A 56,806-nucleotide genomic window follows, 5' to 3' on the forward strand; every position below is an offset into this window, starting at 1 on the left:
AAATTCAGATTTGGATCAAACCGTTCATCATCAGTAAAATGATTAATAGTAGGAGGAACGGTCTGATTTTTGATAGCAACTAAAGAAGCAATGGCTTCAATGGCACCGGCGGCACCTAGCAGGTGGCCGGTCATAGATTTGGTGGAGCTTATGCTAAGTTTGTAGGCATGTTCTCCAAATACTTTTTGTATGGCTAATGTTTCACTAATGTCTCCCAGTGGAGTAGAGGTGCCATGGACATTGATGTAGTCTACAGCTTCTGTTTGCAGGCCGGCGTCTTGCAAAGCACTTTGCATTACCAATGAAGCGCCTGCCCCATCCGGGTGAGGGGCTGTGATGTGGTGAGCATCTGCCGACATGCCTCCACCTAATAACTCTGCGTAGATTTTGGCGCCTCTGGCTTTGGCGTGTTCATACTCTTCTAAAATAATGGTGCCGGCACCTTCTCCCAACACAAAGCCATTTCTGTCTTTGTCAAATGGCCGCGAGGCTGTTTCCGGTGAGTCATTTCTTTCCGATAACGCCTTCATCGCATTGAACCCTCCGATACCCGCTTCCGTTACGGCTGCTTCGCTTCCTCCCGAGACCATCATATCACACCTTCCGGTACGAATATAAGTAAACGCATCAATCAGGGCGTTTGTGGCGGAAGCACAAGCTGAGACCGTCACGAAATTTGGTCCCCTGAAACCATACTTTATGGATATGTGACCGGCAGTGATGTCAGCGATCATTTTGGGAATGAAAAAAGGATTGAATCGCGGAGTTCCGTCACCTTCGGAAAAATTCACGACCTCATCCTGAAATGTTCTGAGCCCGCCTATTCCCGATCCCCAGATAACACCGATGCGATCCAGGTTGAGGTTTTCCAGATCAAGATCAGCATCTGCAATGGCCTCATCACAAGCAACGAGCGCGTATTGCGTACATGGGTCCATTTTACGGGCTTCTTTTCTGTCAAAATAATCGCCCGGGTCATAATTTTTGACCTCACATGCAAATCTTGTTTTAAATTTTTCAGCGTTGAATCTGGTGATAGGAGCGGCGCCACTTACTCCGCCTAACAGGTTTTTTTCATATTCGGGAAATGTGTTTCCCAGAGGTGTAAGTGCGCCTAACCCTGTAACTACGACTCTCCTTAAATTCATAAAGAATTTTTAATAGAAGCTAAAAGTAGAATTATTTAACGTTTTCTTCGAGGTAGGAAATTGCCTGGCCTACGGTTGCGATGTTTTCGGCCTGATCGTCAGGTATAGAAATATTAAATTCTTTCTCAAATTCCATAATTAGTTCGACTGTATCAAGTGAGTCAGCACCCAGATCATTGGTGAAGCTTGCCTCCGGGGTAACCTCAGATTCTTCTACACCCAATTTGTCAATAATAATTCCTTTTACTTTTTGTGCTATTTCAGACATTTTTAAATTAGTTTAGTAAAACACTTTGCAAAGAAATGCATTAAATACTATAATGTCAAACAATTTTTACCAATTTAGACCCTTGGTAAAAAACCCCGTTTTCTTGCTTATTTTTACATAATTTTCGCTAATCCGGCCCCTATGAAAAAGCAAAAATTAGTAGTAGATTTTGATTATAATTTCAAGCTGTTCGGCATCATTTCACCAGCCTCTGAACACAAGTTGGCATGGGAATTAAACCGGGGGCTGAACGTTAATCTGATTAAAAATGAGGATATCAAAATTAATTTTTTGAACAACAAAAATTTAATCATCTCAAACTTTCTTTTTGGAAAAGAAGAAAGTATTTTGCGCCTGCTTAAGAATAAATCTGTCGCTATGTCTGCCACTAATCAATCGTTTTTAATACCTGAATTGAAACAATTCGATTACCTGTTAATTATTGATGGATTTGAACAAACATTTAAACCCGAACATGTTGCAGCAAGATTACGGCAAATAGATATTATTCAAAACGTCATGAATCTTGAAGTGTTAAAGCTTAAATCAAAGGAGAATTTAGTCTTTTAGTATGAAAAGAGAAATAATTTTTAACAAAACCAAGATTATTGCAACCGTAGGCCCGGCCAGCAATACCAAAGAGAAACTCATTGAGCTTTACAAGGCAGGAGCAGATGTTTTCAGGCTTAATTTTTCGCATGGTACGCATGAAGACCACCAAAAGGTGATCAATTATGTGAAGGAGATCAATAAGGAGTTAGGTGCCCATATCTGCCTGTTACAGGATTTACAGGGGCCTAAAATCAGGGTAAATCAGATTGAAAACGGTGAGGTGGCCATTAACGCGGGTGAGCAGTTGGTGATCACCACCGAGGAGATACTTGGTGATTCGAAGAAGATAAGCACCTCTTATAAATACCTTCCCGATGACGTAACTAATGGTGATACGATTCTTGTGGATGATGGAAAAATTGAGTTAAAGGTGTTAGGCGTCAATGGCAAGGAGGTGACCACTGAGGTGGTTTTTGGAGGAATGTTAAAATCCAGAAAAGGCATTAACCTTCCCAATTCGGAGGTATCGGCACCCTCACTCACGGAAAAAGATGAAAAAGATTTGATTTTTGGCCTGGAAAATGAAGTAAACTGGGTGGCGCTTTCTTTTGTAAGAAAAGCTGAGGACGTCAGGTATTTGAAGCAAAAAATCAAAGCAAGCGGGAAACACACCAAAGTGATTGCCAAAATTGAAAAGCCCCAGGCCATAGAGAATATTGATGAAATTATCATGGAAACCGATGCTTTGATGGTAGCGAGGGGAGACCTTGGGGTAGAAGTGGTGATGGAGGAAGTGCCCATGTTGCAGAAAATGATGGTAGAGAAGTGCAATGTGGCAGGTAAACCTGTGATTATTGCCACGCAAATGATGGAAAGTATGATTGTCAATCCGAGACCCACCAGGGCTGAGACCAATGATATTGCCAACGCTGTTATGGATGGCGCCGATACCTTGATGCTTTCGGCAGAGACTGCAGCGGGGAAGTATCCGGTGGAGTCTGTGAAAAGTATGTCAAAAACCATCGCCATTGTTGAAAGCAAGGCCGAAAACAATTATTTTCATCATACCGGCTATGTGCACGATGAGTCGCCCACCTTTATTAATGACTCTTTGGTGTTAAGTGCTGCGCGCCTTGCCAAAAGGACAAAGGCCAAAGCCATCGTCGGTATGACAGCTTCGGGGTATACAGCATTCAGACTGGCTACTCATCGTCCCAAAGCCGATATATTCATTTTTACCCAAAATGAGGGGCTTTTGAATACGATAAATCTTATATGGGGGATCAGAGGGTATTATTATGACAAAATGGTATCGACTGATTCAACGATTGAAGATGTAGAAAGAATTCTGAAGGAAAACGGCCATCTCAATACCGGTGACCTGTTTATCACAACCGCCAGCATGCCGTTGGAAGCAAAAAAAAGGACAAATATGTTGAAGATTAATGTGGTTGTGTGAGGGGGGGATTTGTGTTGCAAGTTGCGGGTTAAGTCCCCCCAGTCTTAAGTTATGCAACACCCACGTTGCGCCTGTGCCTTTCGAGCCGGAGGAGCACAACCGAAACCCTTACCCTATCCAATAGCCTTACTAATAAGAGGATCAGATGATTTCATAATCGCCGGACCAAAGGTGTATACCATAAAATAATTGTCCATTACCAACTGTCAATTGCACCTACCGGAAGACGGTTCTGCTAAAGGTATACTATTTATTAACACTCAGTCCTGCAAAACGTTACTCATAAAGCTGGATTTCAGTACCAGCCAGACCAGAAAACTCAATATAGCCCAATTCAGGTAAATGTGATAAAAATCGGTGGTATCCCGGAAACGGGTTTCTTTGATTTCTGCTTTTTCGTACTCATCGATGAGGGCGAATACTTCTTTCAGGGCCTGATTATTAGATACCCGGTAAAACTTCCCTTCACCAATGTCTGCGATTTTTCTAAGCGTGGTTTCATCCAGCGTATTTTCAACATAGGTGGTGCGACCAAAAAAGTCCTTTCCAAAGGGCACCCTGCCTTCTTTGCCAATACCGATGGTGTACATCTTTATGTTGTATGCAGCGCCTAGCTGGGCAGCCGTTATAGGATCGATATTTCCGGCAGTGTTGTCGCCATCACTTAACAGGATCAGGACTTTCGAGCTCGATTCGGACTCTCTCATCCTGTTGGTGGCCACAGCCAGTGCACTGCCGATGGCTGTGCCACGGCTTTCGATCATGTCAAATGAAACCTCGTCTATGTAGGAATACAATAAATCGTAATCAGTGGTAAGCGGTGATAGTGAATAGGCGTCACCGGAGAAAATGACTATTCCGATCCTGTCCTGAAATCGGCCCTGTATGAAATCCCTGGCCACATTTTTGGCGGCTTTCAGCCGGTTAGGCTTAAAATCTTCAATTTGCATCGACTCGGATATATCTATTACTAACATAATATCAATACCCTCTGTCCATTGTTCTACCTTCTCGTTGGTTTCCTGTGGTCTTGCCATGGCAATCAGCATGAACAACAGGCTGAGGGTTAGAAAAATATCAGGAATAAACCGCAAAAGGCTTGATGGCTGCCATTTGATTTGTTTTTTATGAAAGGCCACATCCAGCTTCTGGATAAACTTGAAATTAAGCAACCACCGTAATAAAAACAAAAACGGAATGATCAACACACCATATAAAAACACGGGGTTTTCCCAGTCAAAACTGGTCAGTGTACTTTTCAGAAACCATTCGGCCGAAATCCAGTCCCAGTACCCTTCCGATCTATTTAGCATTTTTAATCAGGTTCATTTTTACATTTAGCCTTTCAAAAGCATAGTCTTTTAATTCCGTAAAGTTCGAAGCCAGGTTTTTAATGTTACCATGACCATATATCCCCTTATCAATGTTTTTAAGGTTTAATTTCAAAGCGTCATTCGGTTGTATTCTCACAATTTCTTTGGTAGTTAATTTGGTGAAAGGGGCATTTTCAAGTTTCTCCATATACTTTTTCCAGATTAACAAAAGTGATTCGGCATCTTCTTTCCGGTCCTGAACACTGTTAAGCATGTCGTTAAAAATCAGCACAAATTTCTCATGCCGCTTTCTAAGCCTGTAAAGACGGAGCCTTTTGCTGATCTGCTTGCCAAATATTAAAGCCACTGCAATTACCACCAGTAAAAAAAGACTTAATCCGAAAATTAAATAGGGATAATTAAAATCAAGCTTTACGTTGGCATATTCGCTGTTGTCTTTTAATGCAATTGAGTCTGGCATCTGGGTGATTAATTGCTGCAAAACAATAGAATCTTCCATAGTATAATAGCCGGTGCTGTCACCTGCTGCGATCAGAAATACCGGCAAAGCCAGCTGTTGTACCGGATCGACCTCAAAGGTACTGAGGTAGTAAACCACACTATCGAAACTTTTTACGCTGTCCGATTTTGTGAAAAACTCCGTCTTTTTTATGAACTCAAAAGGCATAAAATCGTACAGTGAATCCGGGAATATGATGTTATTGTCCCTTGGATATTCGATGGAAAGCGAATACACAACCTCCTCCCCGATTTTGATGCTATCGGACAAAAACATACCTTTTGGCTCGAGCTGCTGTGCGTTGATAAGGGCCGGATAAAGTAAAAATGAAACGAAAATGTGGACGGCAGTTTTCCTAAGCACTTTTCTTTGTTTTATTTCTGACCTTAAACAATTTAATAAGCTTGGGCACATAATTCTCGTCAGTACTGACGGGAAGGTAATTTATCTGATGCAGCCTGCAAAAGCTTTCCAGTTCACTTTGGCGTGAGACCAGGTTTTTGCCTAGATTCTTTTTAAAACCGGCTGCGCTGGTGTTCACCCAGATGGTTTTTTGGCTTTCCTTGTCATACAGTGGCACTATTCCCAATTTCGGAAGTATAGACTCCCGGGGGTCAAAAATATGAATGATAACGACATCGTGTTTCTTGGCCAACGCTTTCAGGTTATGTTCATAGTCTTCATCGATGAAGTCGGATATGAGGACAATAACACTTCTTCTCTTAATCATGTTCAGCGAAAAACCCAATGCCTTTTTAAGGTTGGTCCTGATTGATTTCGGGTGTAGATTATAGATTTGATGGATAACATTATACCCGTGTTTCGGTCCTTTGCCGGACTTCACATATCTTTCTTTTTGATCTGAGTAACAAATCAAGCCAACCTGACTTTGCTCCTTTATCGCCGAAAGTGTCAAAACACCACAGATCTCTTTACCTATGTCTATTTTCTGATGACCTTCCGTACCAAGATTTTGAGAAGCACTGACATCCAGCACAAAATATACGGTTTGTTCCTTTTCTTCCTTGTAAGTCTTCACATAGGTACCATGCCCTTTGGCAGTGACATTCCAGTCGATCGTTCTTATGTCATCCCCATACTGATAGGCCCTGACATCATCGAACTCCAGCCCCGAACCTTTAAAAATCGAATGAAAATCGCCCTGCATTTTAGAGGTAATAGCCTTCCGGATTTGTAATTCGTATTTTCGCAGCTTTTTCAAAATGGACTGCATGGTTTGGGGTGATATTTTATTGGAGCGCGAAACCATAAAATTTATCTTTGTCCAACATTTATGTTTGAGTTCAATATTGTCAATGGCCTGGTTTTTGAACGAAACAAATTAACCGCAAATCACGGTATTTTCTCATTATTATAGAAAATTAGCCTGGCTGTTTAACATTTTTTAACAATCTTTCGGGATATTAAAATCTGTCAACCAAACCTGGTTTTAAAATTAGACATATTTAAGTAATTTTCAGTTGTGAATAAGAAAATGATATTTCTGGCGGCCATTATACTCCTTTCCTGTAATAAAAAAGAGGACGGCGAAAAGCCTGACTGGCTGTTGGAAAAGGATAAAATGATAGGGTTTTTAGTTGATTTGCATCTTACCGAGGCCAAGCTGACGAAGTTGGGTGTTAAAAGGGATTCTACCCGAAAGCTGTTCCAAACCTATGAAAAACAGTTATTTGAGAAACATCAAATCAACGACTCTATCTATTACAAAAGTTATAATTATTACCTGGAAGATGTTAAGGAAATGAAAGAAATCTATGTGGCGGTAGTAGATAGTTTGAATGTCCGGGAACAGCTTCTGAAGCAAAACAGCGCCAATAAATAACCTCAGTACTTATCCACGACAGTAAAAATGCGCTATCCTGAAAATATTGAGCCAAAGCTTGGGTTTGACAAGATAAGGGCATTGGTAGCCGAACATTGCCGCAGTACGCTTGGGGCAGGCTTTGTGAACAGCATGAAGTTTTCCGGCGACCCGGGCTACATAAGGCAACTGGTTTCTCAAACTTTCGAATTTAAGGCTATCCTGGAAAGCGGAGAAAGTTTTCCGAAGGCTAACTATATTGATGTCAATGTGAGTCTTGAAAAGGCCAGGGTAGAGGGAGTTTTTTTACTGGAAAGTGAATTGCATGATATCAGTATATCGCTCGATACCATTCTAAAGTGCCTTGCCTTTTTTTCAAAGTTCCGGGAGCAGTACCCGGCCTTGTTTTTGATTACCGGTGGTGTGATGATTGAGCAAGGACTATGTAATGAAATTGACTCTAAAATCGATGAAAAAGGGGAACTTCGCAACAACGCTACTCTGGCATTAGCCAGAATCAGACAATCGATACAATCGGAACAGGGAAAGATACGGAAGCAGTTAAATCAGGAATTGCGGCATGCCATTAAACAGGGTTATGTGCAGGATGATAGCAACATCACTATCCGCGGAGGCAGGATGGTCATTCCGGTACTGGCAGAACACAAAAGGAAAATAAAAGGCTTTATACATGACGAATCTTCCTCCGGGCAACTGGTATATATGGAGCCGGCTACTGTACTGGAGGTCAACAATGCCATTCGTGAGCTGGAATACCGGGAGAAACGGGAAATTGTCAGGATTCTTACCGACCTTACTACTATGATCCGACCGTACCTGGATGACTTGGAGAAGGCATACCGGTTTTTAGGAATGGTGGATTTTATCATGGCTAAAGCAAAGTTTGCGCTGGATATTCAGGCAAATATGCCAGCTATTAGCCAAGAAAAGAGGATGGACTGGAGACTTGCCAGGCATCCGCTTCTGTTACTGGCACACCGGAAGGTCGGAAAAGAGGTGGTGCCGCTTACCATTTATCTCGATCAGTCGCAGAGAATCCTGGTTATTTCCGGTCCGAATGCAGGTGGCAAGTCTGTTTGTCTGAAAACAGTGGGACTATTGCAATATATGTTTCAGTGCGGACTTCTGATTCCGGTCGAAGAGGGCTCTCGGATCTGTGTCTTTAAAAACCTGTTTATTGATATTGGCGACGAGCAATCCATAGAAAATGATCTGAGTACCTATAGCTCCCATTTAACAAATATGAAGTATTTTTTAAAACACGGAGATAAGGACACGCTATTTCTTATTGATGAGTTTGGGACAGGGACCGACCCTAACTTTGGCGGCGCCATCGCTGAAGCAATACTTGACAAGTTGCATAAAAACGGGGCTTTTGGTATTGTAAATACGCATTATGGGAATCTTAAACAATTTGCTGACAATACAGAGGGAATTGTAAACGGAGCGATGCGGTTTGATGTACAAAACCTGGAACCTCTTTATAAACTGGAGATTGGAAAGCCCGGCAGCTCCTTTGCCCTGGAAATTGCCTACAAAATCGGGTTGCCACACCGGTTAATCGATCAGGTTAAAAACAACCTGGGCACCGAAAAAGTTAACTTTGACAGGCTACTATCCAGACTTGAGAGAGACAAGCGATACTATGATACTAAAAAAGATGAGCTGAAACGTAAAAACAAGGAGCTGAACAACCTGTTACAAAAATATAATCAGCTTAGCGAAGAATTGGATCAGCAGAAAAAAAACATACTTAACCAGGCTAAAGAAGAAGCAAGACAAATTCTGGCTGGTACCAACAAAAAAATTGAAGCTACGATAAGATCCATTAAAGAGAGCAAGGCAGAAAAGACGGCTACCAAAGTGGCCAGACAATCGTTAGATACCTTCAAAAAATCCCTCACTACACAAAAAGTGAAAAAGTCCAAACAACCGGTGGAGGTAGTTGATGGCGAAATTGTCGTGGGCGCCTATGTCAGGGTAAAAGGTCAGGCTACTTTAGGGGAAGTATTGGCGATCAAAGGTAAGGATGCGGAGATCAGAATCGGTGCATTAACTTCCAAAGTTAAGTTGAACCGGTTAGAAAGGGTTTCAAAACAAGCCTTGAAGGAAATAGAAAAATTTCCAGAAAGTCCGGGTGGCCCTGTGGGTGGGTTTGACATTTCCAGGCGAAACATTGCGTTTAAAAGTCAGATTGATTTGAGGGGCAAAAGAACCGAAGAGGCGCTAATAGCAGTTGACCATTTAATCGACGGTGCTACAATGCTTGGTGTCAGGGAGTTACGTATAGTACACGGGAAGGGCGATGGCATTTTAAGGGACATGATCCGCAAGCATCTCCGTACTTACAGTCAGGTTAGTAACATCCATGATGAGCATGCGGACAGGGGCGGGGCCGGGATTACTATTTTTGAACTGGGATAGCACAAAAAAAGCGCCCAGGTTAGATTGATTATGAGCGCTTTTCTATATTTTTATCATCTTTTACTGCTGCTTTGTGAGGGCAAATGTCCAGTCGCCTTCCAACCCGGCGGTTCTGTTAGCTGATCCATCCTGATTGAGCGAAAACTCCAAGACCAGGGTGGTTTCATTTAGTGTGGTAATATCCATTTTAATATTGGTGCCCCGTACAATGGTAGTGACATCGTCTCCATCAAATGACCAGGTACCACTAGGAAAAGCATTGGTTACATCATTGGTATTGTACGTACTGCTAGGCTCGACATTTGATCTGTCTGCATTCAGGGAACCGGCAAATGTAACCGTAAAATTATCATAAGTGGGTTCATCCGTGCCACCTCTTTCCACCGAGTTAGCGGTGGCTGCCCAGATACCGCGAAGCTTGTTAAACTGAATTTCCGCCGCTGTTTCGGGTTCGGGGTTTGATGTGCTCCCGCAACCTGCGTACACCAGTAAACTCAGTAAGAATGCTACAGTAAGTAAAAAATTTATCCTTTTCATGTAGTTTTAATATTTATTAGATTCTAGTCTGATTAACAAATATTGCCGAAATATCCATATTTTCAAAAGAATAGTGGCAATTTTAAATTAAATAATGTTGTTTTTTATTACGTAGTTTTTATACAAATATCTACAGTTTCAGCTCATGTATCCCTACCTGAAAAATCTTTAAAACTTTTTGAAATCGAGAAGGCTAATGACATCCTGACAGTATTTGTACTCATTTTTTACATTAGAACTTACAATGATTAATTTGTTTTTTTGCTGTTTGGCAACCTCCTCATGATACCATTCCACCCCTTTTTCGTCCAGATTAGTAGTTGGTTCGTCGAGCAAAAGAACCGGTACTTCGGCATAAAAGGCCAGCCCCAGTTTCAACCTTTGCTTCATGCCGGAAGAAAAATATTTAATGGGTTTGTGCAATGAAGCCGACAGGTACATGCGCTCTGCAACTGATTTAAGGCTTAATCCATCGACGATCTTTTTGAAGTTAAAATGAAACTGAATAATTTCCGACAGGGTAAATTCTTCTGTGAGCTCCATATAAGGGCTGGCAAATGTGTGGTCTTTGTAAAAAAGAGCAGCGGGAACACTACTTCCACCGGATTTTTTGTATTGAACGAACCCTGACGTTGCAGGTATAAATCCTGAGATTATCTGTAACAGGGTGGACTTGCCACTGCCGTTTGGGCCGGTGATGGCATAGGACCGGCCGTTTTTAAAGTGAAAGTCAAAATTTCTGAATACCCAGTTTTTCTGAAATTTTTTCCCCAATTCATGGACCAGGATATCCATTCGGGCTAATTTCTGAATCCTTTCATAATGCCACGGTCCGAGGTCCTTATAAAATTAAGAATCTCATCCCGTTCGTTGGAAGGTTTCATTTCCAGCTCAATAATATCCAGGGCTTTGGAATTGTTCAGGCCTCTCAGATAGATATTTCGGTAAATCTCCTGGATTTCCTGAATTTTTTCGTTGGAGAAATTCCTTCTTCTTAAGCCTATCGAGTTAATGCCACTGTAGCTTAGAGGTTCTCTGGCGGCTTTTGTAAAAGGGGGCACATCTTTTCTAACCAGGGAGCCACCGGATACCATTACGTGAGCACCAATTTTAACAAACTGGTGTACGGCGCTGGACCCACCGATGATGGCCCAGTTTTCCACCTGAACATGGCCTGCCAGTTGTGTCGTATTGGCGATAATGCAGTGATCACCGACATTGCAGTCATGGGCTATGTGAACGTAAGCCATGAGTAAACAGTTTTTACCGATCACCGTTTTGTGTTTGTCAATCGTGCCCCGGCTGATGGTCACATATTCCCTTACAACGGTATTGTCACCGATTTCTGCGGTAGTTTCTTCTCCTGCAAATTTCAAATCCTGCGGGGTGGAGGATATCACTGCACCGGGATAGATTTTAACATTTTTGCCGATCCTGGCCCCTTCCATAATAGTAACGTTGGAACCGATCCAGGTACCTTCGTCGATTTCTACATTTTTATGGATAGTACTAAATGGTTCTATCACTACATTCCGGGCAATCTTTGCCTGTGGGTGTATATATGCCAGCGGTTGATTCATGAGTCTTTTCGTACGATGCTTGCCGTCATTACCCCTTCACAGACTACGGTTCCACCCACAAAAGCCTGTCCTTTCATTTTTGCGATACCGCGTTTAATGGGGGCAAGAAGATCGCATTTAATGACCAGTGTATCCCCGGGTAAAACCATTTTTCTAAACCTGAAACTTTCAATTCCCAAAAAATAGGTCCAGTAGTTTTCAGGATCGGGAACGGTATTGAGGACGAGTATACCACCGATCTGCGCCATTGCCTCAACCTGCAAAACGCCTGGCATTACCGGATTTCCGGGAAAATGACCCTGAAAAAATGGTTCATTCATTGTCACATTTTTCACTCCGGCCACGGTTTCCTCATCCAGATGAAAGATTTTGTCGATCAAAAGAAAGGGGAATCGATGCGGCAAAATATTGCTGATCTGATTGATATCGAGGACCGGAGGCAGTTTGGGATTGTATTGGGGAACGTTGCTCTTTTGTTCCAGCATGATTCTTTTAAGTTTTTTGGCGAAGGCAACATTGGCGGCATGCCCAGGTCTTGCGGCAAGTATCTGGGCCTTGAGAGGTCTCCCTACCAGCGCCAGGTCTCCTACCATATCCAGTAGTTTGTGCCTGGCCGGCTCGTTTTTATAACGAAGCTCAACATTGTTAAGAATGCCTTCCTTTTTGACTTCAACCTTTTGTTTGTTAAACAATTTGGCCAGGTTATCCAGTTCGTGATCCTCGACTACCCGGTCAACAACTACAATAGCATTATTCAAATCTCCCCCTTTGATCAGATTGTTTTTGTGTAGCATCTCAAGCTCATGCAAAAAACAAAATGTTCGGCAAGAGGCAATTTCCTTGGAAAATTGGTTGATATCATTCAGCAGCGCATGCTGGCTTCCCAAAACAGGTGAATTATAGTCAACCATTACCGTAAGTCGGTAATCATCTAAAGGCAGGGCGGCGATTTCCACATCCCTTGATTTGTCCCTGTAGAAAATACCTTCGGGAACCTCAAAAAAGTTCCTCAGGGCATTTTGCTCTTCCGTACCTACTTTTTCAATTGAATCGATGAACATTTTAGAGCTGCCATCCATAATTGGTGGCTCAGGACCATCCAATTGCACCAATACATTGTCAATCTGCAATCCCACCAGGGCCGCCAATGTGTGTTCTACCGTATTTATCCTTGCACCATTTTGTTCTATCGTAGTTCCCCTCGATAAGTCCACCACATTATCCACATCCGCATCTACCACCGGTTCTCCATCCAGATCTACACGTTGGAATTTGATTCCATGATGAGGTTTAGCTGGCAAAAACGTCATATTGGTTTCTACACCTGTGTGAAGTCCAACCCCTGAGACCGTAACAGGTTCCTTGATCGTATGTTGCTTTATATTCATTGCTCTATTTGACAGTCGGCAAATTTAGTATTTTTTCTTCAAGTTCTTTAATTCGCTGATTTAATTCGGGAAGATTTTTGTAAATCGCAATGGCTTTGAGGTTGTCTTTATGATCCATAGAAGGCGCGCCCGAGACAATTTTATCATCTTTCAGGGACTTGGCAATACCTGATTGGGCGCCGATTTTGACGTTGTTTCCGATTTCGAGGTGGCCAACGATGCCGACCTGTCCTGCAATCACACAGTTGCTTCCCACTTTTGATGAGCCTGAAATACCTGTTTGAGCGGCTATTACGGTGTTTTTTCCTATTTCTACATTGTGCGCAATTTGGATCAGGTTATCTAATTTGACCCCTTCACGGATTACTGTTGAATTTAAAGTGGAGCAATCGATGACGGTATTGGCCCCAATATCCACGTGATCTTCGACAACAACGTTGCCTAACTGTGGAATGGTCTTGTAAGATCCGTCGTCCTGGGGGGCAAAACCAAAACCGTCGCTTCCAATCACACATCCGGAATGAATAACGCAGTAGTTACCGATTTTGGTGTTAGCATAAATCTTAACTCCCGCATGTATAACGGTGTTACTCCCAATAACCGAGTGATCACCTATGTAAACATGGGGATATATCTTGACATTATCGCCGATTTGTACATTTTGTCCTATATAGCTGAAGGCACCCCGGAAGATTCCTTCCCCGGTGATGCTGTCCTCCCCCATAAAACTCGGCTCCTCGACACCGGTTTTTTGAAAACTAATGATTTTATGGTACTCTTCCAGCAATATGGTGAAACTAAGATAGGGGTCCTCTACCAGAATTAGGGTGGCGGTTATAGGTTTTTTAGGGCTGAATCCTTTTTTCGCGATGATAGCACTTGCCCGGGTTGTGTAAATGAAATTCTCGTATTTTGGATTGGATAAAAAGGATATGGCACCATCTTTTGCTTCCTGTATGGTTCCCAGTGTTTTTATCTTCAAATCGTCATTCCCTATTACCTCCCCTTTCAATATATTGGCAATATCTTTTACTGTAAATTCCATTTACCTGTAAGTTAAATTTGATACAAATTTACATTTTTGGGCCAGCATAGGTAGTATTTTTTAACAATTTTACTCATTGCCTTGATGTTTGGCAAATCCGAAGCCTTTGCTACATCAATCAAGTTTCCGTCTTTGGTGAGTATATTGATTTTCTGTCCCTTTGAAATATAGGCTGCATTCGTCAAAAAACCTGTGTCCATAAAGTAGTTGCTTTCGCCGTCGGATAAATTGTATTTTTTGCGGATGGCATCCTGCAATCTGTGGATGGTTTTTTCATCAAACTTTTTGTTTGACATTTTCACTTTAAAAAGTTTTCTGTTTAGAAATAGCCTGCTCAATGTCGATAATATGGTATCCGTATCATCGACCCACATTTTAATACAGGCCCAGATATCAAAATCATCCAGTTTACAAAAAGCATCCAGGTAGGTGGGATTGCTGGCAAGATCCTGCGAGCTTATTTCATTTTTCAGAAAAATACCGAGGGCCGGGGTGAAAAAGATATCTTTGTTTTCCTGCACCAGTTCTTTTGCTCTGGTGATGATTTTTGATAGCATTTTTTCCGCACTGATGGAGGTCTTGTGTAAGTACACCTGCCAATACATTAACCGCCGGGCGCCAAGGAAATTTTCGACACTATATATGCCTTTTTCCTCGATCACTATCTGATCTTCGTGTACATCCATCATTTTTATAATGCGGTCGGCACCAATGGTACCTTCGGATACCCCGGTGAAAAAGCTGTCGCGGTTGAGATAATCCAACCGGTCTATGTCGAGTTGGCTGGAAACCAGTTGATGAAAAAACTGTCGGTGGTATTGTCCCGTATAGATCTTTAGCGCCAGGTCTAGTCTTCCGTCGAAAGCTGCGTTGAAATATTTCATAATGAGCAATGAAATCTCTTCATGACGCGTTTTTTTAAGAATAGATTTCTCGAGGGTATGAGAAAAAGGTCCATGCCCGATGTCGTGCAATAATATGGCAATAAGTGCGGCTTCGTATTCCACTTCGCTGATGGGATGTCCCTTGCTTTTGAGATTGTCTAAAGTGACAGCCATTAAATGCATGGCGCCCAACGCATGATGGAATCGGGTATGTAAAGCGCCCGGGTAAACAAAATCGGTTAAACCCACTTGTTTGATCCTTCGTAGCTTTTGAAAATAGGGGTGTTCCAAGATGTCGAAGACAAGGTTGCTGGGTATCGTTATAAACCCGTATACCGGATCATTAAAGATTTTTTTCTTGTTCAATCTTTAAAGCTATTTTTAATTAAATTTGATTGTTGTCAAAATAAAGTAAAAAAATAAACCATGCAAAGATATAGTATTTTGTGGGCTGATGATGAAATTGATTTATTAAAACCACATATTTTATTTTTAAATCAAAAGGGCTATGATGTGACGGGTGTCAACAGTGGTGCTGACGCCCTGGAAGCCTGTGAAACGGCACGATATGACATAGTTTTCCTCGATGAAAATATGCCGGGAATGACAGGCTTGGAAACTTTGAACCATATCAAATCGTCACGTCCGAATTTGCCGGTGGTGATGATTACAAAAAGTGAGGAGGAATATATTATGGAAGAGGCCATAGGATCAAAGATTGCCGATTACCTGATTAAGCCCTTGAACCCCAACCAGATACTATTATCAGTCAAAAAAATACTAGACAACAAAAGGTTGATCGATGAGCGCACGACCATTAGTTATCAACAGGATTTCAGAAATATCAGCATGGCTTATAATGATCATATGGATCATAATGAGTGGGTCGAGGTATATAAAAAACTAATTTTCTGGGAGCTGGAGATTGAGCAAACTGACAATAAGAGCATGTCTGAGGTGCTGGATATGCAGAAAGGTGAGGCCAATGCCAATTTCATTAAGTTTATTTCCGAAAACTACGAGACCTGGCTCAATGATCCCAATGTCGACAAACCAGTTTTGTCGCATCATATAATGAGGAAGAAGGTTTTTCCTGAATTGAAGGAAGGGCAAAGCACCTTTTTTATTGTCATTGATAACCTGCGTTATGATCAATGGAAAGTGCTTGAGCCCAGCATCAGCAATTACTTTGACGTCGACAGTGAGGAGGCCTACTATTCGATATTGCCCACTACCACCGCTTATGCTCGTAATGCCATATTCTCCGGCATGCTGCCTACTGATATGGCTAAATTTTATCCCAATTTATGGGTTGGAGAAGACGAGGAGGGTGGCAAGAATAATAATGAAGATCAGTTTCTGGAAAAAAATATTCAAAGAAGCAGGCTGAATATCAAACATAGCTATCATAAAATTAAAAACCTGGCCCAGGGCCGGCAACTCATAGATAGTATCAATAATCTGATGATCAACGATCTGAATGTGATTGTTTACAATTTTGTAGATATGCTTTCACATGCCAGGACCGAAATGGAAATGATCAGGGAACTGGCACCGGACGAAGCGGCTTACCGTTCCATCACCAAATCCTGGTTTTCGCATTCACCGCTTTTTGAAGTGTTAAAGATCATATCGGAAAAAGGAGGTAAACTGATTATTACTACTGACCATGGCACCGTCAGGGTTAAGAAACCATTCAGGATCATCGGCGATAGAAATACGAATACCAACCTCAGGTACAAGCAAGGTAAAAACCTGGCTTTTGAAGAAGATAAGGTATTGGTGGCCAGAAAGCCTGAGCACTTTCACCTGCCTAAAATTAATGTGTCAACGGCCTATGTCTTTGCTACGGATGATTACTTTTTTGCCTATCCCAATAACTATAATTATTATGTCAATTATTACAAAGATACCTTTCAACACGGAGGTATCTCATTGGAGGAAATGATCATTCCCATTATCTCTTTAAGCGCTAAAAATGCAGGTTAATGGAAAGATTCTGAAAGTTTTTGACCCTGTAACACCAGAAGATCTTCCAGCCGTGGCTGAGCGCATCATTGCACTGGCCGGAACCTGTAAGGTATGGCTTTTTGAAGGAGATATGGGTACAGGTAAAACCACACTTATCAGGGCTTTGTGTAAAGTTTTTGGGATCATTGATGATATAAGCAGTCCCACTTTTGCCCTGGTAAACGAATATGTTGACAGGCAGGAAACTTATTTTTATCATTTTGACTTTTACCGTATTAACAATGAGGAAGAAGCTATGGACATCGGGGCAGATGAGTACTTTTATTCCGGAAATGTGTGTTTCATTGAATGGCCGGAAAAAATTCCCGCTTTAATTCCTGATGAATTTCTTCGTATATTTATATCGATCAATTCAGATAATACAAGAAAAATTGTATTGGAAACAGTATGAAAAAACAATTTAAGCCTGAAATTGAGAAATTGGCACAGGAGGGAAGCTTATATCCGCAAGAGGCATTATTAAAAGTAAAAAAATCCCGTAAATCTGTTGTTTTTGGCATTCCTAAGGAAACCGGATATAAAGAAATCAGGGTTCCGTTAACACCTGAAGCTGTGGCTTTGCTGGTCAACAATGGGCAGGAGGTGTGGCTGGAAGCCGGTGCGGGTGAAAAAGCAAAATTTACCGACAAGGATTACAGCGATGCGGGTGCCAAAATAAAGTATGCTGCCCAGGAAGTTTTTGCGGCCAATGTAATTTTAAAAATCGAACCACCGTCTTTGGCAGAAATAGAAAACATCAAACCCGGCTCGACAGTGATATCAGCCTATCAAATGGGGCAGCAACATCTGAATTATATAGAGGCTATTAATAAAAAGCGGTTGATCTGTATCGGTTATGAAATGCTGGAGGATAAAGCCGAGGGTTTTCCGGTAATCAGGGCTATGAGTGAAATTGCAGGGAGCCTGGTGATGTTGATTGCCGCTGAGTATTTAAGTAACGCACACGACGGTAAAGGTATTCTTTTAGGTGGGATTACCGGGGTTTCTCCATCGAAAGTAGTGATTCTTGGTGCCGGTACCGTGGCAGAATATGCGGCCAGGACCGCTCTGGGCCTTGGTGCGGAAATCAAAATTTTTGATAACCATATCTATAAACTAAGGCGTGTCAAGCATGCCTTGGGCCATCAGATACATACGGCTATTCTGGATAACCTTACGCTTTCCGAAGCCCTGAAACAGGCTGATGTGGTTATTGGTGCCGTCAGGGCCGAAAAAGGCAAAGTAAGATGTTTCGTTAGTGAAGAAATGGTTGCGGCGATGAAGCCCAACTCTATTATCATCGATGTAAGCATCGATCAGGGGGGGTGTTTTGAGACCTCCCGTATCACTACCCATGAAAATCCTACTTACATCAAACATGGCGTAATACATTACTGCGTTCCCAATCTCACTTCCCGCGTAGCCAATACCGCCTCTAATGCCCTTAGTAACATCTTTACGCCAATTCTGCTACAAATTGCCGAGGTAGGTGGCGTGGAAGAAATGATTTTCACGTACAAGTGGTTTATGCGAGGTGTTTACGCCTATAACGGAAATCTCACCAACGCTCACATTGCCAATCGATTTAATCTGAAACACATGGATCTCAACCTGCTTATGGCCGCGAGGATGTAGTTGGTTGCAGTCACATCAAACCTCTCTCCTCAGCACCTCCAGAGGTGGTTTACTCAGGATGCCACGGCTGTTTAGTATACCGATAATGATTGTTAGGGAAGTGATGATCACGTAGACACCCAGAATCGGTAAAATGTTTGGCGTAAAGCTGGCATCAAAACTAAAATATGCCAGAAGCCAACTACTGATCATTGAAATGACGATGCCGGTAACCGAGGCCAAACTTCCTAAAAGAAAGTATTCAAGCGCGGTAATCTTCATAATTTGATTGCGGTTTGCCCCCATGGTTCGTAGTAGTACGCTTTCCTGAATCCTTTGATATTTACTCAATATGACAGAACTGATTAACACAAAAAAACCTGTTAGTATGCTAAACATTGCCATAAACCGGATCACAAAAGAAACCTTGCCCAATATCTCGTCAATGGTCGATAATATGAGCCCGAGGTCAATCACCGACACATTAGGAAAATTTCTCACCACAGCCTGTTGAAATTGCGCAGAGACGTTTTGTTGCTCCGTGCGGGTCATAATTACGTGAAATTGCGGGGCCTGTTCCAAAACACCTTCCGGAAACAAGACAAGAAAGTTGGTCTGCACCCTGTTCCATTCAATTTCCCGAAGATGGCTAATATAAGTATCGATCAATGCTCCCTGCACATTGAAAGTTAAGGTGTCACCGATTTTCACATTCATTCTTTCAGAATAACCCTTATCCAGTGAAATGTAAACAGGATCATCCGGTTGCTCGACTTTTCCCCTCCACTCCCCGTCTACTGTCTTTTCGCTGTCTATCAGGTGATCCCGATAGGTGACCCGGTATTCCCGGTTAAATGCCCACCTGGGAATCTCGCTCAGCGAATCCTTCTCCACCCGGGTTTTGTTTTTACCATTTATGGAAGTAAGCCTCATGGTAACAATAGGCGCCTCTTGAATAATCGGGAGTTCGTAATCAGAAGTCAGGCGATTCAAAGCTGTTTTTTGATTACTTTGAATATCAAACATCACCATATTGGGTTGGTTGTCGATACCGGACAACGACACTTTGTCCAGAAGCAGGCTTTGTGTAAAATATAAAGTGGTAATCAGGGCAGTGCCCAGTCCCACCGATATAATCAGGATTAAAGTTTGATTATTGGGACGATACAAATTGGCTAACCCCTGGCGCCAGGTAAAGCTCCAGGATACGGGGAAGTACTTTCTTACCGCCCACATAATGAGCCGTGCCACCGCGGTCAATATTAAGAAAGATACACCGAGCCCAAGGCAGAAAAATAAAGCGTCCAGCCAACCTCCGGTTTGCAGAAATGAAAACACATAAATAAAAGTGGTTATCAACGCATAAACAAACCAGTTTACACGGTCACTTTTCTGCTGTGTGTCTTCAAAAGATGCCCTTAAAGTAAGCAACGGCGATACTTTGCGAATTCCAAGCAAGGGAATCATAGCAAACAGCAGGGATATAAAGATACCAATACCGATGCCCCGGACTATGCTTGCCCAGGAAATGGCCAATTCAATTTCGATTGGGAGAAAATCTTTTAAAACATAAGGAAGCGTGGTCTGAATCAGACTACCGAGTACGGCTCCGATTACCGCCCCGATAAATCCCATCACCGCAATTTGGATCAAATATATCATAAGTGCCTGTATGCCTTTCAGGCCGAGGCATCTCAAAATAGCTACTGTAGCCAACTTTTCCCTCACATAAATGTGTACCGCACTGGCTACACCGACACAACCCAGTAACAAGGCCACAAAAGCCACCAGGTTTAAAAATTTGGATAAATTGTCAAAAGCATCCCCAAGATCATTTTTGGTTGATTCCACCGTGCTTATCCCCACTCCCTCACTTCTTAACCTTGGCCTGATGTTTTTAACCAGTTCCTTGACATCGGTATCTTCCGGCAGTTTTATATAATAACGGTATTGAATCCGGCTACCCTTTTGTTGCAGTCCGGTTTGCTCGAGATACTTCAGCGGTATATATACCGGAGGTGCAACGGTCGCGGCGATACCGTTTTGTCCGGGTAGTTTTTTTATCCGGCCTTCAATATAAAAAGACAAATTGCCTACTTTAACCGAGTCGCCCCGGTCAGCATTGAACTGCAGTAGCAAGGTATGGTCAACCAGTGCCTTTTGGCCCACTCTAAACTGTCCACTGGCGGATTCAGGCGCTGTTTCAATGTCGCCGTAAAAGGGAAAATCCCCACCCAGTGCCCTGACTTGCACAAGCCGCGTATCGTGGGTGCGTGGAAAATAGATCATGGAAGCAAAACTTCGCTCATGCGCCTGCTGACCACCGATAGAGTCGAGTAACAACTGCGTCGAGTCACTGAGTGGTTGGTTGTTTCTCAGCACCAAATCAGCGCCGAGCACCGTTTTTGCCTGACGTTCAATGTCTTTTTTTAGATTTTCACGAAATGAATTGATGGCTACAAGAGCGGCAACCCCCAGAATGATAGAGGAGATGAATAGCAATAATCTGGAACGGTTTTTACGGCTGTCTCTCCATGCCATTTGCCACAACCATCGATCAAAAAATAACAGTACTGATTTCATTAAAAGGGTTTGGGTTTTATTACTGTGAGACTGTTAAAACTTATTTTCACCTGTGGGAGTCAGCAGACTGTCTGAAACTAACTTTCCACCTTTAATTCTTATAACCCTTTGGGTTTTACTCGCCAGATCCATATCATGTGTTACCAAAACCAAAGTAGTGCCTGCTTCTTTGTTCAGATCAAAGATCAGTTTCACCACTTTATCACTGGTTTCTTCATCCAGGTTACCGGTAGGCTCATCAGCAAACAGGATTTTGGGTTCGTTGGAAAAAGCCCTGGCCAGCGATACCCTTTGTTGCTCCCCGCCCGACAATTGAGCAGGGTAATGATGCTTTCTGTCAGCTAACCCCACCCTTTCCAGCAGTTTTAAAGCCCTATCCCTGACATTTTTTTCACCCCTTAATTCCAGCGGCACCATAACATTTTCCAGGGCCGTCAGAGTGGGGATCAATTGAAAATTCTGAAATATAAATCCTACGTGTTGATTTCTGACAAACGCCCTTTCATCTTCATTGAGGCGGTCAAGTAGAATATTGTTGAGTGTAATTGAGCCGCTGGTGGCCCGGTCAAGCCCTGCACATAACCCTAACAACGTGGTCTTGCCACTGCCTGAAGGCCCCACGATGGAGAAGGTATCACCGGGATCAATTTCAAAACTAATATCATCCAACACCGTCAACGTGCGATGGCCACTTTGATATGTTTTTGTTAAATTTTTTACGGCTAACATTTTTTTGGTTCGGTATTTAAAACTTTAATTATCTGTAAGCGGTTAATTAAGAAGTAAGAATTGCGTTTATTTAACAACCATGAATATTAAAACGAATTGGTAACTTAGTTGTTTGTAAATATCGTACAAAGTGAATATTAATCCTATGAAAGGTCAACTATACTCATCAGTGGTTAGTAGTTATCCGGAATGAAATAATGCGTGTTTTATGGAAAAAGTTGTGCATAAACTGTTGCCATTTTTATTTGTTTTGGGGGTTGCGGCCTGCAATAATACTACCGGCAACAGAGAAAAACAGGAAGTAGCCCATCCAATCGAAAATAATGCTCCACAGACGAAGTCAGAGGAGAAAACGATTTTATTTTTTGGAAATAGCCTGACCGCTGGCTACGGGTTGGAGCCAGACAAAGCTTTTCCGGGGCTTCTCCAACAAAGAATAGACTCTTTGGGCTTAAAATATAAGGTCATCAATGCGGGACTCAGTGGAGAAACTACTGCCAGCGGCAATACCAGGATTGACTGGGTACTCAATCAGAAAGTGGATATTTTCGTACTGGAATTGGGGGGAAATGATGGACTACGCGGGATAAGTACTGAAGAAACCAGAAAGAACCTGCAACAAATGATTGACAAAATAAGATCAAAATATCCGGATTGCCAGATAATATTGGCAGGTATGCAGATTCCTCCGAATATGGGGCCGGAGTATACGGCCTCATTCCGGACCATATTTCCTGAAATTGCTGAAAAAAATCAGGTGGCACTTATCCCTTTTTTATTGGAAAGCGTTGGCGGGGAACCCCACCTTAATCAGCCGGATGGTATTCACCCCAACGAGAAAGGTCATAAAATTGTAGCAGAAAACGTATGGAAGGTGCTAAAGCAATTTTTAACAGAGGAAATCAGCTAATTGATCTTGCCTGAAAATCCTTTGAAAGCGCCATAAAATGGGAAGAACAATATCAGGCAGGCTATTGTAGCTAGGTGCTGAAAAATATTGGGAAGAAAAGTAATGCTAAAAAAAACAGTCAGCAAAATATAGGTTAAAGGGTGATAAATGGCTAACAACCGCCACTGGTTTAACCTTGCCAGCCAGCCATTTTCGCTGAGGAGTTTGATATTTACACCTGTAGAATCCTGCCCATCCTTTTCCTCCGAAAAAATAAACCGCTCATCCACATCAAATGCCCGGAGGGTGCTTTTCAGTACGCGGGCAAGAAGGCTGCCCCCTAAACCATGTACATAAACCCTAGGTGAATCGGGTGCAAAAGCCAGGTAGGAGATCAAAGCGGCTGCCATAAAGACACCAAAACTCAACCCAGATATCCAAAATGCCAGCGAATGGAAAACGATTCCTATCCACACGCCGGCAGCTTGCCATTTCCGGAAAAACAAAGTAACCGGCAAGACAACAATTTCAATAATCATGGTCTGCCAGCTTAGCATTTTGGAAATAAATTCATGCGATGACAGATCCGTTAAAAGTTCATAAGATTTGGCGTGAATAACATGTATCATCCAATGATCGAAATATTGACCCGTACGCCAGTCGATGTCCAGTATTTTGTTGATCCCGGAGCCGAAGTACATAATAATAAGTTGCCCATGAATAAGCCAGGGTCTGCCTTTGCTTTCACTCAGAGCCGTCAGAATATATATAAGGCCACAAAAAAATTTGGCATTGGAATAATAAGTTTTTGAAGAAAGCGTGCCTAGCAGAAATACACTTCCCAAAACAAAGCAGCTCAATCGGACTTTTTGATTGGTAAACAATAACAGCGCCGCAATGATAAAGGAAGTTTTGAGAGTTATCTGAAACAAAACCCCGTGAATATGGTCAAATACCGGTAAAAAGGGCAGAAAGGGTTGAGGTAAATGCTGAATATAACCTTTACCGATCAGGGCGAATGTAAGCAATTTTACCATCAGTAACAGATGCGATGGTAAATCAGTACCGCTTAATTTGAGAGGATTGTAACGGGCAGAATTCATATCATTGTTGCGGCTGCCATTGCCAGGTTTGTTCCTGGCCGCCATTAATACGATAACTTAAAACAACTTTGGTCCGGTCATTTTTTCCATAGGTTGCTTCGTATTGCCTGATCATATTTTTTACATTTTTAATGGACCTGGATTCAAGATTTACCCATTTATAAGCACCGTTGTTCCAATATCGCCAGGTATTTAGATGATATCTTTCGTTGATTTGTTTACTGGTCAAAGGTTTTCCATCGATGGTTACAGATAAATGATAAACGCATTGTTGATCGTGAGGAGCCCAGCAGAAGTATTTAGGTATATCAAATCGGGCACAAACAATCATTAAAAGCTGAAGAGAGAGCATGAGTACGCCAAGTAGTAACTTCATAGGTTTAAAAAAATAGACAATTTACGAAAATACATAAAAATTTGAATAATGTAAATCACCGGTAATCCTTCAAATTCGATTTCGTGTTAACTTTTAGTAGGGGTTATCCGTAATAAAGTTACTGATTGTTGAATTTTTTATGGATGAATTGATTTTTAACCACTTGCCGCCGTTGCGGTTCAGGGCGGTTATTTACATATGTGTGATAGGGGCAATAGCCTGGTCCTGTAGCGAAAAGCCGGATCCGCAGGTCATTATTGATAAAGCCATCGAAAAGCACGGAGGTGAATTTTATAATAATGTTTTGATCGCATTTGATTTCCGGGACCGGCACTACACTATTTTGAAGAAAGATAGCTGGTTTGAATATACGCGTTCTTTTGAAGATTCACTGGGCGATTTCAAAGATGTATTAAACAATGAAGGTTTTTATCGCATGTTAAATGGCGTAAAGATCGATATTCCTGATAGTATGAAAGCAAAATATGCCCGGTCTGTTAATTCGGTGGCCTATTTTGCGATGACCCCTTTTGTCTTAAATGATGAGGCCGTCAGGAAAAAATATATAGGTATGTGCTCTCTGAATGGCCAGAAATACCACAAAATCCGGATTTCATTTGAAAAAGAAGGCGGTGGGGAAGACTATAACGATGTTTTTGTTTACTGGATTAATAAAGACTCCTACACCATGGACTATTTCGCTTATGAATACGAAGTCGATGGAGGAGGTACACGATTCAGGGAAGTCCATAACCGGAGAAGAGTGGGGGAAATATTGTTTACCGATCATGTTAACTATAAATATACTTCGGAAGATACCCCATTAAGCGACTATGATCAGTTGTATGAAGACAACCAGTTGACCAAACTCTCCCACATTAATTTGGAAAATGTGACGGTAACGCCGTTAAAGTGAAAATATTTATCCCCATTAGTAACAGGTACGTAAATTTTTGCTACCTTTGCACTCCATTCAAAAAGGATGGTCCTGCCAAGGCGGGAATTGTTAAACGAAAACCTTAGTTTTTGCCTGCTTAAGGTAAATGACTATTGTAAGATTACAGCTTAAAAATACACTATGAGCGAAACACCAGAAGAGTTTGATTGGGATAATGTTGAACCGAAAGGATTTGGGGAGAATTATTCTGATGAAGAAAAAGAGGCATTGATTAAATTGTACGAAGGTACCCTAAATGAAATACAGGAAAAGGAAGTGGTCACAGGTACCGTTGTAGGTATATCTGACCGTGATGTTATCCTGAATATTGGATTTAAGTCTGACGGCCTGGTTTCAGCCTCTGAATTCAGAGATTTGGAAGACCTGAAAATAGGCGATGAAGTACAGGTTTACATTGAAGAGCAGGAAAACGCGAATGGACAACTGGTACTTTCCAGGAGAAAAGCCAAAATTGTTAAAGCCTGGGAGCAAATACAGCAGGCCCTGGATAAAGACGAAGTGATTGAGGGCATGGTGAAAAGAAGAACCAAAGGAGGTTTGATCGTCGATATATTCGGTGTGGAGGCCTTCCTGCCCGGATCACAGATCGATGTCAAGCCTATCAGGGACTTCGATGTGTTTGTGGGCAATAAAATGGAAGTGAAAGTTGTAAAAATCAACTACTCCAACGACAATGTGGTCGTTTCGCATAAGGTGCTGATAGAAAAAGATCTTGAAAAACAAAAAATAGAAATCCTTAACAACCTTGAAAAAGGGCAAGTACTTGAAGGTGTCATCAAAAACATGACCAACTTTGGCGTGTTCATCGATCTTGGAGGCGTTGACGGATTATTGCATATTACAGATATTTCCTGGGGCAGGATTAATCATCCCGAAGAAGTGCTTCAACTGGATCAGAAAGTGAACGTGGTAGTGTTGGATTTTGATGATAACAAGAAGCGTATTTCTCTGGGCATGAAGCAATTAACGGCCCATCCATGGGATTCTCTACCGGAAGATATTCAAATCGGATCCAAAGTAAGCGGCTCGATCGTCAATGTGGCGGATTACGGAGCCTTCCTGGAAATTCAGCCAGGTGTGGAAGGTCTGATTCACGTTTCGGAAATGTCCTGGTCGCAACACCTGAGAAATCCGCAGGATTTTATCAACATCGGTGATAAGCTGGAAGCCGTAGTGTTGACACTGGACAGGGAGGAAAGAAAAATGTCACTGGGTATCAAGCAACTGACTGAAGACCCATGGACCAAACAGAATGTATTAACAAAATATGCCGTTGGTACCAGACATAAAGGTATTGTCAGAAACCTGACTAACTTTGGTTTGTTTATAGAATTGGAAGAAGGTATTGACGGCCTTGTACACGTTTCCGACCTGTCGTGGACCAAAAAAATCAAACATCCGTCCGAGTTTGTAAAAGTAGGAGACGAACTGGAAGTGCAGGTATTGGAGTTGGATGTGGACAACAGAAGGTTAGCCCTTGGCCATAAGCAGTTGGAAGAAAATCCGTGGGATACTTTCGAGACTGTCTTTACGATAGGTTCGGAGCACAAATGTTCGATTTTGAGCAAAACCGATAAAGGGGCCGTTTTGGAATTGCCTTACGGTATTGAAGGGTTTGCCACTACAAGACATCTTGTGAAGGAAGATGGTAGCACTGCTGAGGCAGGTGAGACGTTGCCCTTTAAAGTCATTGAGTTTTCCAAAGATGACAAGCGGATTGTCATGTCACATACCAATGTGCATTCCGCACCACCGGAATCTTCCAGATCGAAGCGCAAAAAATCACCTAAGAGCACCATCGATAAAATCAACAAGGAGTCTGAGAAGTCTACCCTTGGAGATTTGGAGGCTTTGTCTGCGCTGAAAAGCCAGATGGAAGGCAAGACCGCTCCACCACCTGCGGAGAAAAAAGCACCGGAAGCTAAATCAGAGGTTAAGGGCCAGGTAAAGCCTGCGGAAAAACCAGGGGAGACAAAAGAGGCAACAACCGCTGGCGAGCCTAAAACCGAAACCGTTAAAGAGGCTTCCGTAGAAAATAAGGCAGCAGGATCCGCTGAAACTGAGGCGGCAGAAGTTAAGGCTGAGGTAGTGGAGGAGCCTAAAGCCGAAAAGCCCGCGCAAGATATCGAGGAGCCCAAAGCGGAGGAAAAAGCGGTAGAGGAGGTGAAAGCTGAAGTTGCCGGAGAAGCGACAGGAGAGCAAACGGAAGAGGAAGAAGCCATCAAAAAAGAGGCTACTGCCGAGGTAAAGGAAGAGGTCGACGAAAAGGCCAAAGAAGAAAAAACCGAAGAGTAAAGTCTTTATTTTATAAATGCAAATCATCTCAGGGGGGTATACGCCCCCTTGAAAAAAAACCAAGACTTTACACTCCCCTTGGGGATGGAGGGTGGCATTGAGATGTGTTTTGCGTAACAGCAAATTATTTTGATACGTGCAAATATCCTTTTTTTAGCCCATTCGATAGCTTTTTTAAAAATATCAAGGGAAATTTTGAACAAAAATTAAAAACTTTATAGATTTGATCATCTAAAAAAATAAGGTCGTGTGGCCGAGTGGTTAGGCAGAGCTCTGCAAAAGCTCGTACAGCGGTTCGAATCCGCTCGCGACCTCTTCTTTTTTTCTTATCAAGCTCATTATCAATCAGTTACGAACACACAAATTTCAAAGGTGCGGTTTCAATTGAAAGGTATGGACAATAATACTGGTGAACATAATTTTTTAACCAAGACTCAGGTGATAAATGCTGCTGATCCTATCTTTGATTTTATCTCAACAAATGCAGCAAACTTCAATGATGTAAAAAGCATATTCCAAAACGGGAATTACGGAGAATATTACGAAGATGCAATTTCTTTGCTAAAGGAAATCGGGTTTATCAAAGATGCGAAAAATAAATCCGGTCAGGACATTTATGAACTCCCGGAGTGGGTTAAGCTTCATATGAAGGGTAAAAGATTTACCAGCTTCTACAGCCCTAAAAAAATGGAAGCGATAAAACATCAATTTGTGGGATTGCTAAAAAAAAATAAAGGCAAAGTATCATATGATCAGTATATTAAGCACTTTTCCGCTTTCGGATTTGATGATAGAGAAACATTCCATTATAAGGATGTCCTTGTAAAAGAGGGAGTATTAGCGGATTATTTTTCGAAAGAAAATGAGCCTGGTATTTTACTTGTTGGGTATGAACCCTCTATCAAAAAAGTAAAATCAAAGATTAAAGAACATATCACTTTGGGAAAAATTGGAACCATTGTCACAATTGTTGGGGGGATAGTACTCATAATAACGCGTTGTTCAAATTGAATTTACAAAAACAGTCCATTGCGTTAATATCCTGGCAAAAAATTAAAGCACCTTGTCGAGTAGTTTTTCCGCCGGATTTTCCAATCTCATTTCTTCCTCAATGCTGGCGGTGTAAATTTGGGTAGTGGTGGAGCTGGCATGTCGCAATACCTTCTGAGCATCTTCAATAGATCCGCCGGATTTGATGATAGTAGTTGCTACAGTATGGCGTAATGAATGCACTGAATATTCTTTACCATCCAAGCCAATTTCACGCAATCCTTATTTGATCATTAGCCGAATGGATAACGTAGCTAATCGCCTGCCTTTGTTCTGGTTACTTTCAGAGACAAACAATGGATCGGTGTCCTGTATGTCACTGCGGATGTTTAAAGACGCAATTGCAAACCAGTCCATCAGTAGAATGAAATTTGAGATCCCCATTAAATTGGCAAGTCAAGAGCAAACCAATTTTAAGCTTTGATTATTTCCTCATGTATCCTAATGCCCGACCCCATCAAACATATTACCCTCCGCTTGGAGGTAGACTACACCAACGGCAACAAGCTGGCGAAAGACTTTAATACCGTCCAGACATTTGCCCAATTCCTGAAGTATAACCCGGATATTGCCGGACGCGTTGGATACATTCCCAAGAAAAAGATTTGAAAGCTATCGGCAACAAGCTACGCAAAATTCTCAAGTCTAGCATTGATCTGGTTTTTTATTTTTAGTGGCCAATACATTGCTGTAAGAAAAGATATCTTTTTCATTTCTAATAATTAAAAAGAAATTTTCACAAGGTTAAATGAACAATTCATTCATCATTTCTCACATATTATTGTCTTATTTGGGCATTTGATGTAATGTTTTGTCTATTTATGTGTTTTATTTTCAGATCATAAGTGATTTTTTTACGTTAACTTGTATACGATATTATATACAAAATGATCTTGATTACAAAAAGAGCAATGCATAGTTGGCAAGCAATTTGCACTTAAGAAACTAACAGTTATACAGTACTTCTTTCGGTCTCTAAAGGTCTGGTATGAATCTTACTATTAATCATGATGGAATAAATCAAAATCAATGGGTAACCACATTTGATGTTGTTAACACAATCCTTAATGCGGCAAAATTCGTTCTTGGATTGGGGGGAATAATTATAGCTACACCAATATTATTAGTTGGTATTGGTGTTTTGTATTTTACACTTGTGTGGGCAAATATAAAAAACCGGAAGGCTACTCAAAAAATTTACAATGACATCCCTAATATGACGGATAAGGAATTGATAGAATGGCATCTTCTTTATGAGCGGGCATATAGGGATTTATCTAAACTTGTAAGAAACAAGTTCAGCCATTCTACTTTTTATCTATATAAGCCTGTAATATGGCAACTACGTAAATTTGTAAAAAGCCTCAAGTCAGCAGAGGAGGTCTTAAAAAAAGCTGCTTATCCCGAACTTCATCGTAAACCATCCAAAGACCAAATTGAACGATTAGTGAATACATATTCTGAAGTTCAAGATTGGGATAATGATGATTACGATATCTATGAAAAAGAATATCTTTAATTAATGCCAAGATACGACGTCGGTGAAGTTGTATTAGTATATTTTCCCTATAAAAATCACAATGGAGAAATTCAAGTAAAGACCAGGCCAGGACTTATTTATCAATTAGATGGGGACAGGGAGAGGGTAATCATTCAAATAACAACCACTAACAGATCCGATAAATTGCCTGGCAAATGGATCCCAAAAGCTTCTGAAATCGGTAAAAAAATGGGGTTACTCTCTGATTCATTTATAAATGTTGGTACACTGTTATGTCTAAAGTTTGAAGATATCATTAGAACTATAGGATTTTGCCCCATCATGGATGAAATTGAGAAAATTGTAAAAGATAATACTATAAAACCAAAGGATTGGTATAATTAGACTAACTTCTATACCAAAATCTTTGTTCTTTACTTTCTTTTAATTCTCCGAGCCTTAGCTTTCAATTCCGGATAAATTTTCTTAATTTAATACTTCGACCTAACCAGTAATACCCATGAATACTTTTTCATCGGCTGAAGTAATTCAGCTAATTTCTCCGTTTCCCAATCAGTAGACAAAGCCAGCTATCTCCCAAATGGTTCGCTTTTTCCGCCTAAGCTGCTGGAATTGCCGATTATACACCTGGGCTTTAAAAAAATTGTACATTACGGTACTGGCGTTTATGGCTAGCATATAGGGGAAGAAGGTTTCTAAAACCTCATTTGCCTGTTGTAGATTTGATAAGTTTTTCATTGTAACAAGTGGTTGAATTCAATTGTAACTTGAATACATATAGTGAATTTATTTTTGTATATAAAATTTTCAAACTGTTATTTATACAATTCATTTTTGTGTTTATACCTTTTTGGCTAAATTTGCGTATACATTATAAATTATGGCAGAAAAATTAAATCGAATAAAAGTAGTGCTGGTAGAAAAAGGTATTACCCAGGTGCGATTAGCTGAGGCCATTGGTCGAAGCAAAAACGCTATTGCATCAATTTGTAATAACAAAAGTCAACCTCATCTATCGGATTTAAAAAAGATAGCTGATTTCTTAGACGTAGATATGTCTGAGTTATTGGTTAAAACTAAAGCAGATTAAAACAATGGATAACGAAATATTAAAACTGTTAAATCAGGAAATCATTGAAACCAGGAAGCTCGCCACGGCTGCACAGACTCAAGCAGTAGCAGCACAGCAACAGGCAAACGCGGCCTGGGAGGGTGTTAAAGAATTGAAATTGCAAACTGCTCAAATCAGGGAGCTGGTAATCATTACCCGCAACGAAATGCAACTACGTACCCGGCCTTGGTGGAAAAAGCTGTTCGGGATTGGAGGCTAAATAGTTATAAAATTGACTGATAGATGAATCGGCCTGATAAGCTTGATCTTATACTCAATAAGTTGGTTAAAATAAAAGATAGACCAAATTCCATTTTAAAGCCAGAGTCCATATTTGGTAGAACAATTGATAAGGAAGAAGCAATAACGCCAGTCAACCGCCATGAGATGTATTAAAAGACATTGCCAATGCGTTAGATGTAGACATTAAAGACCTGCTTGTTTCAACTAAACAAGATTGATAAGTATATTATTGGATAAAATCAGATTAAAACAATGGATAACGAAATATTAAAACTGTTAAATCAGGAGGTAATCGAAACCAAAAGGCTTGCTAGTGCGGCCTGGGAGGGTGTAAAAGAGTTAAAACTTCAAACGGTTGAAATGAGGCAACAAACTGCTGAAATCAGGGAGCTGGTAATGATTACCCGCAACGAAATGCAACTACGTACCCGGCCTTGGTGGAAAAAGCTTTTTGGCATTGCAAGTTGATGTGACTAAAAATATATTAAGACTTTGGACAAGTAATATCTACTATGGTTCAGCTAAAGTCATAAAAGATCAAAGATATTATTATTGGTCATATTTATAGTTATCTCTATCATGAAAAAGCAAAAGTTATAGAAGGGTGTGGAATAAAATTTACAGTTGACAAATCCCTTTTTATCCTCTGTATCATCGGTATCCTAAAGATGAATGAAACAGAAATTCCCGGATTGTTTTTACTGGTAAACAATAATTTTATCTAAGTTATCCGGATTTTTGAATGCTCTCCGGGATTTATCTGCCATGTTACGGTCTTATTGCCCGAAAAGGAAATGATGGGGGATAAGGTTCGGTTGTGGCCACTATATTTTTTTTCAACGAAATAAAGCCCTGATCTGACCAAGAGCGTAGTTTACCACTCAAGTTTCAAATTAATCATAAACTAATTATAGGCTAATAACAAACCCATATATGCTTTTTATATTTCATTCAATATGGAAATAAGATTGATGTCTATCAATACCTGGAAGTGTGATGGTGAGTATTACCAAAGGATACAAACCTTGTTCGATGGTTTGAAAAAAATAGATCCTGATCTCCTGGCATGCCAGGAAGTTTTTCATACGACTGACGGGAAAGTGAGCACCAAAGATGCAATTGCTTCTGCATACCCCAAGCACATCATTAGCGGTTGTCGATAGCCAAGTGGTACTCAACGAGGCGGAAAATGGTATGTATGCCAGTGATCATTTTGGACTTTATGCAAAATATAAAATACAGTGAGGTGAGTGATAACTTCAAAGTACTGGCCATTAGCAGTTTATCGAGTACCGGAAATGCCGGTCTGAAAAACTTAATGAGTATACTTGGTACAAGAATAATTCCGGTACCTACGCTGTTAATAAGCGGCCTAGGCAATATGGATGGCCACAGAAGATTTGCTATTCCCTTCAAAGATTTTCTGTACGAAACCATGATAATGGCAAAGAAAAATAGCTATACGCTTATTGTATACACGGGCTATCTCGATGATGTCTCACAGGTTGATATCATCATCGAGGTATTGCAGAAGTTCAGGGAAATGATCAGGACTGTGGTTGTGGATCCGGTTTGCGGAGATAATGAAAGCGCTTATGTCAATGCGTCGATCATTGCCGGGCATGCGAGGTTATTGGCGTTAGCAGATTGGGCGCTACCCAACCAAACAGAGTTAAGGCTGATCATGGGCTACGAGTTTGCCGCAAGCCTGGATGTGATTCTAAAACGCTTAGGCAATAAATTTCCCGGAATGCAGTATGTGATTACCGGTGAAGTGGTCAACGAAATTATCAATAACTATGTCTTCGATGGGGAAAGATTGTCGGTTGTTCGGCAGACTTACTCAGGTTGTTCTTATTCCGGAACCGGCGATGCTTTTGCCGCTCTTTTTATTCATTATTGTTTTTTTCAGCATTTGTCTCCTGTCGACGCGGTGAAGAAGGCAGGAAGCGACGTGATGCAGTTCGTTACGGCGAGTATGCGGGAAGAAAGGGCATGCCATGATTTGCAAATAGCCCATCAGTTTTTATCTCCGGCACAATCAGATCAGATATAATATGAGTAAAGGAAAGCTTTTCTATGTTGTTGGCCCTTCGGGTGCCGGTAAGGACACACTCATTAGCTATGCGAAAAAAAAAACAGAGGGCAAAAAGACCATCTTTGTTCGAAGATACATTACGCGACCTGCAGATGCAGGAGGGGAAGACCATATTTCCATTAAACCGGAAGATTTTAAGAAAAAGCTAAGCCAATCCTTTTTCGCCTTATGGTGGGAAAGTCACAGCAATTTTTACGGCATTAGCGGAGAGATTGATGACTGGATCGAGGCCGGATATCATACTGTTGTGAATGGTTCCAGGGGTTATTTGCGAAAAGCGCTGGCAATATACCCTGATATGATCACAATTCTTGTAGAAGTCAGTGAAACCGTCCTTAAAGAAAGGCTAAGAAACCGGGGCAGGGAAACCGATTCGGAAATTGAGCAGCGGATCATCAGAAGCAGAATGTTCGATAACTTTGCGGCCCCCAATCTTATCAGGCTAAAAAATGACCATGCGCTGACCATCTCAGGAGATCGATTTGTGGATATTATTACTAATTATCCATCTCATAACAGGGCAACTGTCTTACACGAATAATACATTTCTTTTGTTTGGTTAGTAATCGCAGGTTTGTTTATTCGCAATCCGGGAGATAGCAAAATATAGTCAAGGCATAAGGTATATACTTTGCGGGAATAACCTTATGCCTTTATTGATAGATTCAGGTGATCTGCTATTCAAATCGATACTAATACAAGCTTAAAGTTATTCCTGCCTGACCCCTGGCCGAGTACCACTCCACCTGCTCCGGTCTGTTTTCAATTCCGTGATAATATCTCAGTGGCTCATTTAAAATGTTGTTTACCTCAGCGAAAAGCCTCACCTTTTGGGAAATGCTATATGCTGCTGAGAAATCAAGGTTTAAGTTTTTATCATAGAACCGATCCTGATCCGGGCCGCTTCCCTGCAATTCATCCAGGTATGATCCTTTAAAATTTGCTGCAAACCGAACCATCAAACCATACTTTTCATAAAATAAAGTGGCGTTGTAAATATTTTTTGACTGGCCAAACAATTGCTGTTTTTGGTCCCTGCCGGGTACTTGTACTTCAGAATCGGTATAGGTATAATTCAAATCGACGCCAAAGCCACTGGCAAACCCCGGTAGAAAGTTTAATCTTCGTTGTATGCCTATTTCAAAACCAAACAACCATGCATCTGAAGCATTTTCAGGTCTTGTAATTCTGTTGAAAACAACACCATCTATGGTTCCTTGTGTATTTGCGTCAAAAATGGCATCGGTTATATCTTTATAGAAGACGCCTGCTGCCACCACACCCACGTTATTAAAATAATGCTCTGCCAGGAGATCGAAATTCCACGAAAAAGTTGGGGCGAGATCAGGGTTTCCGATTACCGCTTCATTGTCACCGAAATCAAGGGACCGACTAGGGCTTAAGCTAATAAAATCAGGTCTGGCAAAAGTTCTGGTAGCTGCTAAACGTAAGTTTGTATTGCTTTGAGGTGAGTATTTAAAATGTAACATGGGCAGAAACGCATCAAAAGATCTTTGTGCGTTAACAGGTGATACATTGTCGTTTTCATCCACCGAATATCCGTCGTAGTCAATCGAAGTATGTTCCAGTCTTGCTCCGCCAAGTACCATCCATTTTGGGGATACCTGCCATTCAGCCATTGCATACCCTGCTGTAACATTTTCGGCAGCGTCGTAGCTTTCGGTAGCCCTGTCCGGTCCGTCAAAGGGTTGCACGACTCGCTGTATCCCCGGCATTGTGGTTATTTGGTAATTCGCCTCTAAAGTTGGGTAGTCGACAAGCAAATCGTCATAGATGCTACCGATTTCTTTAAGAAAACCACCTCTTTTCGGAAACTCTTCAAGCGCAAAGTCTGTCATGAACATATCCGATTCGGGTAAATACATCGTTAGCGGAGCGTTATTTAATCTCGCCTTTGTCCTGTATTTTCCTCCAAACTTTAGCTTTATCTTGTCTGAGGCGTTATATGAGAAATCGAGTTTTCCCGTGATGTCTCTTTCCCGTGTCCATCTGCCATAGGCGAGTGCGTTGGTGAATCTTGAACTTTCAGCACTTAAAGGTGTGAGAAGTTCGGGTTGAATGTTTTCGAAGTCTGTAACGCCTACGCCATCAGGGGCATCATAGGCGAAGTATTTGTTGCCGTCAGAGGACAGACCTCCGTATTCGACGTTGCTTTGCCGAAATGTGGAAATATAATACCCCCTGTCCTCACTTGTTTTTGGCGGAGGACCATCGAAAAGGAATGGCCTGTTTCCATCTGTAGGACTGTCATACCAAAATCTGGAAGCATAGCTGGATACCTTCCATTCCGCCTGGAGCTTTTCAGATAATTGCTGCTCCCCGCCCAGTTCTAATCCCCTAAACCGGGAATGATATATAGCATGTGTAAAAGCGTGTTCTACCCTGTTGTTATTGAATCTGAATCTGGTTCTTCTGCGTTCTTCATCATCTAAAAAATCTGTCCAGATACCTTTAATATAAATTTTACTGCCCGGGTTAAACGCATAATCTATCCCGGCATTGAAACCCCAGGTGGTTCTGTTGCCAATGTAGTCCCTTAGCTGAAGTTCGTTGATGGCAAACTTTTCAGCTTCGGAGGTGTTATAGACCACCTCATAATTATCGGAACCCCAGTCCCTGTTCCAGGTGGCAGCAGAAAATATATATCCCAGTTTATTGTCCAGCACCCTATCTCCGATGATGATTGATCCGTTGAGAATTCGTGAATTTGAATTACCGTGATATCCGGCGGCTAATGAGGCATTCATGATCTTTTTCTGTGGAGATGTTCTTGTTATGAAGTTTACAGATCCACCGATCGCATCACCTTCCATGTCAGGTGTAATTGCTTTTGAAAGTTGCACGTATTGAATGAGTTCGGACGGGAATATATCCAGTGGCACACCTCTGTCACCCGATAGCGTGGAAGGCATGCGGTCACCGTTGATAAGTGTCGAATTCCATTGAATGGGTGTTCCGCGAACTAAGACAAAACGTCCTTCTCCCTGATCTCTTTCTATGGCCACACCTGATATTCGTTGTACTGCTTCCGCTGCATTCCTGTCAGGAAGCTTGCCAATGGCATCAGATGCCAGCACATTCATGATATTCGGCGATATCCTTTGGATGTTCAAGGCCTTCATTTGCCCCTGCATAAATGTACTTTGAATTACTATTTCCTCCAGCTTTGTGGAAGCTTCGGAAAGTGAGACAGTGCCCAGAGAAACATCTTGCCCGGCTTTAATTTCAATCTCTTTTTCAAGGGCATCATAACCGATAAATTGCATAACAATGTTTTGTTTACCTTGTGGTAAATTAATAATACGAAATTTTCCTTCTTTGTCGGTAACACTCCCTATGGCAGTACCTTTCAGGAAAACATTCACGCCTGGCAAAGATCCTGTGGCATCCACCACTCTTCCGGAAAGAATACCCGTTTGAGCGAAGCTAAGATTTAATAACATTACCAAGGCAATAAAAGTGGTAGCTAGTTTTTTCATCGTTTTCATAGTTTAGATTTTGCGGGAGCAAATTATTCTAACCTAATTAGCGTGATATTGTCAATTATTTAAAAAAATATTAAGCCTTTATAAGTGACGATGTATGGTGTCGGTGAGATCTCGCAACAGAAGCTGTCCGCTTTTTTTTCCTTTTTGAAGCGTTGGTTAAAAATACGCCAAGCCTGTAAAAATTCGCTTCATTAAGTCGAAATGCAAGTTAACTATAAGCTAATTTCAGGCTAATAACTATCATACGTGCCCCATACATTTCAAATAAAAACTGAAATGGTATTTGATCAGGAATTAACGTCGGTTAAACCGGCCGATATTTTCATCACGGCTTTTTGATATTTTTTGGTCATTTGCATGATGGACATAAGGTCAGGCGTTGAAAAAGTATATACATTTGTTTGTATTTCCTCTTTATTTCTTTTAAAGGCCGAATAATGAATTTTGTTTTCCAGCTTATATTGCGGATCGCCTATCCAGGCCATTTGATATGCGTTAAGGAACAGTACATAATCAGCATCGAACTCCTCCAAAAAACCATTAAAGACCTCAACGCTAATATTTGACAGGTCAGTGGCCACTCCTTCTTCCTCCTTTCGGAGCTTCTTATTTTTAAAAAATATTTTTTCTTTCAAAGCGAAAAAGGTTTTTGAAGGACAAGGGATATAACTGATTCCAACACCAGCGTATTTGGTAAATATCGATGAGATTTTTTGGTTATACAGTGTTAGCACTTCTTCTTCCACAATTTTGTTTTTTTTGGCTATTTTTTCCTTGGAATAAATGTCTGTATCGAAGTTATCTTCTATAAAGCTGATTATCAATACTTTCTTTTTTCCCTCGTCCCTCTTATCGATGCCGAAACCCAAAAATGAAATTGTTAAGATCAACAGGGTAAGATAGTTTTTCTTTTTCATGACAATGAATAGTTTATATATTTTGGTTTTAAAAAAAATTCAGGTCGCAGTAAAAAATAAAATCAGTTATGAGAACAAATGATCTTGCCATTTGTGCCAATTGATGGCGTTTATGCCTTCATTTTCCGCCATAAACTTCAATTTTCCATTTACCCAAACATGTGAAACTTTAGCAAAGTCGGTCTCATCTTCGAAGGCTACGAGATCCGCTTTTTTGCCTACCTCGATAGAGCCCATTTCTTCGTGTATTCCCAGGAATTTGGCTGGGTTCAAGGAAATAAAATTCACGGCTATGCTCGGTTTGATTCCATTTCTCACCATTTTGATCATTGCGCCAAGCACAGTAGGAAAGTGATAGTCGCTGCAAAGCATATCCACAAGATTTTCTTGCAAGGCATCCTGACAGGCCAGATTTCCGCAATGTGATCCACCTCTGACATAGTTCGGTGCCCCCATGCATACCCACATCCCCAGCGCCTTGGCTTTCCTTGCCGCTTCAATAGTAGTAGGCATTTCCGACAGCGTAGCGCCATGTTGCCTGGCTTCCATTACATGCTCGATGGTTGTATCGTCGTGGCTGCCTAAAGGTACCGAACCCGAGAATGCCGATTGAATTTCCGGCCTCATATCTACCTGGCTTTTGTCTTCAATTTGCGCTTTGAGTAATTTTTCACTTTCCTCAAAAGAAATCTGCAGTAGCCTGGCCCTCTTTTCAATTAAATCTTCCAAATTGAATTGCCTTTGTCCGGGAATACTATCATTTATTACGACCAGTTTTAAACTGGATATGTTCTTCATTTCATCGAGATATTCAACCACCCTCGTGGAGTTTGGATCTAACCTGGAGTGGATAAAGTGTCTTATCATGCCGGAATGGCAATACTTATCCAGGTATTTGGCTTTTTCAATGGCACTTTCAAATGATCTGTTTAATTGGCTGTTTTCAGAAAAACTTATCGCATTGAATAAGGTAGTAATCCCGCACGCAATCGCTCGTTGATCCATGAAATGAAAAGCAAAAGGCATGCTGAAACTGGCACTAGGCCGTGGGTGCAGCTCTTTTTCCAGATAGTCCGAATGTATATCGATACAACCCGGAATAAGCCATCGTTTGTTAAGATTAATCCCGTCCCGATAGTTAACCCCTTTTTTAATGGAAGTAATTATGCCATTTTCAATGACTACACTGCCTTCAAAATCCTCGACGGGAGTAATCACGTGTGCATTGGAGAGGATATGATTATTCATCTGAGTTTTTTACTGATTCGGTCTAAATATCAATGCTACTTATTAGTGGATAGTTAGTGTAAATGTATATTATGATTAAACTGTACATTTAATCGGTTCTAACTTTCATTGGGGCATTGTATGTATTTTAAAACCGTCGGATGATATCATTTTTGATGTGCTGGCATCATTTGCGCAAATGCACCAAACGAAGTACTGCCTCTATATACGCCTTCTGTCAACAAGGTGGGAAGCACACTTATCCAATCGGAGATAGATCTCATCCATAAACCGCCTGAAGTTCCCGTATTCCGGCGCCTAAAAGAACTTCATGCAGCAGGCCATGTATTTATAAAGTTATTTGCAATTATCTAAGTGTTTCTTTATTCAAAATGCGGGCCCTTAAATGATCGGATATTTTTTCAAAAAGCATGATAAACACAATGGTAAAAAGTATCAGGGCCAGCGCATCACTGTAGCGGAGCATCTTCATGGCCATATGTATCTCAAAACCGATACCTCCTCCGCCAAATATCCCCAAGCCAATTGCAGCTCTTAGGTTCACATCGAAAGCATAAAAGAAATTGGCAATAAATGAGGGTATTACCTGTGGTATAATGCTAAATCTGATCGCTTGCCATTTGTTTGCCCCAATAGCATATACCGCCTCAACAGGCTCATTGTCCACTTCTTCTATGGCATCTGCAAACAGCTTTCCAAACATGCCAATGGTGCTTAATGTCAAAGTAAGCATACCTGCAAATGGCCCAAGCCCCATCGCGATAACAAATACCAGAATTGTGACTAATTTAGGTATCACCCTTTCTACCGACATGAATAGCCTGAAGAACATCCTTATGATCACAGAAGGGCTTGTATTCCTTGCAGCGAGAAAGGCAACGATAAGGGCCATCAAACCTCCGATGATTGTCCCGAGAAAAGCCATAGCGATTGTTTCTTGCACGGAAGCGAAGATGTTATGTCTCTCCCATAATATATTGATGTTGGGAGGCAGCATCTCATTGAGAAGATTGATCAAATGATGTCCTTCTGTAAAAAAGAGAACAGGATTAAATTCCAGTTGTACGGAAAGTGCCACTAAGACTATGGCGAATAGGGAAAAGCATGTGACTTTCTTTTTTAACTTTTCAGAGGGCAAATGTTTTTTAGCAATTGTTGCAGTCATTTTAATTTCCCTGTGGGTAATATTTTCTTTCTTAAATAATCTGACAATCTTTCTGATGAGAAAACCAGAAAAAGTACCACCAGTATAGCAGTACTGGCTCTTTCATATTCCAGCAGTTGAAAAGAATAGAATATCTCATAACCGATTCCACCGGCACCGACAGCGCCAAGAAGTACTGAAAGCCTTATGTTTACTTCAAACCTGAACAAAACATTTGAAATCAGGGAAGGCATCACTTCCGGCAGCACTACATATTGAATGATCTGCATTTTTGAGGCGCCTACAGATGTTACAGCTTCCATTGTTTTGGGGTTTACTTCTTCAATGGCATCTGCAAATAATCTTCCCAGCATACCCAGGCACCCAATGGCGAGCGCTACAACGCCCGGAAAGGCTCCCAGGCCTAATGCCGCCACCAGCAGTAAAATAATCACAATCTCAGGCAGTGCTCTTTCTGCGACCATAATAAATCTACTCACAAATTTAAGCCATGCAGGAGCCAAATTAGCAGCACCGCCAAAGGCCAGCAGTAATGAGATCAGCGCTCCGAGTATCGTGGCCAATAGGGCTATTAATACGGTTTCAAAAGCGGGATATAACATTTCTCCTAAAGCGCCAAAGTCAGGAGGAAACAATTCCTGAATAAATTGAAAGCCCTCGAAAATACCACTTTTAAAGATCCGATAATCTACGCGACATAATTTTGCGGCATAATAAACCAGTATGCAAAAAGCGACAAAAGAAAGGATCTTTCCAAGCGTTTTCTGCCTTTGAAGCGTCGTCATTATGAATAAGCTAGTGTGGGGGTCATCTTTGCTTCTTCCAAAGCATTGAACTCTTCACCGTAAATCTCCTCCAGCTTTTTTTCCGATAGGTTAGGGCTACCGTCGTATACTACAATCCCATTTTTAATGGCAATTATTCTGTTGCAATATTCCGAAGCAATTTTTGGTTGGTGAAATACGCCGATCACCGGCATCTCTTGCGCCAGAGGTTTTAATAATTTCATGATTTTTTTTGCATTGCTGGGATCCAGGTTGGCAATTGGCTCGTCGGCCAGCAGCATGACAGGATTTTGAAAAATGGCCCTGGCAATGGCTACCCTTTGCATTTCTCCGCCACTTAAAGAGGCCACTTTGCGATGGGCCAGGTGGGCGATTTTAACATTTTCGAGCGCCTGAAGCGCCTCCTTGGCTTCACTATCGGTGAATCCATAAAACAAACTGCGTAACGAATTAATCTGTCCTAATCTGCCAATCATCACATTGTCAAGCACAGATAATCTTTTCACTAAATTAAAACCCTGGAATATGACCCCAATTTTTTGCCTCATCTCTCTGAGCTCCCTTCCCCTGCATTTGCTGATGTCCTTGATCCTGTTTTCGTAATTAACGTAGATATGGCCGCTCGACGGTTTTGTAAGACCATTAAGGCATCTCATGGTCAATGTTTTTCCTGCTCCGCTAGGTCCCAGTATGCCGATAAAGTCACCTTTCTCTGCAACAAAACTAATGCCTTTTAGTAGCTGTTTCCCATCAGGTAAACTTTTGGTGATATGCTTTACCTCAATCATTTAATCCATTGTTTTACGTTTGATCCGGTATTTCGGGTAAAGCTAATTTATCAGTATTAGTCGGTAGCAAGCCCCGGATTAGCATTTTGTAAGTATTCGGCATTTTAACCGGCAGTGATATTGATTTTGTTTTTTTCTAATGTGCCGATGATCTTTTTTATCTTTTCAAATTTTCTAATCGCTGCGATAATATCCCCATTGGTTTCAAAATCGGTCCATAAGTATCCTAACAGTGCAATACCGTCGAATCCCACATTGGCAGCCATCTCCACCTTGGTATGGGTGATACCACCCAATGCAATGATTTCCGGCCGGTCGCTTGTTTTTTGAAGAAAACTTTTGAGATGGCTCAGTTTAAATTTGCTATTATATCCTTTATTAGATATACTATCGAAAATAGGACTTAGAAATATATAGTCATACAATGATTTGAATTTTGACACCTCGGAGATGGCATGCAGCGAAAAGCCCACTTTGTCGAAACATTTGCTGCCCCTGTTAATCCCCTGTTCTTCGGCATAATCATCATAACCAAATCTTTTCGTGAAATGAGCTCCGCCAAGTTCATATTCCGGAATCAGATCAAAATGAGAATGAAGGATAATGCGGTTATGAAAAGGTTGCGGAATCCGCTCCAGGTACCTCCTCATTTTTTCCTGGGTATACGCCATTTTTCGTAAATGAAAATGCTGTAATCCTTCACAGAAAAGAAGGTTTAAAAGATAATGTTCATAGGGTATATCATCAAAGTTGCTTACTAACAATAATTTCATTTTTTAGTTTTTATTTTTAGCTCATCTCAATTAAGTAATCTTACCATTTATTTGTGCCATGATGTCCGGGGAATCGTAGCGGGTGTCATGGATCGGTATATATTCGATGTCAAAGTCATACAGGTAATGAATCCTGCAAGCGGATTCAGGCTCTTTTTTATGCAAATTTACAAAAGCTTCCCGGATCTTCAGGATCAGGTCTTTATCGGGATCATTACTTACAAATATAGCTCCTATTGGGAAAGATGTTGAGTTCCGGATGACTTTGTAGTCAGGATCAGATATTTCTCCATCGCAAATATTCTTTCAAAGTAATGTTGTTGACAAACATCCTGCCTCCATGTTGATCGATGAGTTTACTATATAACATGATTATCGGCCCTATTGTCATGAAGATCCTAAAATTATTGGTATTGCGCTTTCTGCAGATTTTAGCCATAGTAAGTATTGAATTTAACTCATTTTTATAATTTTTGAAATGGCAAATGATTAATGGCTAATGATATTTTGATTAGTGTTTTGTTTGATCATTGCTTAGAGATTTTAATTGGCTATCTTTATGTCTTTGAAAGAGCACTAGTAGAAATGAAAGCAAAAAATGTCCATATTTTACAGCACCTCCCCAAAACCTTTTGGCATTGGGATAGATGGAGGTCCGGGCTACACAAAGGGAAATGATTTCTGAAAAAGCATTAAATACTAAAACCCGGGCTGATTTAACACCCGGGTTTTTTATTTCCCCATTCTTGAAAATCAAAAACATAAGCACCGAATTAGCATGGAATTGATTACCACCAAAAGCCGACAACAATTAAAATCTACGCTTGTAGATCTGGAGAAGTTAGCATTTACTTCGGAATCTTACTTTGCCTTGAAAAAATCTGATGAAATGGATGAATTTATTGCAGCAAATGAACAAGGTATGGTAGAATTTGCCAAGACATTGCTTCAGTCGGTGGTGGAGCGGGAAGGTGGATATGCCTTGCTGGATTACAATGTTCTGGCATCGGATTCGGACATGCGGCCGGTATATGTTGAATTTGTGGACCGGCCACCTCGTAAAACTGTCAAGGTTTTAACAACCAGCCCCCAAAGATTCAACATCGACAAACCCCTGCACTTAGCCCTTTATCTTTTTGGCTTATTTTCGGGTTTTGTTTGTTTGATTACGGGTGCTTATACAATCTTCAGCGCTTTGTTGCAATAGTTCAGGGGCTATGCAATAATTGTGGTGGTTTTTATATCACTATTACTGTTTTGTCTCATAGATATATTTCGATAATCGTCGTATTTCAGCATAAAGTGAATCATGTGCCGGTAAAAATACCAGTGTGGAGTCGTTCCATTCCTCGTAAAAATAGTTGGCGCTGGCCGGAACCTCTTCTGCCAGTCTGAGATAAATATCACGCAACCTTGCTTTAAATCCCTCCGACAATCCTTTTCTGACGGTCACCAGGTCAACAGGCAGTGGTTTTGATTTCCACAATATTTTCACCTCATCTTCCTTCAACATTCCCCTTTCTATCATTTTTCTAAACACGGTATATGAACAGCCTGCTACATCGACTTTGTTATTTGCCAGGGCAAGAATCGTTGCGGTATGGTTTCCGGAGAAAAGAATCTCCTTAAAATGCTCCTCAGGGTCGATACCCATCAAATGCAACTGCCCTCTGGGAACCAAGTGCCCGGAAGTCGAAGCAGGGTCAGAAAAAGACAGTGTGTATTTTTGGCTGGTATGCTTAAGATCCGCTATACTTTCAAGTCCGGAGTCACGATGCGTGATAAGCAAGCTATTGTATGTAGCGGGTTCACCTGTCTTTTTACCAGGCACCACCAAAGGCTCAGCTCCGGCCTTGCCGGAAGCCAGCACATAAGAGAACGGACCAAATACGCCAATATCCACTTTTTCTCCTCGCATGCCCTCAACAATGGCTGTATAGTCACTGGCCCTGTACATCTTTACCGGAATGTTCAGCTCCTGCCTCAGAAATTCGATGGCCGGTTCCATATTTTTTACCATCCGTTCGGCTTCTTCAGAAGGAATTACTCCTATAACCACCTGCCCGGGAGGATCGACAGCCCCCTTCTTGTTCTGTGTGCATGACAACCAGATCACGGCCGTAAACAGCAGGACTAGTTTTCTTATTAAGACTATCTTCATCGTTACCGGTATTTATTTTTGTAAATCAATTTCAATGCTTAGCGTCGAAAGCAAGTGCACCGCCGACAAGGGAAAACTTTTATATTGTTAATAGCGTCAGGCTTGACCATTGCAGGATCTTCTGTAATTATAACAAAGTCTGCAAGTTTGCCCTCTTTGACAGCACCTTTTTTACTTTCTTTAAACCTGGCATAGGCACCTCCATACTTCAAATGTTCAATGCAGTGGTTAAAGTACCATTCCTTGTAATCTGAGCGCGTTCGATATGAGCCTGCATGTAACAAATTACATCTGATTTGTTTAGGCAATGATTAAGATAAGATGAGATTTTTGTAATAAAGATGAACTGAAATTGGCCGTATCTAACATAATTCTATCTTTGTTTTCAATAGGATCTAATTGGCAAGGTGTAATTTTACCTGGAAAAGATTTGGATTTTGCTCCTATCATCCATATATTTTTAGTTAAAACGAAAGGGCTCATTCAGGTAAAAATTCCTATCCGATAAAAAGCTTTTGGATAAGCAGCCCTATATTCTATTGGATCAATAATATGTATAATAAGTAAACTTCTAGCGTTATCAAAAGTGATTTAAATAACGGCCCTTTTCAACTTAAATACATTTTCTCAAGAGAGCTTTTGCCTGAAACAATAGATAAGCTCAAAGCCATCCAAAGCAAAAACAGCGCAAAGGGATTGAATACAGTTATTTCGGTTTGCGGAGGTTCATGTACCGGAAAAAGCAGTCGAGTGGCCAGGGGAATTTTAGAATATTTAAAAGCGTGTGTACTGCTGTTTGCTCAGGATAGGTATCAGCATGATGCAGATTACATCACAAACCCGAATCCGGTTTATGAATGGGATCACCCCAGGAATTTTGGCATTGAGAAATGCTTTGACGCCCTTGGCAGGCTTAAAAGGAATCAAAGTGTGGAAGTTCCGAATTACTCCTTTGCGTCAGATCGACCCGCAGGTATGGAAAGGTTGGATCCGAGGCCATTTATTTTGTTTGAGGGGTTGTATAGCAGTTATGATAAATTGATTGGCTGGAGCGATTTTACCATCTATGTGGAAGCCCCTTTTTATGCAAGAATGCTGAAAAGAATATTCAGAAATAGTTTTGAAAGGTATAATTATACCCCTTTTCAAATTTTAGAGAGGTTCTTATCATCTGTGATGAAGGCACACAACGATTTTGTAATATGGCAAAAAGAACAAGCAGATTTGATCGTTGAAATGCCTTTCTATTTCTGCGACCTTAAGGAAAGATTTGGCCTGAAACCGGTTGGTGACTATCAACCGTTAATCATTGAGTATAAATATGACGTAGATGCCGATACATCTGTCACTGTTGAAAGGAACTTGGATAGTTGGTCTTTTAACCTGATTTACAAAGATAAGTTGTACCTCAACTTTGCCATAAACCGGGAAATGCAGGAAAGGCTCAGGCGTTTCGACTGGAAATCATTGTAGTCGACCTGAGGTGACCGGGGCGCTCTCCGGACGAATTGGGTTGAGATAATCGATAATGCGTGCCTGGTCTCCGGGTTTGTGATACAGATAACCTTGTCTTTTGTCCCCTGCAAGTGCCATTTTTAGTTTTTACATTTTTCAGAACTTTGGCGGCTTACATGGTCAAATCATAGTTAGGCTGCTATTTTAGGTAGTGTTAGAAAGGTATGTGTGCCGGTGAAGCCGGCCCGGTTCCATACAGGAGATTTACTTTTGTCTTTTTAAATCAGGCATTTAAATCTTTTTGAGCTACTTACGTTGGGGTGTTCAATCAAATAATGTTAATTGTTCCAAACCTTTTATGCCTTTTTCCAATTGTAACAGCCTCTTTTTGGTGGTCGTCCCTCCGGCGTAACCGACTGGTTCGCCATTGCTTCCGATAATTCTGTGGCACGGAATGAAAATAGAGATCGCATTGGCACCATTAGCAGCCGCTACTGCTCGAATGGCTTTTTCATTATTCATTTTTTTGGAAAGCCCGGAATAACTTTCGGTTTTTCCATAAGGTATTTTCAAAAGTTCCTGCCAAACCTGTTTTTGAAAAGGCGTACCGACCAAAAGTAGCGGAACCTCGAAATCATTTCTTTTGCCATCAAAATATGCCTCAAGCTGAGATTGGGCTTCCTGAATCACAGGGCTGGATTTTTCTTCATAGCTGGCTTCCAATCCACGTTGTATTCTTCTGTCGATGGCTGTTCTCATACGTCTGTATTTCCAATCACAAAGACAGATCTTCCCTTTAAATGCTCCCAATATCAATTCTCCAAAGGGTGTTTTAAAGCATTGTATCTTTATTTTTTTCATTCATTATGCAATCAAATGTTTGTGAACCGGATGAAGATTATTGGTGTAATAAATTTTCCAATTCCTGATTAACCAGGTACCTCAGCTCAGCATATAACGTGTCGGATACTGCTGTATAGACTAAATCTTTGCCATACATTTCTTTGATTAATGCCAGGATTTCCGGTGCCTCTGCCGGCATATTTAAAAAGGCCTCCCGAATACCTTGTTTAATGTGATTTGGTAAATCCTTTCGCACAAAAATCGGTGTCGGTGGTATTTTGTCGGATCGCCACAATATTTTATATTGATCCGGAGTTATCCGGCCTCTGGCAACCATGCGGTCCAATGCAATGCTATAGGTACATGCCAGCTCTACTTTGCCCGATATGGTAGAATAAATTCCGGGCGCATGGCCTCCGGCAAAAAATACTTCTTTGAAATCTTCTTCGGGTTCCAGGCCAAGACTTCGCAAATAAGCAAGCGGATATAAGTATCCTGATGTCGAAGCGGGATCTGCGAAGGCCATCGTCAATTCCGAGGCCCTGTTTATGACATCTTCCATGGAGTTCAGGCCGGAACCGGGGAATGTAAAAATGAGTGAGCCGGAATAATTGATGCCACCATTGCGGTATTGCGTAGCCACCAATGGTTCGGCGTTGGCCTGCGAAGAGGCGATCAGATAAGAAAATGGCCCTGTAGAGGCGATATGTACTTTACCGGTTTTCATGGCTTCAATCACGGCGGCATAGTCGGTGCCTTTTACGTAGCGCACTTTCATATCCAGTTTCTGTGAAAGGTACGTTACTACTTTATTCATTCGATTTAACTGCGCTTCCGCATCAGCCCCCGGAATGATACCAAAGACTAACTCCTGCGGGGGCGAATCTTTTAACTTACTGCCACAACCATAACTAAAAAACAGCAGCGAAACGTATATGGCAAAACAAAATTTTTTCATGATTCCGGATTATGTTAGCTATAAAGCTTTTGTATGTCGATGGTACTTCTCTATGAAAGCTTCCAGGTCCATAAATTCCCTGAACCTGGCTTCCAGGGTTTTCCTATCCCAGTCCCACCAGGCTATCTCCATGAGTTGATTGGCGGTATGTTCCGGAAACCTTCTTTTAATTACCTTGCCGGGTATTCCTGCCACTACCTCGTATGGGCCTGCTTCTTCGGGAAAAAAGTCTACTTGATGCAGCATAGGGCTTAATTATTTTAGAAAAGAATAAACCGGGTAATGAGGTTGCCTTTCAAAAGCCGACAGGTCTTCATAACTTCTGAGTTCTGCCTTTGTAATTTTAAAAATCAGTGATCTGCTTTCGAGGGTTTTATTTACATATGCGCAAATTTCACCTAATTGAAACTTTTCTTCTTCATTAAAATCTCCATCCACATACATCAGGGTTACATGGCCTATGAAAGGCCGTGTTCTTCTAATGTCGATACGGTTGAGATCCGGATTTGAATAGAATTGCTCCCTGAAACGAATGATCGTTTCAAAATCTTCCTTTCTTGAAAAAGTCCCCAAAATACCCAAAGCCGACCCAAAAATACCGACTCCTGCCAGCTTCATTTCAACGGGGCCTTCCGACCGGTTTAGCTGTATTTTTTCAAAGGCCTGAGCAATTATTCCGGGGAACTGATTTTCTATGCCCCTGGCTATTATGTGCTTTTTAAACCTTTCCCCGGATAGTGTATTGGCGATGGTTTGATGAAAGCTGTCAGCCGGCAATAAGTAATATTTGTTAGCATCGTTTAATTTGGCTGCCAGGAGTTTTTGCAAGTTTTCTAATTCGCCTGTTAAACTTTCATTTTCCGAGCTGTCATTCAGCATAGAAACGACAGCATAACCAGGGTAGGGCAGTTTTTCCCAGATTCCATGATGACTTCTGAATTTGTCGGTCGCCCTGATATTTGTTGCCCTTGCCCGCAACCCTTGCGGGGTTACTTCATGTCGCTGCCGGGCATGGTAGGTTTCAAAGTTTAGTTCCGAAACCTTTTGTGCGGGTTTTACGGACATACTGCTTTTCTTGTGGGTTGAATCCGATGATTAGAGGTGATGTTGCCATTAACAATCGTGTGAGTCACCAACGGAAGATTACCCATCGTATCTACAATCAGCATATCTGCATTTTTACCTACTTCGATACTACCGATTTCAGCTTCCAAACCAACTGCTTTTGCCGGATTAAGTGTAGCAAGGTTCACTGCTCGATGCAATGGCAGCACACGGTCATTGAAAAGTTTAAATATAGCATGAAGGATAGAAGGTGGATAATAATCGGAACAAATAGCATCTATCAAGTTTTCCCGAATTCCGTCCAGCACGTTGAGGTTACCGGAAAGAGAGCCGCCACGAAGAAGATTGGAGCCGCCACCGACCGTATACATCTTTAACGACTTGGCTCTCCTGCTTGTCGGTAAATTGATAGGAAACTCACAAATCCTAACCCCCATTTCAAAGAGTTGTTCCACCTTTTCAGGGGTGTCGTCATCATGTGAGGCGATAGGTACATCATGATTTAACCCTGTATCTATTAAAAACTGCAAACTTTCTCCTTCAATTTTTTCCTGATTTAATCTTTGTGACAATTCTTCCTCAGCTTCTTGTTGAGACTTGCCGGCTTTTATTCTCTCTTTTATAAACCAGTCTCTTTGGTATTGGCCTTGTCCGGGAGTATGGTCCATGACCGACAATAAATCTATTTTTCCGGCATTCAGTAAGTCAATGGTTTGCTGATAGTGATAGGTTCCTGTAAGCTCAAATCTCAGGTGGATCTTATTGTTAATATGCGTATTTTGACGTGCGAGATCGTAAACTTTGTTGAAAACGTCTTCTCTTTTGTACTTAGACCTGGAATTCAGCTCGGCGGATTTATAACCGAGGTGCAGGGAATGATAGACTGTGGTAATCCCACATCCGGCCATTTTCCTTTCCAGCTCAAGAAAAGCCACCTCGATCGGAAAGTCGGCACCAGGTCTCGGTATGATCTCGTGCTCCATGGCATCGGTATGAAGATCAATGATACCCGGCATAACAATCTTGCCTTGCGCATCAATCGTATTTTCCGAAGCGGTCTCATCTTTAGACGCATCTATATGAGCGATTTTTCCATCGGAAATTTTTATAGTCGCCTTAGGTAATGTTTCGTTTGGCGTAACTATTTTTGCATTAGTTATGGTCAGATTCATATGATTATCAGATAATAGGTACAGAAACAATTTTCCCTTCCTTTAATTCGATTACCCTATCGGTCATTTTTTCAATGGTATATTGATCATGTGAAATACAAAGCACGGATGTTCCTTCCTGCTTTAATTGCACAATCATATCAATGACAACATCTTTTGTTTTTTGATCTAATGAGGCTGTGGGTTCGTCGATTAGCAAAAAATTAGGTTTGGCGATAATGGCCCTTGCCACATTAATCCGCTGTTGTTCCCCGCCACTGAAAGTTGACGGGTAGGCGTCCCAAAGCTCCTCGGCCAGTCCGAGTTGTGAAAGATATTCTCTTGAACGTTCCCTGGCGAATTCCCAACTGCTTCCCCTTATAACAAGGCTTTCTCCCACCACATCTACGGCAGAAACCCTTGGTATCACTTTTAAAAACTGTGAACAATAAGTGATCTCAGATCTTCTCAATGTCAATACCTCATTGTCATCGGCAGTGACAAGGTCTATTTCTCCGAACTTTTCAGAATTATAAATGATTTGTCCCGAGGTGGTCAGATAGGTTCTGTAAATACACTTGATAAGGGTCGATTTACCTGATCCCGACTTCCCTGTAAGCCCCACAATTTCACATTTGTTTATTTCAAAATTCAGATCGAAGAGGGCATTGATTTCCTTGTCGTTGAGAATATGCATGACAAAGCTTTTCGACAAGTTTTTTATTTTTAGTGCGAAGGTCATATTTGTACGGTTAGAAAGATTACAATAAGGAGCTTACCAGTAGTTGGGTGTAGGTATTTTGCGGGTCTTCTAGTATTTGGTCTGTCAAACCCTTTTCTACAATCCTGCCATCTTTCATGACAATCGTCCTGTCAGTGAGCATTCTTATCACACTCAAATCGTGTGAAACCACAATCATGGCTATATTCAATTCCTGCTGAAGCCTGCGAATCATATCCAGCACTTTCGCCTGCACCGAGACGTCCAAACCAGTGGTTACCTCATCAAGAAAAAGCAAGGGCGGGTTGTTGGCAATGGCTTTGGATATCTGCACCCGCTGTTGCATGCCTCCACTGAAGGATAAAGGCGTGTCATCCATTCTGGCCACAGGCACTTCCGTTGCTGTTAAAAGACCGGAGGCCCTTTTTCTGATGTTACCTACATGAAAATTACCAGCCATAAGAAGCTTTTCAGCAATATTACCTCCTGAGGAAAACTCAAAATTGAGTCCGTCTCTGGGATTTTGATAAACCATGCCCATTTTATGGTGGCGTAAATATCTTTTACGTTGGTTAGATTCATTCAGCAGGTTGGTCTTGCCATGGTTATATTCGTTTAACCAGACATTGCCCGAAGTTGCTTCAAAATCAAAGTATAAAAGCTTCACTACCGTACTTTTTCCTGAGCCGCTTTCCCCCACTATGCCCAACACTTCGCCAGGATACAGTGTGAAATTAATGTCGGCACAGGCAACTATCGCCCCGGTTTCCGGGCATTGATTCGTATGATACAATGGCCCGGTGTGATGAAGGGTATTCTTTCCCGGTTCTCCATAAATTTTGGTAAGTCCTTCTACTTTAAGCAACCAGTTTCTACTTTCCATTTATTACGTCTTTTTTTGGGGTAAATTCGTCTTCCTTCTCCTGAATTTTTTCCTGAAGGTATTTGTTCGACCATTGGGAAGGCCTTTTTTCGTGTATGAGCTTATCCAGGAAATCGCTATCGTTCACGACATGCGAAGTGGATCCCCCGGCATGGTACAATTCGTCGAGGAAAGCCACCTTTTCTCCGCTCAAATCGCAGGCGATACCATTGAAGTCCTCGATTTTGAACTTGACATCTTCAAATTCCAGGGGTTCGACATTTGTAAACGGCGGTACGGCATAAAGCCTTTTCTCCCTGCCAGCTCCAAACAAATAAAGGCATTTGGCATGGTTGAGATTGGGGATATCCCAACGAGGAATAGGAGAGGGGGACATGATGTACCGCTGATTGACTTTCACCGGATAACCTGCACCCCGCATAATGTCGCCGTATTTTACATACGACTCATAAAGTGAAACCCACATCTTGGCATAATTGGCCTCTGCATGCATCTGGCGCGTTTTTCTTTCATACCGCTCCACCCCGCGTAAAGGCTCTGGTTGTGGTACCTGAAACACCATAATTTGATTTTCATGAAGCACCTCTTCCGTGATACGGTGTCTTGTTTGAATGATCGTGGCTTTTTGAGTTTCAAAAGTCGTCTCGCAGTCGGTAGTACTTTGAACAAAGTCTCTGAGGTTGCAGGCATTTACGCTTGCATCACTTCCCTGATCTATAATTTTGAAGATGTCATTTTTACCAATAATAGCCAAGGTAACATGCAAACCACCGGTACCCCATCCCCTTGCGATGGGCATTTCCGGTGAAGAATAGGGTACCTGATAGCCCGGTATGCATATGGCTTTCAGAAGTTTCCTTCTGATCTCTTTTTTTGTACTTTCGTCTATAAAGGCGTAATTGAACTTGTTAATAAATTTTTTTCCCTCTACCATAAAATATTATATTAAGTCATCTGAGATCTGTTCGACGGTGGTTTTTAATTCTTCCTGCTCACCTTGTCCATTCTGTCTTTTCACGGCATTTCTGAGATTGTTAAGGCCCGACTGGAAGGTTACGTAATGCGGAAGTTTGAGGTGATTGGTGAAACCCATAGCCTCAATCCCTTCCGTATGGTATAAAACAAACTCCTGGTCATTCGCCGGCGAATCATTGCCGGGAATACGCATGGCCCTGTCCAGAATGCCCATGCATATCGCTTTGGTTTCGTTTTGCCCAAAACAGAGGCCGTAACCAATCGCATAATACGGCGTTGATTTCCCGCGCTTTGTTGCTGCCTTGGAGATCATTTCTGCCTCCGTGACTTTAATTTTTCCAATGTATCTCACTTTTCCTGAGGAACTTTTTACCTTGACCTCTACTAAACCTACCCGAAGTTCCCCAACTGTCGGGTGCACACTTCCATGTCCACGCATACTGCTGTAACCAAGCGCCATCAGCCCACCGGTTTCGGCTCTGGCCAGCATTTGTAGCCGCGCAGACCGGGGTACCGGAAACTTTATAGCCTCCCGGGTTACATCTAAAACCCTGGTGTCCTCATTGTTTCCTACCCCTTTGAGAAGTCCTTGTGCGCGTAGAATGTCTATCACTTTACTAAAGGATTTGATTTCTTTTAATGATACATCACCTGCGCTTTTTTTAAACTCCCTGAGAAAGGTCCGAATATCCTCATCCTTTTCATCTGCCAGTGAAGTGTCCAGCATTCTGAGGGTATAGTCCCTGGTTGGTCCGAGGATCTGACCTCCCGGAATGTCACGAAACGAAGATGAAATTCTTCTTTGCACAAACATGTCTTCCGTAGACACGATTTCAGAATAGTACTTACGTGAAAGCGTGGCCCTGTATGCCCGCATAATGAAGGCTGCTTCCAACACATCTCCTTCCACCTGTTTCAAAGCCAGTGCCGCATACTCGGGGGTATAAAAAGATCCCTCGCCCATGATTTTGTCTATGGCCAATCGAAATTGCGATCTCAACTGATCGATCGTGACAGCGGGCGTGTTATCTCTCAACCGGTAGAATTCCACCAGGAGTTTCGCATTATTAATCGCCTCGGATCCTCCTTTTACAGCTACGTATCCCATTTTAGATTTTAATTAAGTTGTTTGGCATGAAAAATTGATTTGACCTGGGTAAACAAAGTAGTTGCCCTTCTTCATCGGTCAATAGGGTATCTACCCCAAGTGGATATTCTTTATTCTTTAAAGACACAATCTGTAACAATTCAGGTGATACACCCAAAACAAAAACCTTTTTGCTACCATTGACACCCGGACCTTTGAGGACCAGTTCCACACTTCCTTCCAGTATTTGTTCTGAAATCCTTTCAGCTTCCAAAACAAGAAAAGCACCCTTTTCAGGGTATTCAAGGCTCCCCTCTTTGGCCATTTCAACAGCACCGATGTTTGCTTTCTTTCCCGACAAATACAAAAAGTCAGCCTTCTCTGCCGAAGCCGGTTTAGCGGAAGTGTTATCAATGAAGTAGTCGGTTATATCCTCATCGTGATCCTGTATGAAGAAAGTTACATCGCTGTTCATCAATGCAAACCCTATCAGAATAGAGGCGTTGTTTAATGGGCTTATACCATGTATGTCTGCTTTTAAACGGTTTAGCTTTCCCGGGTTAGCCATGCTATCCATAATAAGCCTGAAATGTTCCTGGGATTGGAATACTTTATCGTAATTTGTTTCTTTAATCATACTATTAGGCTTCTTCCATCAGCTTAAAATCCACCTTGGTTTTTAAGGTTTGACTTTGTTCCTTCAGTTCTTTTTCCCGGATTTTTTTTCCTTCCTCCGCAAGAAAATCCCTGATTAATGGGTAACAGTCATCATTCAACTGCATTAATGCATCTATTACGGCTATACAATAGGCCCTTTCAGGCTCATCACCGAGACAAATTCCTGATCCCGCCATATCGTCGATGATGACCTCCGTCTCAGTCGTGAGAGCTTCACCCAGGTAAAATTCCTGACACTCCACACTGTCATGAGCCCTGATCATGGTAAGACAAGTAGAAGGTGGCTTGCTTATTGTAATCGTATACTTTTCTTCTATGGTGCCTACAAAGTTCTTGATCCTGGTAAGGTCACCTTCTACCAAAATATAATCCATATTCATATTGGCGCTTTGTTTAATTAATAATTCAAAGGTATTGCGACATTATTTATGTCATGTTAGCCGGCAGATAGGTTTCGGTAAGAAGTTTTAAGAAAATGTTAAAATCGATGGGGCTTCGGTGACCGGATTTTAATCACCTAAACGGTAACCTACTCCTCTTACCGTTTCCAAATAATCTTTGTATTTACCCAGCTTTTTTCTTAACCCCACAATCTGTACATCTATTGACCTCTCCGTAACGATGTAATCAAATCCGTTGAGTTTTTCAATGATCTGATTTCTGGTAAATACTTTCCCGGGTTTATTGGCTAAGAGGTGAATCAGCTTAAATTCCGAATAGGTGAGATCGAGCTCATGATTGTCGATATAAACTTTATACTTTTCAGTATCCACCATCAGATTTTTGAAATTAATGCTATGTTCTTCCTTGGGCTCTTCTTCTTTCAATGCGTCGTTGATGGTATTTTTTTTGGGTTTTTGGACATTTGACCGATGTTTCATGATCTTTTTGACCCTTGATATGAGTTCCTTTATTCTTACGGGTTTAGAAAGGAAATCATCGGCGCCCAACTCAAGTGCGGTAACTGCGTCGATCTCATCTGATCTAGCGGTGAGCATGATAAACGGGATGTTTTCCAACGCCCTGTCCTTCTTTACAATTTTACATATTTCGATGCCATCGATGTCTTCAAGCATCCAGTCACAAATAACCGCATCAGGTTTATTTTTTTTAATGAATTCCAAACCCGCATATCCCGAGGAAAAAGTATGGGTATTGGCCCTTTCTTTTTCGAAGTTATATTTTAGTAACTCAAGAATATCTTTTTCATCGTCAATTATCGTGATGGTGGCATCTTTCATGAGTTTGTTTTTTATGTAAAAATGCTTTTCAATTGTTAATTTAATGTTTGAATCAGGTTAGTAGTGAGTTGCAAGTGTTTATTATTTTGTTATATAAACATGACTAAAATGTTAAACGGCAACAACTGAGATAACATTTCATAAGTCTGTAAGACGGTTAGTTTTGATTGATGTCGATCAGATTTCAAAATTTGTGGAATCAGGTCATGGATCCTTGTTTTCTCTTTTGTCGGTTATCTTAACCGGGAAATTCCGTGTTGAAGCTGCATGAGGATCAACCGTACCTGATCGGTCATGGCCGATTACCGGTTCTTATAAATGGCATGGAGCTTAGGGGCGAAGAATCAATGTATTGGCGATAATATCCTTATTGTGGTTAAGCTTTTATGGGAATCAGATATACTTTAAAAAGTTTTGCTTCCCTATCCTGATTGTTTTGAACAGAGTGCGGAATGCTACCATCAAAAAATAAGGTATCTCCTTGCAGTAAACGAATGGTTTCGCCATTGATACCATAGGTAACATCTCCACTTAATACATGCGCCAATTCCCTTCCGTCAGTGGCGATGGGCTCTCTATAAACATTGCCTTGGATTCTGATGATATTAACCCTAAAGTTCAAGTTGAACAGGTCTTGATGGATCAGTGATTCATACACTAATCCCAGAGAGTCTTCTCGTTCTTCCAGTTCACCTTGTTGATCTTTGATGAGTGTATAGCTGCATTTTTCTCCAAAAATTACAGATTCAACTAATTCGGAGAGGTTCATTTCAAGTGCTTTTGAAATTTTGAGTAATACCGGTAAGGAAGGAATCGTTCTGAAATTTTCTATTTTGGACAACAAACCAGCCGTCACATCACTGCGTTCGGCGATTTGTTGCA

60 protein-coding genes and 1 tRNA gene (2 of these 61 running past the window's edge) are annotated in these 56,806 nt (G+C 41.4%); 23 read left to right on the top strand and 38 right to left on the bottom strand.

Going from position 1 to position 56,806, the window contains the following annotated elements; translation table 11 throughout:
* Positions 1-1,148 carry the 5' portion of a beta-ketoacyl-ACP synthase II gene (gene fabF / locus AC04NP_RS07215; RefSeq protein WP_482858843.1) on the bottom strand. Its footprint begins 106 nt before the window's first position, so 1,148 of the gene's 1,254 nt are visible here — the first part of the coding sequence; the start codon lies at positions 1,146-1,148; its stop codon lies beyond the left edge, outside the window.
* A gap of 31 nt (positions 1,149-1,179) precedes the next feature.
* The gene (locus tag AC04NP_RS07220) at positions 1,180-1,416 is read right to left on the bottom strand and encodes an acyl carrier protein (RefSeq protein ID WP_302237796.1); all 237 of its coding nucleotides are present in this window, start codon (positions 1,414-1,416) and stop codon (positions 1,180-1,182) included.
* 141 nt (positions 1,417-1,557) lie between these two features.
* Between AC04NP_RS07220 and AC04NP_RS07225 the strand changes: the two genes are divergently transcribed.
* Positions 1,558-1,986: an IPExxxVDY family protein gene (locus AC04NP_RS07225; protein WP_482858844.1), complete on the top strand. Its 429-nt coding sequence runs from the start codon at positions 1,558-1,560 to the stop codon at positions 1,984-1,986.
* Position 1,987: 1 nt separating this feature from the next.
* Positions 1,988-3,427, top strand: coding sequence for a pyruvate kinase (gene pyk, locus AC04NP_RS07230; protein ID WP_482858845.1), 1,440 nt, complete (start codon positions 1,988-1,990; stop codon positions 3,425-3,427).
* A 260-nt stretch (positions 3,428-3,687) separates the two neighbouring features.
* Here the strand turns inward: pyk and AC04NP_RS07235 are convergent, their stop codons facing one another.
* The 3 genes from AC04NP_RS07235 to AC04NP_RS07245 are packed head-to-tail and all read right to left on the bottom strand — an operon-like array spanning position 3,688 to position 6,494.
* Positions 3,688-4,740, bottom strand: coding sequence for a vWA domain-containing protein (locus AC04NP_RS07235; RefSeq protein ID WP_482858846.1), 1,053 nt, complete (start codon positions 4,738-4,740; stop codon positions 3,688-3,690).
* Positions 4,730-5,623 (bottom strand): hypothetical protein, encoded by an 894-nt coding sequence (locus tag AC04NP_RS07240; RefSeq protein ID WP_482858847.1) that lies wholly within the window; start codon positions 5,621-5,623, stop codon positions 4,730-4,732. Before AC04NP_RS07240 ends, AC04NP_RS07235 begins: the two co-directional genes overlap by 11 nt.
* The gene (locus AC04NP_RS07245) at positions 5,616-6,494 is read right to left on the bottom strand and encodes a DUF58 domain-containing protein (RefSeq protein ID WP_482858848.1); all 879 of its coding nucleotides are present in this window, start codon (positions 6,492-6,494) and stop codon (positions 5,616-5,618) included. The genes AC04NP_RS07240 and AC04NP_RS07245 overlap by 8 nt, the downstream gene beginning before the upstream one ends.
* A 249-nt stretch (positions 6,495-6,743) precedes the next feature.
* Here AC04NP_RS07245 and AC04NP_RS07250 point away from each other — a divergent pair, with 249 nt between their 5' ends.
* Positions 6,744-7,103, top strand: a complete 360-nt coding sequence (locus AC04NP_RS07250) for a DUF4296 domain-containing protein (RefSeq protein WP_482858849.1) — start codon at positions 6,744-6,746, stop codon at positions 7,101-7,103.
* Between the two features lie 27 nt (positions 7,104-7,130).
* Complete coding sequence (locus tag AC04NP_RS07255) at positions 7,131-9,527, top strand: endonuclease MutS2 (protein WP_482858850.1); 2,397 nt, start codon at positions 7,131-7,133, stop codon at positions 9,525-9,527.
* A 60-nt stretch (positions 9,528-9,587) separates the two neighbouring features.
* On the opposite strand, the gene AC04NP_RS07260 is transcribed toward AC04NP_RS07255, so the two are convergent.
* The 6 genes from AC04NP_RS07260 to AC04NP_RS07285 all read right to left on the bottom strand — a co-directional run bounded on the left by AC04NP_RS07260 (position 9,588) and on the right by AC04NP_RS07285 (position 15,327).
* Positions 9,588-10,064, bottom strand: coding sequence for a lipocalin family protein (locus AC04NP_RS07260; RefSeq protein WP_482858851.1), 477 nt, complete (start codon positions 10,062-10,064; stop codon positions 9,588-9,590).
* A 168-nt stretch (positions 10,065-10,232) separates the two neighbouring features.
* Entirely contained in the window at positions 10,233-10,859 is a 627-nt protein-coding gene (locus tag AC04NP_RS07265) for an ABC transporter ATP-binding protein (protein WP_482858852.1), read from the bottom strand.
* 5 nt (positions 10,860-10,864) lie between these two features.
* Positions 10,865-11,644: an acyl-ACP--UDP-N-acetylglucosamine O-acyltransferase gene (gene lpxA, locus AC04NP_RS07270; RefSeq protein ID WP_482858853.1), complete on the bottom strand. Its 780-nt coding sequence runs from the start codon at positions 11,642-11,644 to the stop codon at positions 10,865-10,867.
* Complete coding sequence (locus AC04NP_RS07275; protein ID WP_482858854.1) at positions 11,641-13,032, bottom strand: bifunctional UDP-3-O-[3-hydroxymyristoyl] N-acetylglucosamine deacetylase/3-hydroxyacyl-ACP dehydratase; 1,392 nt, start codon at positions 13,030-13,032, stop codon at positions 11,641-11,643. The genes lpxA and AC04NP_RS07275 overlap by 4 nt, the downstream gene beginning before the upstream one ends.
* Positions 13,033-13,036: 4 nt before the next feature.
* Positions 13,037-14,077: a UDP-3-O-(3-hydroxymyristoyl)glucosamine N-acyltransferase gene (lpxD, locus tag AC04NP_RS07280; protein ID WP_482858855.1), complete on the bottom strand. Its 1,041-nt coding sequence runs from the start codon at positions 14,075-14,077 to the stop codon at positions 13,037-13,039.
* Between the two features lie 11 nt (positions 14,078-14,088).
* A complete protein-coding gene (locus AC04NP_RS07285; protein ID WP_482858856.1) occupies positions 14,089-15,327 on the bottom strand; it encodes an HD domain-containing protein in 1,239 nt (412 codons plus the stop codon).
* 60 nt (positions 15,328-15,387) lie between these two features.
* Between AC04NP_RS07285 and porX the strand changes: the two genes are divergently transcribed.
* The 3 genes from porX to AC04NP_RS07300 are packed head-to-tail and all read left to right on the top strand — an operon-like array spanning position 15,388 to position 18,606.
* Entirely contained in the window at positions 15,388-16,950 is a 1,563-nt protein-coding gene (gene porX / locus AC04NP_RS07290; protein ID WP_482858857.1) for a T9SS response regulator signal transducer PorX, read from the top strand.
* Entirely contained in the window at positions 16,940-17,383 is a 444-nt protein-coding gene (tsaE, locus tag AC04NP_RS07295; protein ID WP_482858858.1) for a tRNA (adenosine(37)-N6)-threonylcarbamoyltransferase complex ATPase subunit type 1 TsaE, read from the top strand. Before porX ends, tsaE begins: the two co-directional genes overlap by 11 nt.
* Entirely contained in the window at positions 17,380-18,606 is a 1,227-nt protein-coding gene (locus AC04NP_RS07300) for an alanine dehydrogenase (RefSeq protein WP_482858859.1), read from the top strand. Before tsaE ends, AC04NP_RS07300 begins: the two co-directional genes overlap by 4 nt.
* A gap of 15 nt (positions 18,607-18,621) precedes the next feature.
* Here AC04NP_RS07300 and AC04NP_RS07305 read toward each other — a convergent pair whose 3' ends face one another.
* Both AC04NP_RS07305 and AC04NP_RS07310 read right to left on the bottom strand, forming a co-directional pair.
* A complete protein-coding gene (locus AC04NP_RS07305) occupies positions 18,622-21,168 on the bottom strand; it encodes an ABC transporter permease (RefSeq protein WP_482858860.1) in 2,547 nt (848 codons plus the stop codon).
* 33 nt (positions 21,169-21,201) lie between these two features.
* Positions 21,202-21,897, bottom strand: a complete 696-nt coding sequence (locus AC04NP_RS07310; RefSeq protein WP_482858861.1) for an ABC transporter ATP-binding protein — start codon at positions 21,895-21,897, stop codon at positions 21,202-21,204.
* Positions 21,898-22,105: 208 nt separating this feature from the next.
* Between AC04NP_RS07310 and AC04NP_RS07315 the strand changes: the two genes are divergently transcribed.
* On the top strand, positions 22,106-22,807 hold the full coding sequence (locus tag AC04NP_RS07315) for an arylesterase (protein WP_482858862.1): 702 nt from the start codon (positions 22,106-22,108) through the stop codon (positions 22,805-22,807).
* Here the strand turns inward: AC04NP_RS07315 and AC04NP_RS07320 are convergent.
* Both AC04NP_RS07320 and AC04NP_RS07325 read right to left on the bottom strand, forming a co-directional pair.
* Positions 22,804-23,934 (bottom strand): hypothetical protein, encoded by a 1,131-nt coding sequence (locus tag AC04NP_RS07320; protein WP_482858863.1) that lies wholly within the window; start codon positions 23,932-23,934, stop codon positions 22,804-22,806. The two genes, AC04NP_RS07315 and AC04NP_RS07320, sit on opposite strands and share 4 nt — an antisense overlap.
* Positions 23,891-24,265 carry a hypothetical protein gene (locus tag AC04NP_RS07325; RefSeq protein WP_482858864.1) on the bottom strand — a complete coding sequence of 125 codons (375 nt, stop codon included), beginning with the start codon at positions 24,263-24,265 and terminating at the stop codon, positions 23,891-23,893. Before AC04NP_RS07325 ends, AC04NP_RS07320 begins: the two co-directional genes overlap by 44 nt.
* Positions 24,266-24,404: 139 nt before the next feature.
* Here AC04NP_RS07325 and AC04NP_RS07330 point away from each other — a divergent pair, with 139 nt between their 5' ends.
* From AC04NP_RS07330 to AC04NP_RS07345, 4 genes are all read left to right on the top strand, one after another.
* On the top strand, positions 24,405-25,181 hold the full coding sequence (locus AC04NP_RS07330) for a DUF6503 family protein (RefSeq protein WP_482858865.1): 777 nt from the start codon (positions 24,405-24,407) through the stop codon (positions 25,179-25,181).
* 162 nt (positions 25,182-25,343) lie between these two features.
* Positions 25,344-27,518, top strand: a complete 2,175-nt coding sequence (gene rpsA / locus AC04NP_RS07335) for a 30S ribosomal protein S1 (RefSeq protein WP_482858866.1) — start codon at positions 25,344-25,346, stop codon at positions 27,516-27,518.
* A gap of 243 nt (positions 27,519-27,761) precedes the next feature.
* Positions 27,762-27,832: transfer RNA gene (locus AC04NP_RS07340), tRNA-Cys, on the top strand.
* Between the two features lie 79 nt (positions 27,833-27,911).
* On the top strand, positions 27,912-28,529 hold the full coding sequence (locus tag AC04NP_RS07345) for a hypothetical protein (RefSeq protein WP_482858867.1): 618 nt from the start codon (positions 27,912-27,914) through the stop codon (positions 28,527-28,529).
* Between the two features lie 42 nt (positions 28,530-28,571).
* On the opposite strand, the gene AC04NP_RS07350 is transcribed toward AC04NP_RS07345, so the two are convergent.
* Positions 28,572-28,787 (bottom strand): tyrosine-type recombinase/integrase, encoded by a 216-nt coding sequence (locus AC04NP_RS07350; RefSeq protein ID WP_482858868.1) that lies wholly within the window; start codon positions 28,785-28,787, stop codon positions 28,572-28,574.
* 225 nt (positions 28,788-29,012) lie between these two features.
* On the opposite strand from AC04NP_RS07350, the gene AC04NP_RS07355 reads away from it, so the two are divergent.
* The 9 genes from AC04NP_RS07355 (at position 29,013) to phnN (ending at position 34,062) form a co-directional block, all read left to right on the top strand.
* On the top strand, positions 29,013-29,177 hold the full coding sequence (locus AC04NP_RS07355) for a hypothetical protein (protein WP_482858869.1): 165 nt from the start codon (positions 29,013-29,015) through the stop codon (positions 29,175-29,177).
* 379 nt (positions 29,178-29,556) lie between these two features.
* Entirely contained in the window at positions 29,557-30,087 is a 531-nt protein-coding gene (locus AC04NP_RS07360; RefSeq protein ID WP_482858870.1) for a hypothetical protein, read from the top strand.
* A gap of 3 nt (positions 30,088-30,090) precedes the next feature.
* Positions 30,091-30,453, top strand: a complete 363-nt coding sequence (locus AC04NP_RS07365; RefSeq protein ID WP_482858871.1) for a hypothetical protein — start codon at positions 30,091-30,093, stop codon at positions 30,451-30,453.
* A 496-nt stretch (positions 30,454-30,949) separates the two neighbouring features.
* Positions 30,950-31,159 carry a helix-turn-helix transcriptional regulator gene (locus AC04NP_RS07370; RefSeq protein ID WP_482858872.1) on the top strand — a complete coding sequence of 70 codons (210 nt, stop codon included), beginning with the start codon at positions 30,950-30,952 and terminating at the stop codon, positions 31,157-31,159.
* A 4-nt stretch (positions 31,160-31,163) separates the two neighbouring features.
* Positions 31,164-31,400 (top strand): hypothetical protein, encoded by a 237-nt coding sequence (locus AC04NP_RS07375; protein WP_482858873.1) that lies wholly within the window; start codon positions 31,164-31,166, stop codon positions 31,398-31,400.
* A gap of 275 nt (positions 31,401-31,675) precedes the next feature.
* Entirely contained in the window at positions 31,676-31,891 is a 216-nt protein-coding gene (locus AC04NP_RS07380) for a hypothetical protein (RefSeq protein ID WP_482858874.1), read from the top strand.
* 488 nt (positions 31,892-32,379) lie between these two features.
* The gene (locus AC04NP_RS07385) at positions 32,380-32,586 is read left to right on the top strand and encodes a hypothetical protein (RefSeq protein WP_482858875.1); all 207 of its coding nucleotides are present in this window, start codon (positions 32,380-32,382) and stop codon (positions 32,584-32,586) included.
* 35 nt (positions 32,587-32,621) lie between these two features.
* Positions 32,622-33,479, top strand: a complete 858-nt coding sequence (locus AC04NP_RS07390; protein WP_482858876.1) for a bifunctional hydroxymethylpyrimidine kinase/phosphomethylpyrimidine kinase — start codon at positions 32,622-32,624, stop codon at positions 33,477-33,479.
* A 1-nt stretch (position 33,480) separates the two neighbouring features.
* On the top strand, positions 33,481-34,062 hold the full coding sequence (phnN, locus tag AC04NP_RS07395; RefSeq protein ID WP_482858877.1) for a phosphonate metabolism protein/1,5-bisphosphokinase (PRPP-forming) PhnN: 582 nt from the start codon (positions 33,481-33,483) through the stop codon (positions 34,060-34,062).
* A 151-nt stretch (positions 34,063-34,213) separates the two neighbouring features.
* Here phnN and AC04NP_RS07400 read toward each other — a convergent pair whose 3' ends face one another.
* From AC04NP_RS07400 to AC04NP_RS07430, 7 genes are all read right to left on the bottom strand, one after another.
* Positions 34,214-37,021, bottom strand: a complete 2,808-nt coding sequence (locus AC04NP_RS07400; RefSeq protein WP_482858878.1) for a TonB-dependent receptor — start codon at positions 37,019-37,021, stop codon at positions 34,214-34,216.
* A 296-nt stretch (positions 37,022-37,317) separates the two neighbouring features.
* A complete protein-coding gene (locus AC04NP_RS07405; protein WP_482858879.1) occupies positions 37,318-37,947 on the bottom strand; it encodes a hypothetical protein in 630 nt (209 codons plus the stop codon).
* A gap of 66 nt (positions 37,948-38,013) precedes the next feature.
* Positions 38,014-39,195, bottom strand: a complete 1,182-nt coding sequence (locus AC04NP_RS07410; protein WP_482858880.1) for an alpha-D-ribose 1-methylphosphonate 5-triphosphate diphosphatase — start codon at positions 39,193-39,195, stop codon at positions 38,014-38,016.
* A 346-nt stretch (positions 39,196-39,541) separates the two neighbouring features.
* Positions 39,542-40,360 (bottom strand): phosphonate ABC transporter, permease protein PhnE, encoded by an 819-nt coding sequence (phnE, locus tag AC04NP_RS07415; RefSeq protein ID WP_482858881.1) that lies wholly within the window; start codon positions 40,358-40,360, stop codon positions 39,542-39,544.
* Positions 40,357-41,145, bottom strand: a complete 789-nt coding sequence (phnE, locus tag AC04NP_RS07420; RefSeq protein ID WP_482858882.1) for a phosphonate ABC transporter, permease protein PhnE — start codon at positions 41,143-41,145, stop codon at positions 40,357-40,359. The genes phnE (AC04NP_RS07415) and phnE (AC04NP_RS07420) overlap by 4 nt, the downstream gene beginning before the upstream one ends.
* Positions 41,145-41,933 (bottom strand): phosphonate ABC transporter ATP-binding protein, encoded by a 789-nt coding sequence (gene phnC, locus AC04NP_RS07425; RefSeq protein ID WP_482858883.1) that lies wholly within the window; start codon positions 41,931-41,933, stop codon positions 41,145-41,147. Before phnC ends, phnE (AC04NP_RS07420) begins: the two co-directional genes overlap by 1 nt.
* 104 nt (positions 41,934-42,037) lie before the next feature.
* Positions 42,038-42,706, bottom strand: a complete 669-nt coding sequence (locus AC04NP_RS07430; RefSeq protein WP_482858884.1) for a thiamine phosphate synthase — start codon at positions 42,704-42,706, stop codon at positions 42,038-42,040.
* A 778-nt stretch (positions 42,707-43,484) separates the two neighbouring features.
* Between AC04NP_RS07430 and AC04NP_RS07435 the strand changes: the two genes are divergently transcribed.
* Positions 43,485-43,913, top strand: a complete 429-nt coding sequence (locus AC04NP_RS07435) for a hypothetical protein (protein ID WP_482858885.1) — start codon at positions 43,485-43,487, stop codon at positions 43,911-43,913.
* Between the two features lie 42 nt (positions 43,914-43,955).
* Here the strand turns inward: AC04NP_RS07435 and AC04NP_RS07440 are convergent, their stop codons facing one another.
* Positions 43,956-44,867: a phosphate/phosphite/phosphonate ABC transporter substrate-binding protein gene (locus tag AC04NP_RS07440; protein ID WP_482858886.1), complete on the bottom strand. Its 912-nt coding sequence runs from the start codon at positions 44,865-44,867 to the stop codon at positions 43,956-43,958.
* Positions 44,868-45,506: 639 nt separating this feature from the next.
* On the opposite strand from AC04NP_RS07440, the gene AC04NP_RS07445 reads away from it, so the two are divergent.
* Positions 45,507-46,340, top strand: a complete 834-nt coding sequence (locus AC04NP_RS07445; RefSeq protein WP_482858887.1) for a uridine kinase family protein — start codon at positions 45,507-45,509, stop codon at positions 46,338-46,340.
* On the opposite strand, the gene AC04NP_RS07450 is transcribed toward AC04NP_RS07445, so the two are convergent.
* From AC04NP_RS07450 to AC04NP_RS07515, 14 genes are all read right to left on the bottom strand, one after another.
* The gene (locus AC04NP_RS07450) at positions 46,332-46,460 is read right to left on the bottom strand and encodes a hypothetical protein (protein ID WP_482858888.1); all 129 of its coding nucleotides are present in this window, start codon (positions 46,458-46,460) and stop codon (positions 46,332-46,334) included. The two genes, AC04NP_RS07445 and AC04NP_RS07450, sit on opposite strands and share 9 nt — an antisense overlap.
* Before the next feature lie 186 nt (positions 46,461-46,646).
* Complete coding sequence (locus AC04NP_RS07455) at positions 46,647-47,183, bottom strand: methylated-DNA--[protein]-cysteine S-methyltransferase (protein ID WP_482858889.1); 537 nt, start codon at positions 47,181-47,183, stop codon at positions 46,647-46,649.
* A gap of 37 nt (positions 47,184-47,220) precedes the next feature.
* Positions 47,221-48,123, bottom strand: coding sequence for a phosphate/phosphite/phosphonate ABC transporter substrate-binding protein (locus tag AC04NP_RS07460; protein WP_482858891.1), 903 nt, complete (start codon positions 48,121-48,123; stop codon positions 47,221-47,223).
* An 18-nt stretch (positions 48,124-48,141) separates the two neighbouring features.
* Positions 48,142-48,369 (bottom strand): hypothetical protein, encoded by a 228-nt coding sequence (locus tag AC04NP_RS07465; RefSeq protein WP_482858892.1) that lies wholly within the window; start codon positions 48,367-48,369, stop codon positions 48,142-48,144.
* A gap of 9 nt (positions 48,370-48,378) precedes the next feature.
* Positions 48,379-49,188 (bottom strand): DUF1868 domain-containing protein, encoded by an 810-nt coding sequence (locus AC04NP_RS07470; RefSeq protein WP_482858893.1) that lies wholly within the window; start codon positions 49,186-49,188, stop codon positions 48,379-48,381.
* Positions 49,179-50,360, bottom strand: a complete 1,182-nt coding sequence (locus tag AC04NP_RS07475; RefSeq protein ID WP_482858894.1) for an alpha-D-ribose 1-methylphosphonate 5-triphosphate diphosphatase — start codon at positions 50,358-50,360, stop codon at positions 49,179-49,181. Before AC04NP_RS07475 ends, AC04NP_RS07470 begins: the two co-directional genes overlap by 10 nt.
* Positions 50,361-50,367: 7 nt before the next feature.
* Positions 50,368-51,081 (bottom strand): phosphonate C-P lyase system protein PhnL, encoded by a 714-nt coding sequence (locus tag AC04NP_RS07480; protein ID WP_482858896.1) that lies wholly within the window; start codon positions 51,079-51,081, stop codon positions 50,368-50,370.
* A 19-nt stretch (positions 51,082-51,100) separates the two neighbouring features.
* Positions 51,101-51,943: an ATP-binding cassette domain-containing protein gene (locus AC04NP_RS07485; protein ID WP_482858897.1), complete on the bottom strand. Its 843-nt coding sequence runs from the start codon at positions 51,941-51,943 to the stop codon at positions 51,101-51,103.
* Entirely contained in the window at positions 51,933-52,877 is a 945-nt protein-coding gene (locus AC04NP_RS07490) for an alpha-D-ribose 1-methylphosphonate 5-phosphate C-P-lyase PhnJ (RefSeq protein WP_482858898.1), read from the bottom strand. The genes AC04NP_RS07485 and AC04NP_RS07490 overlap by 11 nt, the downstream gene beginning before the upstream one ends.
* Before the next feature lie 6 nt (positions 52,878-52,883).
* Positions 52,884-54,026: a carbon-phosphorus lyase complex subunit PhnI gene (locus tag AC04NP_RS07495; RefSeq protein WP_482858899.1), complete on the bottom strand. Its 1,143-nt coding sequence runs from the start codon at positions 54,024-54,026 to the stop codon at positions 52,884-52,886.
* A 1-nt stretch (position 54,027) separates the two neighbouring features.
* A complete protein-coding gene (gene phnH / locus AC04NP_RS07500; protein ID WP_482858900.1) occupies positions 54,028-54,642 on the bottom strand; it encodes a phosphonate C-P lyase system protein PhnH in 615 nt (204 codons plus the stop codon).
* A gap of 4 nt (positions 54,643-54,646) precedes the next feature.
* Positions 54,647-55,063: a phosphonate C-P lyase system protein PhnG gene (locus AC04NP_RS07505; protein ID WP_482858901.1), complete on the bottom strand. Its 417-nt coding sequence runs from the start codon at positions 55,061-55,063 to the stop codon at positions 54,647-54,649.
* Positions 55,064-55,192: 129 nt separating this feature from the next.
* The gene (locus tag AC04NP_RS07510; RefSeq protein ID WP_482858902.1) at positions 55,193-55,924 is read right to left on the bottom strand and encodes a response regulator transcription factor; all 732 of its coding nucleotides are present in this window, start codon (positions 55,922-55,924) and stop codon (positions 55,193-55,195) included.
* A 376-nt stretch (positions 55,925-56,300) separates the two neighbouring features.
* Positions 56,301-56,806 carry the 3' portion of a helix-turn-helix domain-containing protein gene (locus tag AC04NP_RS07515; protein ID WP_482858903.1) on the bottom strand. Its footprint extends 70 nt past the window's final position, so the window shows 506 of its 576 coding nt (coding positions 71-576); its start codon lies beyond the right edge, outside the window; the stop codon is at positions 56,301-56,303.

It is taken from the genome of Agaribacillus sp. DX54 (assembly GCF_056858335.1).

Bases quoted from the DNA above. Each gene is read 5' to 3' on its own strand.
- AC04NP_RS07220 (WP_302237796.1), bottom strand. From the start codon at position 1,416: ATGTCTGAAATAGCACAAAAAGTAAAAGGAATTATTATTGACAAATTG.
- AC04NP_RS07225 (WP_482858844.1), top strand. From the start codon at position 1,558: ATGAAAAAGCAAAAATTAGTAGTAGATTTTGATTATAATTTCAAGCTG.
- pyk (WP_482858845.1), top strand. From the start codon at position 1,988: ATGAAAAGAGAAATAATTTTTAACAAAACCAAGATTATTGCAACCGTA.
- AC04NP_RS07235 (WP_482858846.1), bottom strand. From the start codon at position 4,740: ATGCTAAATAGATCGGAAGGGTACTGGGACTGGATTTCGGCCGAATGG.
- AC04NP_RS07245 (WP_482858848.1), bottom strand. From the start codon at position 6,494: ATGCAGTCCATTTTGAAAAAGCTGCGAAAATACGAATTACAAATCCGG.
- AC04NP_RS07255 (WP_482858850.1), top strand. From the start codon at position 7,131: ATGCGCTATCCTGAAAATATTGAGCCAAAGCTTGGGTTTGACAAGATA.
- AC04NP_RS07260 (WP_482858851.1), bottom strand. From the start codon at position 10,064: ATGAAAAGGATAAATTTTTTACTTACTGTAGCATTCTTACTGAGTTTA.
- AC04NP_RS07265 (WP_482858852.1), bottom strand. From the start codon at position 10,859: ATGGATATCCTGGTCCATGAATTGGGGAAAAAATTTCAGAAAAACTGG.
- lpxA (WP_482858853.1), bottom strand. From the start codon at position 11,644: ATGAATCAACCGCTGGCATATATACACCCACAGGCAAAGATTGCCCGG.
- AC04NP_RS07275 (WP_482858854.1), bottom strand. From the start codon at position 13,032: ATGAATATAAAGCAACATACGATCAAGGAACCTGTTACGGTCTCAGGG.
- lpxD (WP_482858855.1), bottom strand. From the start codon at position 14,077: ATGGAATTTACAGTAAAAGATATTGCCAATATATTGAAAGGGGAGGTA.
- porX (WP_482858857.1), top strand. From the start codon at position 15,388: ATGCAAAGATATAGTATTTTGTGGGCTGATGATGAAATTGATTTATTA.
- tsaE (WP_482858858.1), top strand. From the start codon at position 16,940: ATGCAGGTTAATGGAAAGATTCTGAAAGTTTTTGACCCTGTAACACCA.
- AC04NP_RS07300 (WP_482858859.1), top strand. From the start codon at position 17,380: ATGAAAAAACAATTTAAGCCTGAAATTGAGAAATTGGCACAGGAGGGA.
- AC04NP_RS07305 (WP_482858860.1), bottom strand. From the start codon at position 21,168: ATGAAATCAGTACTGTTATTTTTTGATCGATGGTTGTGGCAAATGGCA.
- AC04NP_RS07310 (WP_482858861.1), bottom strand. From the start codon at position 21,897: ATGTTAGCCGTAAAAAATTTAACAAAAACATATCAAAGTGGCCATCGC.
- AC04NP_RS07315 (WP_482858862.1), top strand. From the start codon at position 22,106: ATGGAAAAAGTTGTGCATAAACTGTTGCCATTTTTATTTGTTTTGGGG.
- AC04NP_RS07320 (WP_482858863.1), bottom strand. From the start codon at position 23,934: ATGGCGGCCAGGAACAAACCTGGCAATGGCAGCCGCAACAATGATATG.
- AC04NP_RS07325 (WP_482858864.1), bottom strand. From the start codon at position 24,265: ATGAAGTTACTACTTGGCGTACTCATGCTCTCTCTTCAGCTTTTAATG.
- AC04NP_RS07330 (WP_482858865.1), top strand. From the start codon at position 24,405: ATGGATGAATTGATTTTTAACCACTTGCCGCCGTTGCGGTTCAGGGCG.
- rpsA (WP_482858866.1), top strand. From the start codon at position 25,344: ATGAGCGAAACACCAGAAGAGTTTGATTGGGATAATGTTGAACCGAAA.
- AC04NP_RS07345 (WP_482858867.1), top strand. From the start codon at position 27,912: ATGGACAATAATACTGGTGAACATAATTTTTTAACCAAGACTCAGGTG.
- AC04NP_RS07355 (WP_482858869.1), top strand. From the start codon at position 29,013: ATGCCCGACCCCATCAAACATATTACCCTCCGCTTGGAGGTAGACTAC.
- AC04NP_RS07360 (WP_482858870.1), top strand. From the start codon at position 29,557: ATGAATCTTACTATTAATCATGATGGAATAAATCAAAATCAATGGGTA.
- AC04NP_RS07365 (WP_482858871.1), top strand. From the start codon at position 30,091: ATGCCAAGATACGACGTCGGTGAAGTTGTATTAGTATATTTTCCCTAT.
- AC04NP_RS07370 (WP_482858872.1), top strand. From the start codon at position 30,950: ATGGCAGAAAAATTAAATCGAATAAAAGTAGTGCTGGTAGAAAAAGGT.
- AC04NP_RS07375 (WP_482858873.1), top strand. From the start codon at position 31,164: ATGGATAACGAAATATTAAAACTGTTAAATCAGGAAATCATTGAAACC.
- AC04NP_RS07380 (WP_482858874.1), top strand. From the start codon at position 31,676: ATGGATAACGAAATATTAAAACTGTTAAATCAGGAGGTAATCGAAACC.
- AC04NP_RS07385 (WP_482858875.1), top strand. From the start codon at position 32,380: ATGGAAATAAGATTGATGTCTATCAATACCTGGAAGTGTGATGGTGAG.
- AC04NP_RS07390 (WP_482858876.1), top strand. From the start codon at position 32,622: ATGCCAGTGATCATTTTGGACTTTATGCAAAATATAAAATACAGTGAG.
- phnN (WP_482858877.1), top strand. From the start codon at position 33,481: ATGAGTAAAGGAAAGCTTTTCTATGTTGTTGGCCCTTCGGGTGCCGGT.
- AC04NP_RS07400 (WP_482858878.1), bottom strand. From the start codon at position 37,021: ATGAAAAAACTAGCTACCACTTTTATTGCCTTGGTAATGTTATTAAAT.
- AC04NP_RS07405 (WP_482858879.1), bottom strand. From the start codon at position 37,947: ATGAAAAAGAAAAACTATCTTACCCTGTTGATCTTAACAATTTCATTT.
- AC04NP_RS07410 (WP_482858880.1), bottom strand. From the start codon at position 39,195: ATGAATAATCATATCCTCTCCAATGCACACGTGATTACTCCCGTCGAG.
- phnE (WP_482858881.1), bottom strand. From the start codon at position 40,360: ATGACTGCAACAATTGCTAAAAAACATTTGCCCTCTGAAAAGTTAAAA.
- phnE (WP_482858882.1), bottom strand. From the start codon at position 41,145: ATGACGACGCTTCAAAGGCAGAAAACGCTTGGAAAGATCCTTTCTTTT.
- phnC (WP_482858883.1), bottom strand. From the start codon at position 41,933: ATGATTGAGGTAAAGCATATCACCAAAAGTTTACCTGATGGGAAACAG.
- AC04NP_RS07430 (WP_482858884.1), bottom strand. From the start codon at position 42,706: ATGAAATTATTGTTAGTAAGCAACTTTGATGATATACCCTATGAACAT.
- AC04NP_RS07435 (WP_482858885.1), top strand. From the start codon at position 43,485: ATGGAATTGATTACCACCAAAAGCCGACAACAATTAAAATCTACGCTT.
- AC04NP_RS07440 (WP_482858886.1), bottom strand. From the start codon at position 44,867: ATGAAGATAGTCTTAATAAGAAAACTAGTCCTGCTGTTTACGGCCGTG.
- AC04NP_RS07450 (WP_482858888.1), bottom strand. From the start codon at position 46,460: ATGGCACTTGCAGGGGACAAAAGACAAGGTTATCTGTATCACAAACCC.
- AC04NP_RS07455 (WP_482858889.1), bottom strand. From the start codon at position 47,183: ATGAAAAAAATAAAGATACAATGCTTTAAAACACCCTTTGGAGAATTG.
- AC04NP_RS07460 (WP_482858891.1), bottom strand. From the start codon at position 48,123: ATGAAAAAATTTTGTTTTGCCATATACGTTTCGCTGCTGTTTTTTAGT.
- AC04NP_RS07465 (WP_482858892.1), bottom strand. From the start codon at position 48,369: ATGCTGCATCAAGTAGACTTTTTTCCCGAAGAAGCAGGCCCATACGAG.
- AC04NP_RS07470 (WP_482858893.1), bottom strand. From the start codon at position 49,188: ATGTCCGTAAAACCCGCACAAAAGGTTTCGGAACTAAACTTTGAAACC.
- AC04NP_RS07475 (WP_482858894.1), bottom strand. From the start codon at position 50,360: ATGAATCTGACCATAACTAATGCAAAAATAGTTACGCCAAACGAAACA.
- AC04NP_RS07480 (WP_482858896.1), bottom strand. From the start codon at position 51,081: ATGACCTTCGCACTAAAAATAAAAAACTTGTCGAAAAGCTTTGTCATG.
- AC04NP_RS07485 (WP_482858897.1), bottom strand. From the start codon at position 51,943: ATGGAAAGTAGAAACTGGTTGCTTAAAGTAGAAGGACTTACCAAAATT.
- AC04NP_RS07490 (WP_482858898.1), bottom strand. From the start codon at position 52,877: ATGGTAGAGGGAAAAAAATTTATTAACAAGTTCAATTACGCCTTTATA.
- AC04NP_RS07495 (WP_482858899.1), bottom strand. From the start codon at position 54,026: ATGGGATACGTAGCTGTAAAAGGAGGATCCGAGGCGATTAATAATGCG.
- phnH (WP_482858900.1), bottom strand. From the start codon at position 54,642: ATGATTAAAGAAACAAATTACGATAAAGTATTCCAATCCCAGGAACAT.
- AC04NP_RS07505 (WP_482858901.1), bottom strand. From the start codon at position 55,063: ATGAATATGGATTATATTTTGGTAGAAGGTGACCTTACCAGGATCAAG.
- AC04NP_RS07510 (WP_482858902.1), bottom strand. From the start codon at position 55,924: ATGAAAGATGCCACCATCACGATAATTGACGATGAAAAAGATATTCTT.